At 40.3% G+C, this 57,671-nt stretch carries 51 protein-coding genes and 1 CRISPR repeat array (2 of these 52 cut by a window edge); of the genes, 26 read left to right on the forward strand and 25 right to left on the reverse strand.

Going from position 1 to position 57,671, the window contains the following annotated elements; translation table 11 throughout:
• The 7 genes from cmr4 to cas2 all read left to right on the forward strand — a co-directional run.
• A protein-coding gene (cmr4, locus tag NMG88_RS18115; RefSeq protein WP_227350448.1) for a type III-B CRISPR module RAMP protein Cmr4 crosses the window boundary here: on the forward strand, positions 1 to 264 show its 3' portion. 567 nt of this gene lie to the left of the window's left edge; the window shows 264 of its 831 coding nt (coding positions 568-831); the start codon falls outside the window, past its left edge; it ends in the stop codon at positions 262 to 264.
• A gap of 20 nt (positions 265 to 284) precedes the next feature.
• Positions 285 to 674 (forward strand): hypothetical protein, encoded by a 390-nt coding sequence (locus NMG88_RS18120; RefSeq protein WP_042153622.1) that lies wholly within the window; start codon positions 285 to 287, stop codon positions 672 to 674.
• A gap of 5 nt (positions 675 to 679) precedes the next feature.
• Positions 680 to 2,629, forward strand: a complete 1,950-nt coding sequence (locus tag NMG88_RS18125) for an RAMP superfamily CRISPR-associated protein (RefSeq protein ID WP_254035678.1) — start codon at positions 680 to 682, stop codon at positions 2,627 to 2,629.
• 18 nt (positions 2,630 to 2,647) lie between these two features.
• A complete protein-coding gene (locus tag NMG88_RS18130; protein WP_235765685.1) occupies positions 2,648 to 4,120 on the forward strand; it encodes a hypothetical protein in 1,473 nt (490 codons plus the stop codon).
• A 146-nt stretch (positions 4,121 to 4,266) separates the two neighbouring features.
• Entirely contained in the window at positions 4,267 to 4,548 is a 282-nt protein-coding gene (gene csx18 / locus NMG88_RS18135) for a CRISPR-associated protein Csx18 (protein ID WP_254032020.1), read from the forward strand.
• A 3-nt stretch (positions 4,549 to 4,551) separates the two neighbouring features.
• Entirely contained in the window at positions 4,552 to 5,544 is a 993-nt protein-coding gene (cas1, locus tag NMG88_RS18140) for a CRISPR-associated endonuclease Cas1 (protein WP_254035679.1), read from the forward strand.
• A complete protein-coding gene (gene cas2 / locus NMG88_RS18145; RefSeq protein ID WP_235752656.1) occupies positions 5,544 to 5,825 on the forward strand; it encodes a CRISPR-associated endonuclease Cas2 in 282 nt (93 codons plus the stop codon). The genes cas1 and cas2 overlap by 1 nt, the downstream gene beginning before the upstream one ends.
• 188 nt (positions 5,826 to 6,013) lie before the next feature.
• A CRISPR array of direct repeats spans positions 6,014 to 12,366; the repeat unit is 36 nt; unit sequence CTCCCTACTCGCTAGGGAAATTAATTGATTGGAAAC.
• A gap of 972 nt (positions 12,367 to 13,338) precedes the next feature.
• On the opposite strand, the gene NMG88_RS18150 is transcribed toward cas2, so the two are convergent.
• From NMG88_RS18150 to NMG88_RS22535, 5 genes are all read right to left on the reverse strand, one after another.
• Positions 13,339 to 14,340 carry a zinc-dependent alcohol dehydrogenase family protein gene (locus tag NMG88_RS18150; protein ID WP_227350444.1) on the reverse strand — a complete coding sequence of 334 codons (1,002 nt, stop codon included), beginning with the start codon at positions 14,338 to 14,340 and terminating at the stop codon, positions 13,339 to 13,341.
• Between the two features lie 61 nt (positions 14,341 to 14,401).
• A complete protein-coding gene (locus NMG88_RS18155) occupies positions 14,402 to 15,661 on the reverse strand; it encodes a dihydrolipoamide acetyltransferase family protein (RefSeq protein ID WP_227350443.1) in 1,260 nt (419 codons plus the stop codon).
• 88 nt (positions 15,662 to 15,749) lie between these two features.
• Positions 15,750 to 16,196 carry a YlqD family protein gene (locus NMG88_RS18160; RefSeq protein WP_042153605.1) on the reverse strand — a complete coding sequence of 149 codons (447 nt, stop codon included), beginning with the start codon at positions 16,194 to 16,196 and terminating at the stop codon, positions 15,750 to 15,752.
• Positions 16,197 to 16,357: 161 nt separating this feature from the next.
• Complete coding sequence (locus NMG88_RS18165; protein WP_254035680.1) at positions 16,358 to 18,310, reverse strand: AMP-dependent synthetase/ligase; 1,953 nt, start codon at positions 18,308 to 18,310, stop codon at positions 16,358 to 16,360.
• 162 nt (positions 18,311 to 18,472) lie between these two features.
• Positions 18,473 to 18,598: a hypothetical protein gene (locus NMG88_RS22535; protein WP_264477046.1), complete on the reverse strand. Its 126-nt coding sequence runs from the start codon at positions 18,596 to 18,598 to the stop codon at positions 18,473 to 18,475.
• Positions 18,599 to 18,722: 124 nt separating this feature from the next.
• On the opposite strand from NMG88_RS22535, the gene NMG88_RS18170 reads away from it, so the two are divergent.
• From NMG88_RS18170 to NMG88_RS18185, 4 genes are all read left to right on the forward strand, one after another.
• On the forward strand, positions 18,723 to 19,484 hold the full coding sequence (locus NMG88_RS18170; RefSeq protein ID WP_027255647.1) for a PspA/IM30 family protein: 762 nt from the start codon (positions 18,723 to 18,725) through the stop codon (positions 19,482 to 19,484).
• A gap of 653 nt (positions 19,485 to 20,137) precedes the next feature.
• On the forward strand, positions 20,138 to 20,305 hold the full coding sequence (locus NMG88_RS18175; RefSeq protein WP_227350441.1) for a hypothetical protein: 168 nt from the start codon (positions 20,138 to 20,140) through the stop codon (positions 20,303 to 20,305).
• Positions 20,306 to 20,410: 105 nt separating this feature from the next.
• The gene (gene grxC / locus NMG88_RS18180) at positions 20,411 to 20,722 is read left to right on the forward strand and encodes a glutaredoxin 3 (protein WP_042153594.1); all 312 of its coding nucleotides are present in this window, start codon (positions 20,411 to 20,413) and stop codon (positions 20,720 to 20,722) included.
• A 248-nt stretch (positions 20,723 to 20,970) separates the two neighbouring features.
• Positions 20,971 to 23,028, forward strand: a complete 2,058-nt coding sequence (locus NMG88_RS18185; protein WP_235765681.1) for an elongation factor G — start codon at positions 20,971 to 20,973, stop codon at positions 23,026 to 23,028.
• 187 nt (positions 23,029 to 23,215) lie between these two features.
• On the opposite strand, the gene NMG88_RS18190 is transcribed toward NMG88_RS18185, so the two are convergent.
• Entirely contained in the window at positions 23,216 to 23,686 is a 471-nt protein-coding gene (locus tag NMG88_RS18190; RefSeq protein WP_026796243.1) for a DNA phosphorothioation-associated protein 4, read from the reverse strand.
• Between the two features lie 18 nt (positions 23,687 to 23,704).
• Positions 23,705 to 24,031 (reverse strand): nucleoside triphosphate pyrophosphohydrolase, encoded by a 327-nt coding sequence (locus tag NMG88_RS18195; protein ID WP_026796242.1) that lies wholly within the window; start codon positions 24,029 to 24,031, stop codon positions 23,705 to 23,707.
• 90 nt (positions 24,032 to 24,121) lie between these two features.
• On the opposite strand from NMG88_RS18195, the gene NMG88_RS18200 reads away from it, so the two are divergent.
• The 4 genes from NMG88_RS18200 (at position 24,122) to NMG88_RS18215 (ending at position 27,908) form a co-directional block, all read left to right on the forward strand.
• Complete coding sequence (locus tag NMG88_RS18200; RefSeq protein ID WP_026796241.1) at positions 24,122 to 24,874, forward strand: class I SAM-dependent methyltransferase; 753 nt, start codon at positions 24,122 to 24,124, stop codon at positions 24,872 to 24,874.
• A 112-nt stretch (positions 24,875 to 24,986) separates the two neighbouring features.
• On the forward strand, positions 24,987 to 26,435 hold the full coding sequence (gltX, locus tag NMG88_RS18205; protein WP_027248819.1) for a glutamate--tRNA ligase: 1,449 nt from the start codon (positions 24,987 to 24,989) through the stop codon (positions 26,433 to 26,435).
• Between the two features lie 20 nt (positions 26,436 to 26,455).
• Positions 26,456 to 27,394, forward strand: a complete 939-nt coding sequence (locus NMG88_RS18210; protein WP_254035681.1) for a CAAD domain-containing protein — start codon at positions 26,456 to 26,458, stop codon at positions 27,392 to 27,394.
• Positions 27,395 to 27,410: 16 nt separating this feature from the next.
• Positions 27,411 to 27,908 carry a hypothetical protein gene (locus NMG88_RS18215; RefSeq protein WP_227350439.1) on the forward strand — a complete coding sequence of 166 codons (498 nt, stop codon included), beginning with the start codon at positions 27,411 to 27,413 and terminating at the stop codon, positions 27,906 to 27,908.
• 170 nt (positions 27,909 to 28,078) lie between these two features.
• Here the strand turns inward: NMG88_RS18215 and NMG88_RS18220 are convergent, their stop codons facing one another.
• Genes NMG88_RS18220 through NMG88_RS18230 form a run of 3 tightly spaced genes read right to left on the reverse strand, consistent with a single transcriptional unit; the run spans position 28,079 to position 29,892 of the window.
• Positions 28,079 to 28,861, reverse strand: coding sequence for a hypothetical protein (locus tag NMG88_RS18220; protein WP_254035682.1), 783 nt, complete (start codon positions 28,859 to 28,861; stop codon positions 28,079 to 28,081).
• The gene (locus NMG88_RS18225) at positions 28,852 to 29,670 is read right to left on the reverse strand and encodes a GIY-YIG nuclease family protein (RefSeq protein WP_254035683.1); all 819 of its coding nucleotides are present in this window, start codon (positions 29,668 to 29,670) and stop codon (positions 28,852 to 28,854) included. Before NMG88_RS18225 ends, NMG88_RS18220 begins: the two co-directional genes overlap by 10 nt.
• A gap of 18 nt (positions 29,671 to 29,688) precedes the next feature.
• The gene (locus NMG88_RS18230; RefSeq protein WP_254035684.1) at positions 29,689 to 29,892 is read right to left on the reverse strand and encodes a hypothetical protein; all 204 of its coding nucleotides are present in this window, start codon (positions 29,890 to 29,892) and stop codon (positions 29,689 to 29,691) included.
• Between the two features lie 379 nt (positions 29,893 to 30,271).
• On the opposite strand from NMG88_RS18230, the gene NMG88_RS18235 reads away from it, so the two are divergent.
• Positions 30,272 to 30,535: a type II toxin-antitoxin system HigB family toxin gene (locus NMG88_RS18235; RefSeq protein WP_235751305.1), complete on the forward strand. Its 264-nt coding sequence runs from the start codon at positions 30,272 to 30,274 to the stop codon at positions 30,533 to 30,535.
• A 274-nt stretch (positions 30,536 to 30,809) separates the two neighbouring features.
• Positions 30,810 to 31,214 (forward strand): helix-turn-helix domain-containing protein, encoded by a 405-nt coding sequence (locus tag NMG88_RS18240; protein ID WP_254033222.1) that lies wholly within the window; start codon positions 30,810 to 30,812, stop codon positions 31,212 to 31,214.
• Positions 31,215 to 31,380: 166 nt separating this feature from the next.
• On the opposite strand, the gene NMG88_RS18245 is transcribed toward NMG88_RS18240, so the two are convergent.
• From NMG88_RS18245 to NMG88_RS18260, 4 genes are all read right to left on the reverse strand, one after another.
• The gene (locus NMG88_RS18245) at positions 31,381 to 31,779 is read right to left on the reverse strand and encodes a toxin-antitoxin system TumE family protein (RefSeq protein ID WP_227350433.1); all 399 of its coding nucleotides are present in this window, start codon (positions 31,777 to 31,779) and stop codon (positions 31,381 to 31,383) included.
• Positions 31,776 to 32,078 carry a hypothetical protein gene (locus tag NMG88_RS18250; RefSeq protein ID WP_227350432.1) on the reverse strand — a complete coding sequence of 101 codons (303 nt, stop codon included), beginning with the start codon at positions 32,076 to 32,078 and terminating at the stop codon, positions 31,776 to 31,778. Before NMG88_RS18250 ends, NMG88_RS18245 begins: the two co-directional genes overlap by 4 nt.
• A gap of 108 nt (positions 32,079 to 32,186) precedes the next feature.
• Positions 32,187 to 34,811, reverse strand: coding sequence for an ATP-dependent chaperone ClpB (gene clpB, locus NMG88_RS18255; RefSeq protein WP_042153569.1), 2,625 nt, complete (start codon positions 34,809 to 34,811; stop codon positions 32,187 to 32,189).
• Positions 34,812 to 35,168: 357 nt separating this feature from the next.
• Entirely contained in the window at positions 35,169 to 35,399 is a 231-nt protein-coding gene (locus NMG88_RS18260) for a hypothetical protein (protein ID WP_144390444.1), read from the reverse strand.
• 94 nt (positions 35,400 to 35,493) lie between these two features.
• Here NMG88_RS18260 and NMG88_RS18265 point away from each other — a divergent pair, with 94 nt between their 5' ends.
• A complete protein-coding gene (locus NMG88_RS18265; protein WP_042157315.1) occupies positions 35,494 to 36,303 on the forward strand; it encodes a sulfite exporter TauE/SafE family protein in 810 nt (269 codons plus the stop codon).
• A 197-nt stretch (positions 36,304 to 36,500) separates the two neighbouring features.
• Here the strand turns inward: NMG88_RS18265 and NMG88_RS18270 are convergent, their stop codons facing one another.
• On the reverse strand, positions 36,501 to 37,997 hold the full coding sequence (locus NMG88_RS18270) for a UDP-N-acetylmuramoyl-L-alanyl-D-glutamate--2,6-diaminopimelate ligase (RefSeq protein ID WP_254035685.1): 1,497 nt from the start codon (positions 37,995 to 37,997) through the stop codon (positions 36,501 to 36,503).
• A 174-nt stretch (positions 37,998 to 38,171) separates the two neighbouring features.
• On the opposite strand from NMG88_RS18270, the gene NMG88_RS18275 reads away from it, so the two are divergent.
• Positions 38,172 to 38,933, forward strand: coding sequence for a Uma2 family endonuclease (locus NMG88_RS18275; RefSeq protein ID WP_042153564.1), 762 nt, complete (start codon positions 38,172 to 38,174; stop codon positions 38,931 to 38,933).
• Here NMG88_RS18275 and NMG88_RS18280 read toward each other — a convergent pair.
• The 3 genes from NMG88_RS18280 to NMG88_RS18290 form a co-directional block, all read right to left on the reverse strand.
• Complete coding sequence (locus NMG88_RS18280) at positions 38,930 to 39,691, reverse strand: PP2C family serine/threonine-protein phosphatase (RefSeq protein WP_042153562.1); 762 nt, start codon at positions 39,689 to 39,691, stop codon at positions 38,930 to 38,932. The two genes, NMG88_RS18275 and NMG88_RS18280, sit on opposite strands and share 4 nt — an antisense overlap.
• A 58-nt stretch (positions 39,692 to 39,749) precedes the next feature.
• Positions 39,750 to 40,412 carry a vWA domain-containing protein gene (locus NMG88_RS18285; protein ID WP_042153560.1) on the reverse strand — a complete coding sequence of 221 codons (663 nt, stop codon included), beginning with the start codon at positions 40,410 to 40,412 and terminating at the stop codon, positions 39,750 to 39,752.
• 122 nt (positions 40,413 to 40,534) lie between these two features.
• Positions 40,535 to 42,568, reverse strand: a complete 2,034-nt coding sequence (locus tag NMG88_RS18290; protein ID WP_227365841.1) for an FAD-dependent oxidoreductase — start codon at positions 42,566 to 42,568, stop codon at positions 40,535 to 40,537.
• 335 nt (positions 42,569 to 42,903) lie between these two features.
• Here NMG88_RS18290 and NMG88_RS18295 point away from each other — a divergent pair, with 335 nt between their 5' ends.
• Entirely contained in the window at positions 42,904 to 43,494 is a 591-nt protein-coding gene (locus NMG88_RS18295) for a DUF4126 domain-containing protein (RefSeq protein WP_042153557.1), read from the forward strand.
• 24 nt (positions 43,495 to 43,518) lie between these two features.
• Here NMG88_RS18295 and NMG88_RS18300 read toward each other — a convergent pair whose 3' ends face one another.
• From NMG88_RS18300 to NMG88_RS18320, 5 genes are all read right to left on the reverse strand, one after another.
• A complete protein-coding gene (locus NMG88_RS18300) occupies positions 43,519 to 44,127 on the reverse strand; it encodes a hypothetical protein (protein ID WP_042153554.1) in 609 nt (202 codons plus the stop codon).
• A 159-nt stretch (positions 44,128 to 44,286) separates the two neighbouring features.
• Positions 44,287 to 45,420: a type II secretion system F family protein gene (locus NMG88_RS18305; RefSeq protein WP_227350428.1), complete on the reverse strand. Its 1,134-nt coding sequence runs from the start codon at positions 45,418 to 45,420 to the stop codon at positions 44,287 to 44,289.
• A 127-nt stretch (positions 45,421 to 45,547) separates the two neighbouring features.
• Positions 45,548 to 46,648 carry a type IV pilus twitching motility protein PilT gene (locus tag NMG88_RS18310; protein ID WP_042153550.1) on the reverse strand — a complete coding sequence of 367 codons (1,101 nt, stop codon included), beginning with the start codon at positions 46,646 to 46,648 and terminating at the stop codon, positions 45,548 to 45,550.
• Positions 46,649 to 46,832: 184 nt separating this feature from the next.
• Positions 46,833 to 48,836: a GspE/PulE family protein gene (locus NMG88_RS18315; RefSeq protein WP_042153548.1), complete on the reverse strand. Its 2,004-nt coding sequence runs from the start codon at positions 48,834 to 48,836 to the stop codon at positions 46,833 to 46,835.
• Between the two features lie 14 nt (positions 48,837 to 48,850).
• Positions 48,851 to 49,243, reverse strand: a complete 393-nt coding sequence (locus NMG88_RS18320; RefSeq protein ID WP_193372725.1) for a hypothetical protein — start codon at positions 49,241 to 49,243, stop codon at positions 48,851 to 48,853.
• 353 nt (positions 49,244 to 49,596) lie between these two features.
• On the opposite strand from NMG88_RS18320, the gene grpE reads away from it, so the two are divergent.
• The 5 genes from grpE to rsgA all read left to right on the forward strand — a co-directional run bounded on the left by grpE (position 49,597) and on the right by rsgA (position 55,307).
• Positions 49,597 to 50,331, forward strand: coding sequence for a nucleotide exchange factor GrpE (gene grpE, locus NMG88_RS18325; protein WP_042153542.1), 735 nt, complete (start codon positions 49,597 to 49,599; stop codon positions 50,329 to 50,331).
• A 211-nt stretch (positions 50,332 to 50,542) separates the two neighbouring features.
• Positions 50,543 to 52,624, forward strand: coding sequence for a molecular chaperone DnaK (dnaK, locus tag NMG88_RS18330; RefSeq protein WP_227350427.1), 2,082 nt, complete (start codon positions 50,543 to 50,545; stop codon positions 52,622 to 52,624).
• Between the two features lie 18 nt (positions 52,625 to 52,642).
• Complete coding sequence (gene dnaJ / locus NMG88_RS18335) at positions 52,643 to 53,773, forward strand: molecular chaperone DnaJ (RefSeq protein ID WP_026796142.1); 1,131 nt, start codon at positions 52,643 to 52,645, stop codon at positions 53,771 to 53,773.
• Between the two features lie 128 nt (positions 53,774 to 53,901).
• Complete coding sequence (locus NMG88_RS18340) at positions 53,902 to 54,171, forward strand: sulfurtransferase TusA family protein (RefSeq protein WP_042153536.1); 270 nt, start codon at positions 53,902 to 53,904, stop codon at positions 54,169 to 54,171.
• The gene (gene rsgA, locus NMG88_RS18345; RefSeq protein ID WP_254035686.1) at positions 54,168 to 55,307 is read left to right on the forward strand and encodes a small ribosomal subunit biogenesis GTPase RsgA; all 1,140 of its coding nucleotides are present in this window, start codon (positions 54,168 to 54,170) and stop codon (positions 55,305 to 55,307) included. The genes NMG88_RS18340 and rsgA overlap by 4 nt, the downstream gene beginning before the upstream one ends.
• A 211-nt stretch (positions 55,308 to 55,518) precedes the next feature.
• On the opposite strand, the gene NMG88_RS18350 is transcribed toward rsgA, so the two are convergent.
• Positions 55,519 to 56,502, reverse strand: a complete 984-nt coding sequence (locus NMG88_RS18350) for a cysteine synthase A (RefSeq protein ID WP_026785700.1) — start codon at positions 56,500 to 56,502, stop codon at positions 55,519 to 55,521.
• Between the two features lie 111 nt (positions 56,503 to 56,613).
• Positions 56,614 to 57,252, reverse strand: coding sequence for a peroxiredoxin (locus NMG88_RS18355; RefSeq protein WP_042153532.1), 639 nt, complete (start codon positions 57,250 to 57,252; stop codon positions 56,614 to 56,616).
• 266 nt (positions 57,253 to 57,518) lie between these two features.
• On the opposite strand from NMG88_RS18355, the gene NMG88_RS18360 reads away from it, so the two are divergent.
• Positions 57,519 to 57,671, forward strand: partial view of a GuaB3 family IMP dehydrogenase-related protein gene (locus tag NMG88_RS18360; protein ID WP_026785702.1) — the beginning only. 1,011 nt of this gene lie beyond the right edge of the window; the window shows 153 of its 1,164 coding nt (coding positions 1-153); it begins with the start codon at positions 57,519 to 57,521; its stop codon lies off the right edge, out of view.

The following is a 57,671-nucleotide window of genomic DNA, read 5'->3' on the forward strand; positions in this document are numbered from 1 at the left end:
GCCACATTAGTTCAAATGAGTTTGTGGCGACAAGTCAAAGTAAAACTTGATCAGCATAAATCCGTTGATGGTGGTTTTCGTTATGAAGAAGCGATTCCCCCTGATACTTTAATGTATTTTCCTTGGGGAATTACATCACAAGCTAATGGCACAGCAGAACAATCAAAAACAGATTTTCAAGACTTGCTTTCAGGTAATGAGGTTTTGCAAATTGGAGGTCAAGAAAGTTTGGGACGGGGTTTTGTTCAATCTTGGTTAAATTGATTATTTAAGGAGTTAAAACTATGACCTTTGATCCGCGTACTATTGCTACTCCTGTTTATGAGGCATTATCAGGACTGCGAACTCAATATAACAATCAAGATGCTCGTCTTAAAGAACAAAAAAGCCAAGCTGTTGAACTTTATACCTATCTTTCTACTTGGGGAATAATGCGGCTTAAAGCAGAAGAAACGGCGTTAAGTCAAGACGGTAAAAAAGATGTGGTTAAAAAATATTTTGCCTGTTTAGAACAACTGTCAGAAATCAAAAACCTAGCAAATTCTGATGGACTCAAGACTCTTAAAACATTAGGAACCGATGAATATTTGGGGTTAACAGGTTTGGGTCTAACTGTAGCTCAAGAATTTAGCTTTTGGGCAAATGCTATTTATCACGATATCAAAGGAGAATAAATATTATGGCTTTTGATCGACCGACAAGACCTACAAGACCAGGAGAACAGCCACCAGCGACCTCTCGCCCTAATCAAGCGGTTCAACGTAATACGTCTCGATCAACTTCTCTAAACCCTAACCGTTCATCAGGTGGTGATGGTGGTCGCAGAGATGGTGGTGGCGGGGGCTCCAACAGACCTAATCAACCGTCACCTTGGCTTGACAATGAAAATGAACCTTTACCCGATAAAACGGCGAGTTTTGTAGAATATTTGCGGTGGATGCGATCGCCCGATACTGAACACAAGGATGCTACAAAAGTTCAAATTCTGCAAATGGCGGAGGAAAATGCTAACTATCAACAACGCCTTCAACAATTAACAGACCGGACAAAATTAATTGCGGGTGAAGGAAACAGTTTTCAAGTCAAATGTCCTTGGCGAATTCGTGTAGGTGGGCATCGGGGGCCAGAAAGTATTTTACTCCCGGCTTTTGATGCTTTGGGAATGCCTTATATCCCATCTTCTAGTTTGCGAGGTGTGGCTAGAAACCAAGCTATTCGGGAAATCATGTCTAAGGAAAAAGTAGACTGGAAAGAAGCTGAGAAACGGGTAGCACCTTGGTTTGGTTCTCTTGAAGAAAAAGGGGAAAACCGCTCTGGAAAAGTTGTATTTTTAGACGCTTATCCCCTACCAAATCAAGATGGATTAATGGTAGATATGGCAAATAATATTTGGAAATGGGAGGGAAATGATTGCAAGTATAATCCTAATCCTAATCCATTTTTATCTTTAAAAGAACCAATGTTTTTAATTGGTTTACGTTTAGCCAGTGGATGTACTGATATTGAAGTCTTAAACCAAGTTAAGAAATGGTTAGTTAAAGGACTACAAGCGGGAATTGGTTCTCAAGTAAATACGGGTTATGGAGAACTAATGAAAGCAGGAGAAGCACGACCGAAAGAGGAGTTTTTTAGCTTAGAATTTACCTTGCAAGGTCAACTGATTCATGGGCGACAAAAGTTCACCCAATGGAACTGGAATGATCGAAACCAAAATTGGCAACATCGAGGTCAAGCAGAAGCAGAAGTGCGCCCTGTGGCGTTTAAATCAATGCTGAGATATTGGTTTAGAAGTTTAGCCCTGGGAGTTTTACCTTTAGGAGAAGTTTCGGCTTGGGAAAATAAACTATTTGGAGGGATTAATCCTGACCGGGAATGGGGTTGGATTAGAGTTGAAATTTTAGAAGGCAAAGTTACTCAAAAAGAACCAAAAAAGAATGATGGTGATTGTGGAGAACAGGAAGGAATTTTAAATTTTTCTTATTCTTTAGGAAGTCCAACAGAAACAAAAACCAAACAAGCGATCGCAACTTTAATGAAGAATTTAACTTGGTTAATGTTTCATTTAGGAGGTATTGGACAGGGTGCTAGACGACCTTGTTATTCTCGTCAAAACCGTCAATATGCTCCTTGGTGGCGCGGCTCCACTTTAATTCCTAATGATGATAATTCGTTCTGGAATCTACCAAATAATGTTAAGGAATTTCAACAAAAATTTCAGATTCATTTGCGACATTTTTATCAAGCTCTTTCTCAATTACCCAATATTCCTAATATTCGTGCAGTAAATAATCCGATTAATCTAGGACAAGTGCATCAAGATAACTGGAAAGAAGCAATTGATAGTAATTGTCAAATTGTTGTTTGTTCAGGAGAAGAAGACTTTGGTAAACCTTATGCTTTGGCTGTTCTTCATGGTTCTCAATTAAAGATTAATAATAATTATGACGGCAATTTATGTGGTCGAGTCAGTCGAGGGGTTAAACCTTCTCCGGTTTGGATTGCAGATTTAGAAGATTATCAAGTTGTCACGATATTTGGAGCAACAGAAAACCCTCGAAAATCTTATCTTGAGAAGTTAAAACAGAATACTCTCAAAGATAACTTTGCTCAAATTTGGCCACTAAATTAAGATGAGGATTTAATTTTTATGTCTCAACAATCAATTTTAGTCGCAACCATTGGAACCCGTGATTTAAGTTTTCAAATTACTTCGGGAGAATGGTATAATGTGGGGGATGATCGTATTCAAAATGGCGCGATTATTGGAGAACAGGCAGAGGTTTTATCCGATTTAAGATTTGCTGAGAAAAGCTATCGAGATTTGACTCAGTATTTGTTAGAAAATATTGAACAATATCGAGAACGAGTTAAACCGATTATTTTTGGTAAAGTTTTTTTAGAACAAGGTCGAACAATCTCTCAAGTTTATTTAATTGCTACCAATCAACAGGAAGGAATTAGAGAAAGAGAGAAGGATACTATTTATTCGGCTGAAATTATTAAATCTTGGTTGATGGATAATTTTAAACATCTAACAAGTGAAAAAATAACAATTATTCCATTAGGAGAAGATGGAACTAACCCTTCTAATTTTGAAGAAATGTTTCGCTGGTGGTCACGGGTTTGGCGAAATCAAATCCGGGTGAAAAATCAGTTGGTTTGGGTGTGTTTAAAGGGCGGAGTGGGTCAAGCCTCGGAAGCGGCGAGGGTTTCTGGTCTGAGTTTATATGGCGATCGCATTCAATTTTATGAGTTTAAAGCCAATCCTGTCAAGAACTATCAAGGAGTTCCTTCTGATTATACTGGCCCGTTTTTAGGAACAAATTATCTTTGGGATAGAACTCAACAACAATGTTTAAAGTTATTGGAACGATTTGACTATGATGAAGTGTCTGATTTATTAGAGCCTTATTTTGAACAAGATCCTGAAAATTTTGGTTGTCTCCGCAATTTAGTTAAAGCGGGCATTCAATGGAATCAAGGTAATTTTAAAGATTTTTTCAGATGTTCTGAAAGTATTTTAAATCCTCCTCAACAAAATCAAGGAAACTACTGGTGGTGGATGGGATATGAACAAGCAATGTTAGGTGTGGTGAGATTTAAACAACAAAATACTGCTGAAGTAATGTTACATAGTTATCGAGCAATTGAAGGTACAATTTATTTATGGGCTATTCAGACTTTTCCAAATTTCGTTCAAAATCGAGGGGGTGAATATCTAACAATTTCCTCCTCAATCCTTGAACAATATCCTCAAATACGCCGACAGGGATATTTTCAATCTTCAAATTCAGAACAATTAAAGGGCAGGTTTTCAGAAGATCTTATCAAAGTTGCTATCCCAAGTACATCAAAGAGCCAAGATTTTATAGCTTTCTGGTCTTCAGCAAGAACAATGAGAAATCAGCTATCTCATCGCTTGGGTGGATTAACAGAATATGAACTTTTTCTAGCCTGGAAGGTTGACCGACAGCAGGATTGTGAAAGCAGTTGGAAAAAGCGGGTTTTAACTTGTTTAAATACTTTGACTAACCAATCTTTTACATCCTTAGAAGGAGCTACTCTATTTATGAGAGTTCATAATTATCTTATCAGCAAAATCAAACAATATGAACCCTAAAATGTAATTAATTCGTATTTTTGCTGATGTGATTTGGTTTAAATTATACATTTCCAGAATTTTAGATTTTAACAAATTTTTCCGTAATTCCTGCTTTGAAGTTTGTTGAATCTATTAGAACATTAAAAACCATTAAGGATTGTACCATGTATAGTTATACTCGTGCCATTGTGGTTCGGAATTTTGCTATTGCCATTGTGAACGGAGCGATCACCTTGATTATTTTATTAATTGCCCCTTTGGGATTAATGGCAGTAATCAGTAATACCTTTTTAGTCACCGTTGCTAGTTTCTTTACCGCTACTTTTGCCGACGGAGTAATTCGTTTTCTGCAACCTGCTCGTTCTATGGGGGAAATTCCTTTACATCAGAATACACCATATTCTTCTCAATTAGATTCTCGTTCATCTAATGAAATTGAACGCTAGGTTATGTTAACACTTTATGTTTCTCAACAGGGATGTTATCTAACTTTAGAAGCTGAAAGTTTGTTAATCAAAAAGGGAAAAGAAGTCTTAGCAGAAGCTCAAATTCCCCTACTTGAACAAGTGTTAATTTTTGGTAAATCTCAAGTCACTACCCAAGCAATTCGAGCCTGTTTAATTCGTAATGTTCCGATTGCTTATCTATCTCGTATGGGATATTGTTATGGTAGAGTTTTACCCGTTGAACGTGGCTACAGACACCTATCCCGTTATCAACAACAATTGACCAGAGTAGACCGTTTAATTATTGCTCGTCGCCTTGTTCAAGCTAAACTAAAAAATAGTCGAGTCATTCTCCAGCGCCAAGCCCGTCGTCAATCTTCTGATGTGATTACTTTTGCGATTCAAAGTTTAAATCATCTCATGGAAAAGGTGATACAAGCAGAAAGTTGGGAGCGATTAATGGGACTCGAAGGTGCAGCGGCGGCTCAATATTTTTCAGCTTTGGGAGAATGTTTAACTAATCCTAAGTTTGTCTTTACAGTGCGATCGCGTCGTCCCCCAGGAAATCCGGTGAATGCTTTATTGAGTTTTGGCTATCAAGTTCTCTGGAATCATCTTTTGAGTTTAATTGAACTTCAGGGACTTGACCCCTATTTTGGTTGTTTACACCAAGGAACAGAACGTCATGCTGCCTTAGCTTCTGATTTAATTGAGGAGTTTAGAGCGCCGATTGTAGATTCTTTGGTGATGTATTTAATTAATCGTAATATGATTGATGCAAATACAGATTTTACTTACCATGATGGAGGTTGTTTTCTGAATGATTCCGGTAGAATTAAATACTTGAAAGCGTTTCTACAAAGGATGGAAGAAAAGTTAACCACTGCCACCGGAGAAAATCAGCCCCGATGGGATACTCTGACTCAACAAGTCAAGGCTTTTAAGCAGTTTGTTTACAACCCAATTGAAGGATATAAACCTTATGAAATTCGCTGATGTTATTTTACATTGTCGCTTATGATATTCCCTGTGATAAACGTCGCCGTAAAGTGGCGAATTTATTGGAGGGATATGGGAAGCGGGTTCAATATTCGGTGTTTGAGTGTGTTTTGGCTCAATCGAAATACATTGAGTTACAGAAACGCTTAAAGAAACAAGTAAATTTGGCTGAGGATAACCTGAGATTTTATCCGCTTTCTCGCCATACTTGGGGAAGTGTAGAAATTTGGGGTCAGGGGCCAGAGATTACTGAGTATCCGAGTTCAATAATTATTTGATGTTTTTTGCGAAGCTGAAGCTTGAATGCCTATGATATCGATTCTGCTGTTTATAGCCTCGCCTACCCTTCCTGTAAGGGTTCTGAGATTTTGATTCAGGAGTAAAATGTTGTTTCAGCCAACTGTTTTTATCAGTCTCGCAAACCTTATCTGGACAACCGATGGCGTCTGGGTTTAAAATGGGAGGACTCCCTACTCGCTAGGGAAATTAATTGATTGGAAACCTAATTTAGTACCTCGATAAGCTTGGTGTGTCTTCTGAACCTTTACCTCTCCCTACTCGCTAGGGAAATTAATTGATTGGAAACGACGATGCCCCTGACGGAATGAATGTCATGGATATGTATGGCGACTCCCTACTCGCTAGGGAAATTAATTGATTGGAAACCCCTTTGTCATTTCTTTGAGGATGTATGCTATCATCCCAAACTCCCTACTCGCTAGGGAAATTAATTGATTGGAAACTTTTCAATTTCGAGCCCCAGTTTCGTTTTGTGTACTCCCTACTCGCTAGGGAAATTAATTGATTGGAAACTCAGGGAGGAGAGAGTACCATTCAAACCTTTAAACCCGCTCCCTACTCGCTAGGGAAATTAATTGATTGGAAACGCATTAAGGATGTATTTAAAACATCCCTTTACTCCCTAATCTCCCTACTCGCTAGGGAAATTAATTGATTGGAAACATGCTGGGTCAACCTGTCCATTAGGCAACTTGCCTCCCTACTCGCTAGGGAAATTAATTGATTGGAAACCAACATCAGACAAGATATCTGGGATATCTTTTACATCAGCCTCCCTACTCGCTAGGGAAATTAATTGATTGGAAACAATGTAGGCTAAAAGGCCTACTTAAAACAATGTTAGATAATCTCCCTACTCGCTAGGGAAATTAATTGATTGGAAACAAAAGTGTTGTCCCGACGACTAAAGCTCCGACCCATAAGGGTCTCCCTACTCGCTAGGGAAATTAATTGATTGGAAACAAGGAATGTGAGATTTGTTAACGAAAATTCCTTCACTCCCTACTCGCTAGGGAAATTAATTGATTGGAAACTGCTCTATCAAGGATATCAGTAGCAAGTGTTACATCTCCCTACTCGCTAGGGAAATTAATTGATTGGAAACTTCATAACCATCAATGTCTATTTCAGGGTTTGTGTACTCCCTACTCGCTAGGGAAATTAATTGATTGGAAACGTGGCTAGTTGCCACTTTGCTAGAGACTTTGGACTTAGGACTCCCTACTCGCTAGGGAAATTAATTGATTGGAAACAGGAAGACGACCCTCCAAATCTTCCTGAAGATACTGGAGGTCGGCTCCCTACTCGCTAGGGAAATTAATTGATTGGAAACCTCCTACATGTTTAGCTTTATTCAAGGCTTGGATGTAGTACCCACTCCCTACTCGCTAGGGAAATTAATTGATTGGAAACACTTTCAGAACCATGTAGAGTCACTGGGATACTATTTAACACTCCCTACTCGCTAGGGAAATTAATTGATTGGAAACCTGCTTGGTAATATTAGTTTCTAACTCACTCCGGTTTCTACCCTCCCTACTCGCTAGGGAAATTAATTGATTGGAAACTGTAGAGGTTCATAATCTTTCTCTCAATTTATTTACACTCCCTACTCGCTAGGGAAATTAATTGATTGGAAACAATCATAATCACAGTCGTAATCATAATATTCCTGTTCTCTCCCTACTCGCTAGGGAAATTAATTGATTGGAAACCTAAAAGAGGACTGAATAGTGTCAATCCTCTTTGCAATTAGAACTCCCTACTCGCTAGGGAAATTAATTGATTGGAAACACTCATTTTCTTCCTTCTTATTAACAATATTATCTATTAACTCCCTACTCGCTAGGGAAATTAATTGATTGGAAACAATACTAAAGGATTAAATGAACTTACTACAAAAGTTACATGTCCTCCCTACTCGCTAGGGAAATTAATTGATTGGAAACTTATTAACCCATGTCATATAAAGGAAATAACCCTTAATAAACTCCCTACTCGCTAGGGAAATTAATTGATTGGAAACTGGAAGTAGTTGTACAAATATTCATGAGTCTTTCTCCATTAACTCCCTACTCGCTAGGGAAATTAATTGATTGGAAACCAGGCATCTCCATGCAAATAGCTGTTTCTTTCTCCCTACTCGCTAGGGAAATTAATTGATTGGAAACCAATATTTTCCTTGATTCTAGGATCTTGAATTCTGATACTCCCTACTCGCTAGGGAAATTAATTGATTGGAAACTATAACTACCTTAATCCATTGAGATTAGGATAATTATATACTCCCTACTCGCTAGGGAAATTAATTGATTGGAAACAAAGACCTTAGCCACTGTGTCACTACTAAGTGCTGTTTCCACTCCCTACTCGCTAGGGAAATTAATTGATTGGAAACAGGATACTGCCATCTTCTTTTTCATCACATTTCATCTCCCTACTCGCTAGGGAAATTAATTGATTGGAAACCTCAGAGAGTTGGAGGACGCAAGGTTTTTGATAGACTCCCTACTCGCTAGGGAAATTAATTGATTGGAAACAATACTTGAACCCATGTAGATACCTTAGAGGAGTTACCTCCCTACTCGCTAGGGAAATTAATTGATTGGAAACTTACAGATATCCTGTGTAATAACAAAAGGTTTTTTTATAGGTACTCCCTACTCGCTAGGGAAATTAATTGATTGGAAACGTAATGAATAAGTTATCAGAAAGGATTTCTTTAATTAATCTCCCTACTCGCTAGGGAAATTAATTGATTGGAAACTACCCAAACCAACGATGAAGGACACATTCTGTTGTATGATACTCCCTACTCGCTAGGGAAATTAATTGATTGGAAACTAAGTATTACTGTCTTTATAGGCGTGATACTTAGTGATATCTTCTCCCTACTCGCTAGGGAAATTAATTGATTGGAAACCTTCATATTCAGCAAGTGTTAAATACATAAGTTTGTCTCCGTATACTCCCTACTCGCTAGGGAAATTAATTGATTGGAAACTTCAGGTATATGCTTAATTATATGTTTGAACCTGTGTGAAGGCTCCCTACTCGCTAGGGAAATTAATTGATTGGAAACTAGGTTTAGATGAAAAAGCAAATGAGGTTTTCTTCTCCCTACTCGCTAGGGAAATTAATTGATTGGAAACACAATGGTTTCTACTCTATGAGACCATAATAAAAATTTACTCCCTACTCGCTAGGGAAATTAATTGATTGGAAACTTAACACAATCATTAACATCTATCTTTAATCTTAATGTCCCTTCTCCCTACTCGCTAGGGAAATTAATTGATTGGAAACGAATCAGTAAGTGGTATTCAAGTGGAGGATGCTTCTACTCCCTACTCGCTAGGGAAATTAATTGATTGGAAACTTCAAGTTTAATGTAGATAAAGTAGGAGCCCCCTACTCTTCAACTCCCTACTCGCTAGGGAAATTAATTGATTGGAAACACTCAAGTTGGAACTAGAAACTAAAAATTTAGAAGTAGCCACTCCCTACTCGCTAGGGAAATTAATTGATTGGAAACTCTCTATATCTATATAATTAATTAATTAATACTTATATCCGCTCCCTACTCGCTAGGGAAATTAATTGATTGGAAACGATGTATAGGTAATGGTCTACCTTCAGAACTAATATAAGCGTACTCCCTACTCGCTAGGGAAATTAATTGATTGGAAACCACATCCCTCTTCCAGCTGGATGCTTCAGCTAAACCCTCTAAGAGCTCCCTACTCGCTAGGGAAATTAATTGATTGGAAACTCATAGGGTCAAATGATTTCATACCCTTCATCAACAACTTCTCCCTACTCGCTAGGGAAATTAATTGATTGGAAACCAGACTTAACTCTAAGTGTGTAAGGAAGTCATTCACACTCCCTACTCGCTAGGGAAATTAATTGATTGGAAACAAAGTAAATAATCCTATTTTATTTGGGTTAAGATTTAGGAACTCCCTACTCGCTAGGGAAATTAATTGATTGGAAACATTTCCATATGAAGAGAGCCACTAACATCGGAATTAAAATCCCGGTCTCCCTACTCGCTAGGGAAATTAATTGATTGGAAACCTCCCGCTTCTTCAGGAGTCATCCAATAAACTCCAGAACCTTCTAACTCCCTACTCGCTAGGGAAATTAATTGATTGGAAACTCAATGAGTCGAAGGATTTCAGAATCCTCAACGACTCCCTACTCGCTAGGGAAATTAATTGATTGGAAACAATATCTTCAATTGAAAACCAATTATCTTCTAAATCTCCCTACTCGCTAGGGAAATTAATTGATTGGAAACATTTCAGTAGACATAATAGGTTTCCCTTTCTCTTAATCTCCCTACTCGCTAGGGAAATTAATTGATTGGAAACTAAAAGATAAAGAGATATTAGAAAGAGAGTCTGAACTCCCTACTCGCTAGGGAAATTAATTGATTGGAAACCAATAGAGTATTTAAATCAGTCATTTTCTTCTTCATGTAATTTCATGGAGACTCCCTACTCGCTAGGGAAATTAATTGATTGGAAACTTTCAATTAATACATTAGCTAATTGTTGACCTTGTGCTCCCTACTCGCTAGGGAAATTAATTGATTGGAAACACATAGTATCTTCACATAGTTCCCAATTACGGGAAGGTGACTCCCTACTCGCTAGGGAAATTAATTGATTGGAAACTCTGGCGTAATTCTACCTTGGTTCTTCCCTCTTTCTCCTCCTTCTCCCTACTCGCTAGGGAAATTAATTGATTGGAAACAGTGTAGTTCTCCTTCAAATTCGGTAATTTCTTGGGTGGCTCCCTACTCGCTAGGGAAATTAATTGATTGGAAACTCAAAGTCAATCAAGTTTTCAACATCAATAGTTAATTCAGATCTCCCTACTCGCTAGGGAAATTAATTGATTGGAAACGATTTCGTAGCGAGTTAAGGTAATCATAATCTTTTTCTCCTCCCTACTCGCTAGGGAAATTAATTGATTGGAAACATGACTGTGCAGGTAGAGAAGAAACCTGAAGTGTTTATCTCCCTACTCGCTAGGGAAATTAATTGATTGGAAACTCCAAGAACCACCTTGCTGGGCACGGTTTAAGAACTTGGTCTCCCTACTCGCTAGGGAAATTAATTGATTGGAAACCCAGATGTAATTGTTCTACTTCAGAAAGAACAATTACATCCTCCCTACTCGCTAGGGAAATTAATTGATTGGAAACACAGTCACCACCACATTCAAGACACCGCAAATACATGTGGTTACTACTCCCTACTCGCTAGGGAAATTAATTGATTGGAAACCTGAAAAGACATTCAGACTTGATGAGAGCTGCATGTTAAACGTTCTCCCTACTCGCTAGGGAAATTAATTGATTGGAAACCATCTGAAGTGTAACCCCTTTCTTCCAATTCTTTACTCCAGCTCCCTACTCGCTAGGGAAATTAATTGATTGGAAACCAGAGAGTGAACTCTTCAATTTCTATTTTTAATTGTTCAACTCCCTACTCGCTAGGGAAATTAATTGATTGGAAACACATACTTCCTTTAGGAGAAGCACTCAAGTTTTCTTTCTCTCCCTACTCGCTAGGGAAATTAATTGATTGGAAACTTTAGAGAGAACATCAACAGCCGGATCGTGAGCTTCTCCCTACTCGCTAGGGAAATTAATTGATTGGAAACCTAAGGTCTTTGAGGGTGAGGATGAACACTACTGGGCACAGCTCCCTACTCGCTAGGGAAATTAATTGATTGGAAACTACATTTGTACTAAGAGGTATAAACCTTTCTAGTTTATTCTCCCTACTCGCTAGGGAAATTAATTGATTGGAAACTAAGAAAAGAGAGTTATCTCTCTAAGGAACAGATGTTTTCTCCCTACTCGCTAGGGAAATTAATTGATTGGAAACCTTACCAGTGAAACCCATTACTAAGAATGAGAATCCATCTCTCCCTACTCGCTAGGGAAATTAATTGATTGGAAACTTTAATGGCTTGAATCAAACTTTGACCATTCCATTTGCCATACCCTCCCTACTCGCTAGGGAAATTAATTGATTGGAAACGAACGTAACTCTTCTTTCTCCCGACGATTCCAACGTTCACTCCCTACTCGCTAGGGAAATTAATTGATTGGAAACCATCAGCGCAAACGCCAGCAATGCACTCTTAAATCTACCTCCCTACTCGCTAGGGAAATTAATTGATTGGAAACATAAATAAAAAGAGCGATCGCATTTTTAATTAAGTGCGATCTCCCTACTCGCTAGGGAAATTAATTGATTGGAAACTTCAACGGGATGTCTTTTACCCCATTGTTTTCGCTGTCCACCACTCCCTACTCGCTAGGGAAATTAATTGATTGGAAACTTAAAAGTAATGACCGCATAGGAGGTAAAAACATAGCAGTTCCCTCTCCCTACTCGCTAGGGAAATTAATTGATTGGAAACAGAAAATGTTTTTTTATCTATCGTAAATGTTTTGCAATACTCCCTACTCGCTACGGAAATTAATTGATTGGAAACGCTAAGACAAAATTAGTGGAAGTTTTCTATTAATATGAGAGGTAACTGTTGACAAAAAGAGTAGATTTCGAGTAATATAACTTTGGGAGGCCGCTCTACCGCATAGAAACAAGGTCTCCATAGCAGTAAAGGCAATTCCCCGGCCGAAGGGTTACGGCAAATTCCTTTGTCATTACCTAGAAATAGGTAGTTAAGACAAAATTGGTCGAAGTCTTTTATTAATGCGGAAATCGAAAAGGCTTCGACTCCACTCGACTCCGCAAATAGGAAAAAATTAGAGACTTCCGTAGCGACAAAATCTCTAACTTTTTAACTTTTGAAAAACTCTAAAGACCCTTTTAAAACTCAGATAAACTTAATTTCCCTACTCGCTAGGGAAATTAATTGATTCCGATCTCACTAAAAAAAAGCCCCAGTTTTTACTAGAGCTTTAGTGGTTAAATATGGTTAGGTGTAGAAATAGGGCTTGCTGAAAAAGTATAGCAGTCGCCACATCTATTAGGACATTCTTGAAAGCTAAAAGCTGCTTACAGTAAGTATTTACCTATAGCGAGATTGCCTATTCCCTATTGCCTCTTGCTATATACACTAATTCCTTGCACCATTATCCCTTTCTGCCCTCTCCTCCTCCCGACTCTCTCGGCTTTTCATCTTTTTTCAGCAAACTCTAAATAGGCGATCGCGCCTCTCCCATCCCCCAATTTCAAAGCGCGATCGCACTTTCGCATCCCTCTTGATATCGGACTCAACTATTTACTGCTACAACACTCAACTCCTCTGACATTTCGCCATGATTTGTTGCATCATCTTTTGGCAACTGTTCACTCTTCAAAAATTCCTCAAATAAATCAAAAAACCGCTTCAGGGCATCAGATTCATCCTCAGAATAAAAAAGAATAATCCGACTCCACGATTGAGTAGATGCTTGGTTAAATCGGGTTTCTATCCATTAGTCTCTACTGTTTATCTCAATTATTCTATTGTTAACACCAATTTACCTTTCATTCCGCCTGCTTCTAATACTTTGTGAGCTTCCGATGCTGATGCTAAGGGAAAAGTTTTATTGACTAATATTTTTAATTTCCCTTCATCAATTAACCGAGCGCATTGTTGCAGAATTTTAGTTTGATCCAATTGATCATGAACCCGATCTTGTAACATCGGCGTTAACATCAACTCCAAACTAATTCTTAAATTCCGTAACCGAGCTTCTTTCAAATTTCCTAATTTTAGATCGGGTTCTAAAATAGTTACCAAATCCCCATAATTTTTAACCGCAAAAACTGTTTGATAAAAAACCCCATCGCCAATAGTATCAAAAGCTAAATCAACTCCTTCTCCCCCCGTCCATTCTAATATTTGATCGACAAAATTAGTTTCTTTATAATTAATCACTAAATCTGCCCCCAACTCCTGCACCAAAGTCGCAGTATCGGCGGAACTAACGGTTGTGGCAACTTCTGCTCCTTGTAATAGGGCTAACTGAATCGCCATATAACCCACCCCACCCGCACCGCCATGAATTAACACCTTTTGTCCCGGTTGTAATCGTCCCCGATCATACAATGCTTCCCAAGCGGTAATTAAAACTAAAGGAGCCGCCGCCGCCTCCACAAAACTCAAACTTTGGGGTTTCAAGCTGGCAAATTTTTCATCAATAATAACTAATTCCGCATAATTGCCCGCTTCTGCACCCAAACCCCCATTGCAAAAATAAACCGCATCTCCGACTTGAAATTTTTTAACTTCTGAACCGATGGCTTCTACAATTCCCGCCCCATCACAACCCAAAATAGCGGGCATTTGATCGGGATAAAAAGTACCCCGACTGCGTAATTTGGTATCAACCGGATTAATTCCCGCCGCCTTTAAACGGACTAAAATCTCAGTATCAGATTTAATTTGAGGATCGGGTATTTCTTGAAGTTGTAAAACATTTGGTTCCCCAACTTCTGTCATGAGAACTGCTTTCATAATTTACCAATGATTAAGTTTTGTTGTTGGGCTGTTGTTGGGCTAAAGCCCAACAACGAATTTACATAGTCAACGACTGAACATTAGTTTCAATCAATTTAGCCAAACTTTGTAGGAATGTCGCCGCATCCGCCCCATAAATAATCCGGTGATCACAAGTAATATTCACTTGCATTTGGCGTTTAACCGCCATAGAACCATCGGCAGAAACCACTAATTGGGGACGGGACGCACCGATGGCTAAAATTGAACCTTGACCCGGAGGTAAAATCGCATCAAACTTATCGACTCCAAACATTCCTAAATTGGAGAGAGTAAAGGTTCCACTGCTATATTCATCGGGTTGTAACTGTTTCGCCCTAGACCTTTCAACTAAATCTTTCCAAGTCCGAGACAGGGAATAAAGATCAATTTGATCGGCATTTTTTAATACCGGAGTAATTAAACCACCATCGGGCATAGCCACGGCGATCGCAATATTAATTCCCGCCCGATATTGAATCCCATTTTCTACATAACTGGCATTCAAAATCGGATGTTTTTGTAACGTCATCGCCACCGCTTTTGCTAAGAGTGCCGTCATGGTGACACCCTTAGATTTCAGTTGTTTATAAAGCTGATCCAACCCATCCGTTGTAATCGTATATCCCACCCGGAATACCGGCACCGATAAACTCGCGGTCATATTTCTGACCACGGCGTTTTGGAGGGTATTCATCGGGGCAACTTGACCCAGGGGAACAGTTGCTGGAGTTGGGGCTGTCATGGGCTTACTAACAGCCGGAGCCGGGATTTGGGAGGGAGTCTGAACCGCAGCCGGACGTCCCGATGCTGTTTCCACGTCTTCCGCAATGATCCGACCATTTGGCCCACTTCCGGTTAAGGTTGCTAAATCTAAATTGAGTTCCTTGGCCAATTTGCGGGCGCGAGGAGAAGCAATAATTCGGCGATTTTTAGGGGGGGTCGGGGTTGCGACAACGGCCGTCGCCACCGGACTAGCTGCAACGGGTTGGGCTACGGCGGCGGGGGTAGCCGGGGTAGCAGAGGCGGCTTTTTGTTTCGCCTGTTCAATTTCCCCTTGAGTTTCCGCGATTAAGGCAATGGTATTACCCACGGGGGCAGCTTCTCCGGCCGGAGTAATAATCGTGGCCAGATACCCTTCATAGAAGGATTCCACATCCATATCCGCCTTATCCGACTCAACGATCAAGACCGTTTCGCCCTTTTCAATTTTATCACCGGGGGATTTTTGCCAAGAAACGATTTTACCCTCGGTCATGGTGGAACTCAGGGCGGGCATAAAAACTTCATGAATGGCCATAAGCGTTAAAAGAAATAGAGTTCAAATGTTATCAATAGGGGTTGACTGTTAACGGTTAACGCCAAACAAGACCGTTAACCGAAACCCTTTAAATATCGCCGCGAATTTCTTCGATTAAACCATCTCGTAGAAGAATTTCTACTTGCATTTTGGTAACCAAATTGTCGCCTTCTACCACAGTAAAAATACTTTCAATTTGTCCTTGAACAACTTCCTGTTCTAGTTCTAGGGTTTGCACCTGTTGGAGTTGTTGCAAGTTTTGATTTTTCTGCTCTAAGAGTTGACTTTTCCGTTCATTCACCTCAACTTGGATACTGTCTATTTTTTGCATCGCATCCGGGCCAAGAGGTTGCAGGCTTTGGCGTTTAATTTCCGCCACCATGCGTTGTCCTTGGATTTCTAACTGTTGCAACTGACTATCAATTTGATTGATTTGGACTTGAAGTTGCTGTTGGGCTTCGTCTTTCCAACGGTTTGTAACCACCGCTTTCACATTAATCGGTCGTTTCAACAGTAATTGTTTGAGATTATCCATAAGTGGTTATGCTGTGTCCGTTATTCGTCCGCCGTCACCCGCGCGACGTAGGGGTAACACAAACGTCACCCTTACACAATCACAAAGAGGTTTAGGAAGGTAATCACCGTGAGTTACCTATTTCGATTCAACTTGGCATAGGAGGCAGAGACACTCAATCCTTAGCGGGTGACGGTTTCATACATTTTGTTAATCATATCGCGGTAATGTTCCATTACAACGGGGCGTTTGACCTTCAATGTTTGGGTTAACATTCCGTTTTCTATGGAAAAGGGTTCTGCCAATAACTGAAATTGGCCAATTCGATCATCAATTCGATAACTCGGACGGTTTTTAACTTCTCGGTTGAGTTCTTCCCTGAATAGGTTTTGAATGATGGGACTCTCTAGGGTGATTTCCTGAGTTTGGGTGACGGTTTCTTCAGGTAGTTTCAGGGTCAGATTTTGTCGAATTGCCCACTGTTTTAAAGTATCTAAATTCGGAACAATTAATGCTCCTAAATTTTTTTGATCCTGACCGACTAACATGATTTGATCAATATAGGGACTGCGTAAACAGGCATCTTCTATGGCTTGGGGTTCGATATTTTCGCCATTGGTTAAAACAATAGTATCTTTAGCACGACCAGTTAATACCAAGTCATTTTGCGGGGATAACCAACCTAAATCTCCGGTATCAAACCAACCCTCTGGATCAATAGCTTTGGCCGTTGCTTGGGGATTTTCAAAATACCCGGTCATCACCTGGGGCCCCCTGGCTAAAATTAACCCGGTTTGACCAGAGGGCAGAATTTGGCGGGTTTCGGGGTCAACGATGCAGATTTCGGTTTCTGGGATGGGTTTTCCCGATGATCCGCGTAAATTATGCCATTCTCGACGGGCACTTAATACCGGGGCGGTTTCAGTTAAGCCATATCCGACTAATAAGTTAATTCCGACGATTTCATAGAAATTTTCCAGATACATAGCTAAGGAACCACCCCCACTAATGGCAAATTTGAGTTGTCCTCCGGTGGCTTCTCGCACTTTTTGATAGACTAAGCGATCGCCGATAATTTGAAAGGGAATGTATACCCAAGTTTTTAACTGAGCCAGAAGTTTTTCGGAACCAGAAGCGGGCTTTAAATCTAAAGTTAATCCCTGGGCAATGCGACGGGCAAAAATGTATTTTTCACTCAAGGAAAAGCAGAGATCAACAATTTTTTGTTTCTGTTCTGACTGTTCTCGAAATTGTTTTTGGGCGCTTTCATGAATAGCTTCCCAAATTCGAGGCACACTAATCATATAATGGGGTTTAAATTGCTTTAAATCCTGTTTAAAATAGCGAATATTGGTATAAACAACCGTACACCCTTGGGATAAACAAAAATATTGTCCGGTGCGTCCGAAGGTATGCCAAGTGGGAAGAATACTCAGAAATATTTCTCCGGGTTCGGGTTGAATCACATCGGGAATGGCATTAATTTGATGTAATAGGTTTTTATGGGTTAACATTACTCCTTTCGGTTGTCCGGTTGTTCCCGAAGTATAGAGCAGGGTAGCTAAGGTGTTTTGGTGAGATTTAGAAGGTTTGAGACTTGTTTTTTTTCCAGTTTCAATTAATTGATTAAAATTCAATACCGGAATAGTCGGTAAATCTCTGGAATTTGGTGTTTCATCCGATAATAAAATTACAAATTGAATCGGTAAATCTTCAATTTGCGATCGCAATTTTTTTAATAGGGAAAAGTTTTCGACAACTAGGGCGGTACTCCCACTATCTTTAAGAATATAAGCTAATTCTAAGGGGTCAGCCGTCGCCCCGCGTACCACATCGGCGGCTCCGGCGGTTAAGATCCCTTGATCCGCAATGATCCAACGGGGGCTATCATCGGAAAACAGAGCAATCCGTGGTGGTAGACTATTGGTGGTGGATTCTATGCCTAAGTTTTGTAACCCCGTGGCAAATTCTTGAATTTTTTCCCATAGTTGGGAATAGCTCAGACGGAATTCCGGTTTCCCGTGGGGGTCATCTAAAGCAATAATTTGACCAACATTTTGATCCAAAATTGGCCAGATTTCAGGAACAGATTGTACAGAAGAATAGAGGGAACGCCAGTGAGTTGAGTGGATCATAAAAACCTCGGGGGAAAAGGGGTTAACCAATCAATGCAAGTTGCTGATGTATTTAGTATGTTTATGTTCATACATCAGTTTATCAGCTTTGGCTATCCATTCTTCCAGAGAATAATTAGTATTGATATCGCAGGGTTGTCATGGGTTGAATGGGCATCAATCTCAAGGATGAGGAATCGCTAAGTCAATGGAGGCTTCAACATTTGAACTCCGAATTAAATTAATTTTCTGAGTAATATTTTTAATCGCCTCGATCATCTGTTGAATTGCTTTTGACTGTTCCCTCATGGCTATATATCTGAATTATAATCAACTCCCTATCGAGTAGGAGGTGGGACTTCTTGCTCCGATTTGGTTAAACTGTAGATAGAGGTAATCAAAAACCGTACACCGTCAAAGGAAGAACAGCGTCATGGGATTATTTGATCGCATTAGCCGTCTTGTCAGAGCCAATTTGAATGATCTGGTTAACAAAGCCGAAGATCCAGAGAAGATTCTGGAACAGGCGATCATTGATATGCAGGAGGATCTGGTGCAGTTGCGTCAGGCCGTTGCTCAAGCGATCGCCAATCAAAAACGCAGTGAACAACAGTATAATCGAGCTCAGTCCGAAGCCAACCAATGGGAGTCTCGCGCTAAGTTAGCCCTGCACAAAGGGGAAGAAGGGTTAGCCAGAGAAGCCTTACAGCGCAAAAAAGGCTACACGGAAACGGCTAATACAATGAAATTGACTTTGGATCAAACCTTGGGTCAGGTGGATGCTCTCAAACGCAATTTAATTCAGTTGGAGAGCAAAATCTCCGAAGCTAAAACCAAGAAGAATATGCTCAAAGCCCGGGCGCAAGCAGCTAAAGCCAACGAACAGTTACAAGGTTTATTGGGGGGTATTAATCCCAGTGGAGCGACCGCAGCTTTTGAACGCATGGAGGAAAAAGTGTTGCAGTTAGAATCACGTTCCGAAGCGGCTGGACAACTGGCGGGTTCAGATTTTGAAAGCAAATTTGCAGTTTTGGAAGCCGGAAGTGATGTGGATGACGAATTAGCCGCCCTGAAAGCTGAGATTTCCGGTAGCCCCGCTCCCCAGTCCCTACCCCCCGGGCAAACAACGGCAGCCAGTAATGCTCCCGTGGATGATGAGTTAGACAAGCTGAAAAAGGAGTTGGAGAAAATATAAGCTGGAATTGCCAGATATTATAGGGTTTGGGCTTTTTGTCAGGGGTCAAAGGTAACGGAGTGTTACAGTCACCATTGACTCCCAGAGGTTGATGGAAAGCCCTTGTCTGGAAATAGGGGAATGGGTAATAGGTAATGGGTAATAGGGAATGGGTAATAGGTAATGGGGAATGGGTAATGGGGAATGGGGAATGGGTAATAGGTAATAGGTAATAGGTAATAGGGAATGGGGAATGGGAAATACTGCTATTTTGAAAAAACTCCGATTCCTTCAGTCATCCTTTGAAATTTAGTTGTATAGTGATAATCAGTTTTATCTGGTACTTATACTTAGTGACGGATCAACTATAGTAATCCTAAATAGGTTGTAACATTTTAATACTGACATGAAACAGCCAGAAGTATTATCCCAGATCCGGCGTTCCCTCCCTCCCTAGCCCCCCGTGCACGGGGGGTTTGGGGGGGCTGTTCCCAGATCCAGGGTTCCCTTTTGCCCAGGACTTTTGAACACAACTCAAATAGGATTGCTATATATGACTGGATTTTATTCTTATTAATAAAGTTTCACTTATGATGGCTAAGGTACGTTTACTGATTCTTAGTTCTTTTGCGGCGGGTTTTGGGCTTTGCTCAATTATCTTTTCCGTTTTTACAATGACTTCTGAATTCAATTTTTCTACGGTATTTAGATTTATTTTAACCCTGGGTTTCTTTGTAATTAATATTTTATTTTCTTTGCATTACTATGGATTAATTTTCAAAGAATTTAAGCTCATTAATAAAATTAAAGCTCAATTGAAACGGTTTAATTATAATTTTTAATTAGGGTAATTATAATTTTTAATTAGGGTTTAAGCGATCGCTACCCGAAAAATAGAAATAGGTTTAAGTTAAAATAAACTATTGTTGATCTCTAGGAATTTTATCATGTTAGATGCTCTTAATAATTTGTTAGGTCGCCATCCTGAACGAAATCAAGCTAACGTAGAAATTTATACTTGGCAAACCTGCCCCTTTTGTATTCGAGCTAAACTGTTATTGTGGTGGAAAGGGGTTGATTTTACAGAATATAAAATAGATGGGGATGATGTCGCCCGAAATCAAATGGCAGAAAGGGCAAATGGACGACGCACAGTTCCCCAAATTTTTATTAATAATCAACATATTGGGGGTTGTGATGATCTCTATCAATTAGATGGAGAAGGAAAACTAGAACCCCGATTAGCTGAACCTGCTTAATAGTTTGTTTGGCCGTTGTTTGGCCGTTGTTGGGCTAAAGCCCAATCTTTATTAGGGCTAAAGCCCAACAACGGGCTTCTTTAAATCCTTACCCCAATTAACTTAATATTTATTTACAAAAGTTGTAATAAATTCATAATGTTTTTTTTGATTAACCAGATGTTAAATTGTGGTAAAAACTCTTTAAATTATTAGAGTAGGCGAATTGAGAAACCAGAATTTATAATTTATATTCGTGGAGAAAAAATATGTCAGAAACTGTCACAAACTTCCGTAATGTTGCCATTGTCGGCCCCTATTTAAGCGGAAAAACCACACTTTTAGAGAGTATTTTATCCGTCACGGCCGCCACATCTCGCAAGGGAACGGCAAAAGATACTAACCGGGTTGGAGATAGTTCTCCAGAAGCGAAAGAACGAAATATGAGTGTAGAAGTTAATGCCGCTAGTACCGAATATGGTGGCATTCGTTTTACCTTTTTAGACTGTCCGGGTTCTGTAGAATTTGCCCAAGAAACCTATAATGGTTTAATCGGTACTGGATTAGCTATTGTGGTTTGTGAAGCTGATCCCGGCCGGATTTTAACCCTATCTCCTCTGTTCAAATTCTTAGATGATTGGGAAATTCCCCATCTGGTTTTTATTAATAAAATGGATCGGGTTTGTACCGATGAAGAACGTTGCGTTAACAGTTTTACTGAAATCTTAAATGCCTTAAAATCAGTTTCCACCCGTCCAGTAATTCCCCAACAATATCCCATTGGTAACGGGGAACAATTGGTCGGCTTTATTGATTTAATTACCGAACAAGCCTATCATTATCATTCCGGTGCTCCGTCTGATCCAGTCCCCTTTCCAGAATCCTTAAAAGAGGCTGAACACATCGCCCGTCAAGCAATGTTAGAGGAGTTAGCTAATTTTGACGATCATTTATTAGAAGAACTATTAGAAGAAATTGAACCGCCTCAAGATGAAATTGTTAAGGATTTAAAAATGGAATTGGGGGCGGATTTAATTGTCCCGGTATTAATAGGAGTTGCTGAACAAGATCACGGGGTGCGGGTGCTGTTGGATGCCTTAGTTCGGGAAGCTCCAGAACCGAATATTACCGCAGAACGTCGGAGGCTAAAATCCTCGGAAGGGTTGCCCATTGCCCAGGTGTTGAAAACCTATTATAGCCCCCAAGGCGGTAAGCTCTCCCTGGTGCGGGTTTGGCAGGGGGAACTGACCGAAGGTATGACATTAAATGGGGTACGACCTGGGGGAATGTATCGGATGACCGGACAACAAACCCAAAACGTACAAACAGCAAAAACTGGGGAAATTGTGGCTTTGGGACGGATGGAAGGAATTCAAACTGGAGATACTTTAACCACTCAAGGAAATCAATTAAAAAATCCCTTACCAAAAGCGGCTTTACTTCCTGCGGTTTATGGCTGGGCTATTACTCCAGAAAACCGTAAAGATGAGGTTAAAATTAGTACGGCTTTATCTAAAATGTTAGATGAAGATCCGGCGTTAAATTGGGAACAAAATAGTGATACCCACGAGATTATTTTATGGGGTCAAGGTCAAATTCATTTGCAAGTAAGTTTAGATCGGTTACGGCGTAAATATAATTTACCGATGGTAACTAATTTACCGAGTATTCCCTATAAAGAAACGATTCGCAAAACTACTAATTCCCACGGCCGTTATAAACATCAAAGTGGTGGTCATGGACAGTTTGGGGATGTGTATTTAGATATTAAACCTCAGCCTCGCGGGGAAGGGTTTAATTTTGGGGAAACTATTGTTGGGGGTTCGGTTCCCCGTCAATATATTCCGGGGGTGGAAACGGGAGTTCGAGACTATTTAAACCAGGGGCCATTAGGGTTTCCAGTAGTAGATATAGCGGTGACATTAACTAATGGTTCCTATCATGCAGTTGATAGTTCGGAACAGGCTTTTAAACAGGCTGCCCGGTTAGCAATGCAGTCGGGAATGGAGAAATGTGAGCCAATTTTATTGGAACCTATTACTTCGGTTGAAATTTGTGCACCGAGTGATTTTACTTCCCAAATGTTTCAGTTAATTACTGGACGACGGGGGCAAATTTTAGGCTTTGAACCGATGTCGGACTGGAAGGGATGGGATAAGATTTCTGCCTATATTCCCCAGGCGGAAATGCAGGATTTAATTGTAGAATTGCGTTCATTAACTTTAGGAGTAGGTTATTTTAATTGGCAATTTGATCGTTTACAGGAAGTTCCTGAAAAGTTAACGGAACGGATTTTGGCGGCGGCTAATGGCAATGGGAAATCGTAGGTTGTAATAGTCAACGGGGGAATTACAAGAAATTGGTATTTTCCCCTGAATTAATATTTTTAGACTTTCCCAATACCGCTAGATTTCTATTTCTTCTCTTTCACTGGTATTTGATATTATGGGAATGTTGTACCCCAAAAGCAACTCTGGTTATTTTGGGATACAATATTAGGATTCCCAGGAAAATTTAACCCAGAAAACGACTTAAATCAAATTCGCCTTCTATTTGGGATGGGCGATCGTGTTCGGCCATTAAGATCAATAGTAATTGATCTGAATAATCAACCGTCCCGCGACATTCATCTCGTAATATTTCTAAGCCCCCATTGGCATATTCTTCAAAAATTAAGGCTCTTTCTTCTTCCGCTTCTAGTTGAAACGGAGATAGAAGTTTGATATTTTGGGTTTCAGCAATCGCTACTAATTTAATAATTGCATCATATCCCCGAGAAATAAAAACTTCCATAGAAATCGGCCCAGGATCACGTTTAGAAAGCCCATCAATCGGAATCCGTTTTTTGCGCCGTTTTCCTAATAATGCCGCAAAAGCAATGACATCAGCATAGGTTTGAAATGGCCCGGTTTTACTTTCTATTTCTGTGAGCGATCGCACCAATTCTGCTTTATCTTTAGCAATCTTAATTCTTGTAATAGCCATAATTAATCTGCGTAAAAATTAAGTAGATTCAGTCCAGAGTAATTTAATTTTATGTTCAAATCCTCCCTTTTCGGCTCGTTTATGATCCCGTTCTAACAAAATATGTTCATCTTCAATTCCATGGGCTTCCATTAATGCTGCTATCACTTCCAATAAATCCGCTAATTCTTGTACTAATTCATTAGGTGAAGATTGAGCTACTTCTTGGGCTTCTTCTAGCAGTTTATCCTTTAAGGCTTGACGATATTCGATTTCTGATAACGTTGTAATATCATACTGAGATCCTGATTTTTGAATCAGTTCTGGGATGCGATCGCGCACTAATTTGTTATATTCTTGATGCAAGGTCTAGTTCTCCTATGAAATAATTGCACCCGATTTTTATTTTGTACTGTTTTTTCCAGTTTAACAAGAGTTGTAATTTTTCGGTAAACAATGATCAAATCTTTATGTCGGTATTTATTCCCCATTTTTTATAGTATTGCCGTGATTCTGCTCGGATGTATCAACCCCGACCCCAGTATCGCCTTAACTCCACCTAGGGTTGATTCTGTCTATGAATACCGCACCCTTCACAGTCCCGACGGCATAGGAAAATTTTATCTTGGGAGAGAAATTGCTCAGGTGATGGGTCATGAGGGAGCCGGATGGTTGGAACGTCCCCGTCGAGAAACCTCCGAACAACCCCAACAAGCGATCGCAGCCTTAAATTTAAAACCCAGCGATATTGTCGCTGATATTGGGGCGGGAACGGGATATTTTACCTTTAGAATTAGTCCTTTAGTTCCCCAGGGAAAAGTCTTAGCCGTGGATGTACAACCGGAAATGTTGGCACTAATAAATTTTGTTAAAACCCAAGAAAATATTGAAAATATTGAACCAATTTTGGGAACCGTAGATCACCCGAATTTACCCGAATCAATCCTTGATTTAGCCCTAATGGTTGATGCTTATCATGAATTTCAATATCCTCAAGAAATGATGCAAGGAATTGTCAAAGCCTTAAAACCAGGGGGACGGGTGGTATTATTAGAATATCGTCAAGAAAATCCTTTAATCTTAATTAAAGGACTGCATAAAATGTCAGAAAAACAAGTCAAAAAAGAAATGGCTGCCGTGGGTTTAAACTGGAAAGAAACTCAAGATTTTTTACCCCAACAACATTTTTTAGTCTTTGAAAAACCTTGACTATTAACCTGCTTTAGAGAAAAATTCCTGCCGAGAGGGAACTTAATAATGGTAAGATGACGATATCTGTGCGTTTTCACGATCTATGTTAAATTAAAAATTGATATAAGTTATGACTGTTAGAGTTCGTCTTGCCCCAAGTCCTACCGGAAGTTTACATATAGGAACTGCCAGAACTGCTGTATTTAACTGGTTATTTGCCCGCAATCAAGGGGGGACTTTTCTCCTGCGGGTTGAAGATACCGACTTAGAACGCTCTCGCCCTGAATATACGGAAAATATCCTCACGGGGTTAACTTGGTTAGGTCTAACCTGGGATGAAGGGCCATTTTATCAATCTGAGCGTTTAGACCTGTATCGTCAAGCCATTCAAACGCTGATGGAGAAGGGTTTAGTCTATCGTTGCTATTGTACCCCAGAAGAACTAGATGCCATGCGAGAAGGGCAGAAGGCTAGAAATGAAGCCCCTCGCTATGATAACCGCCATCGTCACCTTACCCCCGAACAGCAAGCCGCCTTTGAAGCCGAAGGTCGTCAAGCGGTGATTCGCTTCAGAATAGACGATAATCGAGAAATTAGTTGGACTGATTTAGTCCGGGGAAAAGTCACTTGGAAGGGCGGTGATTTGGGCGGCGATATGGTGATTGCGCGGGCTTCTAGTGGGGGTGAAATTGGGCAACCTCTGTATAATTTTGTGGTGGTTGTTGATGATATTGATATGAAAATTACCCAGGTGATTCGAGGGGAAGATCATATTTCTAATACGCCTAAACAAATTCTTTTATATGAAGCATTAAATGCCAATATTCCCCAATTCGGTCATACTCCTTTAATTCTGAATGCTGAGGGTCGTAAATTATCCAAACGGGATGGTGTGACCTCGATTTCTGATTTTAGAAATATGGGATATATTCCAGAAGCCTTAACCAATTATATGACGTTATTGGGTTGGACTCCTCCCGATGCTACTGAAGAATTATTTACCTTAGAAACCGCAGCCAAACACTTTAGTTTTGACCGGGTTAATAAAGCCGGGGCAAAATTTGACTGGGATAAATTAAATTGGATTAATAGCCAATATCTTCATAAAATGCCGATACCGGAATTAACTCAGTTATTAATTCCCTATTGGCAAGAAGCTGGTTATCAATTTGATACAAATACGGATCGAGCTTGGTTAGAACAGCTTACGGCTTTAATTGGCCCTAGTTTAACAACTCTTAAAGATGCGGTGGAAATGAGCCGATTATTTTTCACCGAAAGCGTTGAGTTAGACGAAGAAGCAACCACTCAATTGCAACAGGAAAATGCGGTCGCAATTGTGCAGGCAATTCAGGATAAAATAACCCAACAACGAGATCAACCCTTAACATCGGATGCTGCTAAAGCAATAATTAATAGTGCGATGAAAGAAACCAACGTCAAAAAAGGGTTAGTAATGCGATCGCTCAGAGCAGCTTTGATGGGAACCATGCACGGCCCTGATTTAATTGAATCTTGGTTATTGTTCCATCAAAAAGGGATTGATTTAATTCGTTTTCAAACTGTTTTACCGGATTAATATTTAACGAGGCAGATATTATGTCAAATTCTCCCAGATCTCGCAAATCATCCGATGCAAAAGGCAATTCTTCCCAATCTAAAAAACCTAAGTCTACAGTTGATCCAATTCCTACATCAGAATCTGAGGAAAAAACGGGAGTTGATACTTCCCCATCCCTATCTTCAGAACCGCCTTTGGTTGTAGAAGAACCAGTAGCTGAGAAATTGCCCATAGAAGAACCTATTATCCTGGAAGAACCTGTTGTGAAAACGCCGGAACCCGAACCTGTGGCAATTGTGGAAACTCCCGTAGTTGAGGAAACGCCCGAACCCGAACCTGTGGCAATTGTGGAAACTCCCGTAGTTGAGGAAACGCCCGAACCCGAACCTGTGGCAATTGTGGAAACTCCCGTAGTTGAGGAAGAACCCACGCCGGAACCGATTGTGGAACAAACTATAGCAGAAGAACCTCCTCTTGTAGAGGAAAAACCTGCCGTTGTCGTCGAAGAACCCACACCGGAACCTTTAGTTGAAGATCAACCGAAATGGGTTAATACTTTAGCAACGGAAATTTTATTCAATGCTGAACCGACCAGTGCTAGTAAAGTTGAAGTGGTGATTGATTCTCCCACAACTTTCTCCTATGATTCTGTTAACCAATCTGTACAACCTATGAAAGAAGAAATTATCGCATTTTTATCCGAACTTCCCGAAAATTTAGGAAGTTTCTTTAAAGATTACAAACGTCCTTTAACCACGGTCGGTTTAATTGTTGCCTTCTTGATCACCTTCAAGATTTTAGTGGGATTAGTAGAAATTATTAATGAAATTCCTCTAATTAAACCCACTTTTGAAACCGTTGGTTTAGGATATTCAGCTTGGTTTATTTATCGTTATCTCCTCAAAGCAGATAATCGTAAAGAAATCAGTGCAGATTTTAATACCCTCAAAGAAGAAATCCTGGGTAAAAAATCATAATAAAATAGTTCTAACAATGACTAATGCCACTCTCAAAAACTTAGCATTGGGCGTTGTGATGGTGACGGTTGGGTTATTACTGTCTCGTTCAGTTGAAGCTCAACCGTTTAACGGCGCATCGACCCCCATGTTTGAAAATATTACCCTCAGTCCTCAATTCAGCCCTAACCCCCTGCTGATTCGCGGATTAAGTGGAGGGCTAACTTTAGCCAAGGATATCACCGGACGAGAACAAACCGAAACCGGAACTTGTCAAGGTTATGTGGATCAAAAACCCGATCATACGGTAATTTTAACCACTTTTTTTGATTATTTACAACTTCAAGTCCAAAGTAGCGAAGATACAGTTTTAGTGATTCGAGGGCCGGGGGGAAGTTGGTGTAATGATGATGGTAAGGACATGAATCCTAATATTGAGGGTCAATGGTTATCGGGAAAATATGAAATTTGGGTGGGGTCTTATAAAACTAATGCTTATCACCCCTATGTGATTTCAATTACGGATAAAAAATAGTTAGAAAAGGAAAGGGGTTAAATGCCAGTTCTTTAGAAGGAGTTCGAGCAATATTAGAAGCAACCCAAACCCTCGGAAAATCAGACGACAATTATTTCTTGAATTCATGAGAATCAATTGATCAATAGGAAAGGGCGCCTGGGCGTTGATGTCCGCAGCCTACAAATAGGCTAAAATTTTAATACCAGATCAGATACTAGATCAGACCTATCTGAAATTGAAGGTCGTGAGGAAATATTATTATTTAATGGACATTGACTGACCGACTCTAAGGTAAACGAAATTTTTAGATCGGGTAGCCCACTGTTTTTTAGAGATTCAATTATAGTCTTTCTAACTTGATCGTATTTTACAATAGTTTCCGACGGCCCGAATGGAATTGTAAAAGTACGTTGATTACCCAATGATATTTTGACTTGGGCAGGTTTGATACACTTTTTTGCTGAAACATATACTCTTGAGATATAGCCATCATCTTCTGATAGAGTAACTTTAGCAAAGTCAGATAAATATGGTTCAAATAGTAACCACGCTTCTCGCTCTACTGATGTCAGCATATATACATTTTGATAAGGGAATAAATTAAGATCAGATCCCTGACGAAATGAACCTTTCGAGCCTTGTATAGAGTGGACAATTGATGTTGTGACTTTTTCTCCATTTTCAGAAATATAATTTTTTTGTCCTGTTGGTTCGTAAAGATTAATTGAAAAAGATTTAATATAGAGATAAATTCTTTTGTCAGAATAATCTTTAATATAGGGATGGGTACTATAACACTTTAAATCAATTCCTCTTTTGATCAAAATATCAGAAATATCATATTTAGTTTGATTAGAACGGCTATCAAATCCTCGCTTTTTTGATTTATATTCTTCTTCAAATTGTTTTATATTGTCGTCAATACTTCGAGAATTAATTGATTCATTTGGAAAAAGCCTTTTTAATAGCAAGTTCGATTGAAAATACTATAGGTAGATTGACCACAATATTTTTTAATGGCTTGTAAAGACTCCGAATTGATAACTCTGACAGGAACTCCAGCTAATGTAGTAAATTCGTAGCCTGTAATTAATGTAATAGCTTCTTTGCTAATATCATAAACTTCAACAGCATAGCCATTTACAAGAAGTCTTATTGATGTAGACTCAGTTTTTCTAGATTCCCATTGATGAGAATATGCCTTTCGACTTGAAAAAGCTTTGTCAATAGCAAGATTTACTGCTCGGTAATTTTCTGAATTTTGATAAATATTAGTTAAATCAATACACAAATGTATAATTGGTAAAGGCAAGACTTTTTTTAGTATTTGCCAATTGTTTCCGAATTTATTACACTTTTCGATATAAACCGGATCGTCTTTTCGTGGAGGTTCAATTCCGATTATGATAATATATTCTGAAAGGGCATTGAGTGTTTCACGCAGTAATGTTTCAGCAGGACGAATTGTTTTAGTTTGAACCTTACTCCCGTTAAGCTGAGGTTTATATTCCTCAATTCTGGCTTTTTCAACTTTGGTTAGCTGGTCAGGGGATATGATTTCAAAATAAATATGAAATACTTTTCTTTTTTGTGATCCTAACTGTAGGTTTCTGTGATGGGTTTTTCCAGACCATCTTGTCTTAATATTTGTAGCTTTTCCTATGTACCAAATTAGTTCATTTTCATCAATAACATAATAAATTCCTGAATCTTCTGGCAAAAGTTCTTTAGACTTTAACAATACATGAGGCAACTGTAGTATGTAGGTATCTGCATTCATTTTTTTTGTCCTAATTTTCTAATTATAGTTATGCGATCGCCCTTCCCGTAGATATTGAAGTGCTTGTTTAGCCAGCCCATCGAGCCGACCTGCTGCAACATCTTCTTCAAATTGCCGATCCCAGATTTCTGCATCGAACTTTGCAAACCAAACACGGAAAGCGGCTAGTTCCTCTTTCGTTAATTGACTGACAGCACTTTCAATCTCCTGCAAATTACTCATACACTTACAGTAAATTCAGCAATTAGGAATATAGCTAATTATACCCCTATTTATTTAATTTAATCTTCTGTATTTAAAATAGCAATTTGGAATAGGCTCAGAAACCGGGTTTCTCATGTTATCTATCGGCGACAATCGAAAGTTTTGTTAAGAAACCCCGTTTCTATTTCCCAAGTTAATTACTGTGATGATCCAAGTATTCCAATTAATGATCTCTGCTGTTTTTCTACTATATTAGAAAATTGTCTCCTGATAATTTGATTGGGAGGATTGACTAAAAACTTCGCAATATGCTAATATTAACAAAGTGGGTAAAACCACACTTAAACAAAGGAAAACAGATGATGGCTGTAAACCTAATCTGTGAACCAAGTTGCCTATGCACGTTATCAGCAAAACTCTGTTGAAACAATTCTGGGAGAAGCATCTGAATGCAGAAAGCGGATTAAAAAGTTGGTATAAAATTGCCAGTCAAAGCCAATGGAAGCACTTAGAGGATGTCCGTCAAACCTTTCCCCATGCTGACGCTGTTGGACAACTAACGGTTTTCAATATTTGTGGGAACAATTATAGACTGATTGTAAAAATCGTATTTCCGAAAGGAAAAGTCTATATCAGAGCCATGCTAACACACGCAGAATAAGCTGTTCAGCATCTAAATTGGTCATGCAGAAATCTTGAATCTTATGCAGTGCGAGCGTCCTCGCTCGCTGGAATATACAGTTTAAATGCACAACAGCTTATAGCAAAGGCAACTGGAAAAAAGACACTTGGTTTTAAAAACAGGAGTCTAATCTGTAAAGGTTAAAATATAGCTCGTTAAAGTTATTAAAATCATTTAGCTTTCCTTTTTTCTGAAGAATTTATCATCAATTGAGTTGATCATTTTTGCTTAAAATTTTATAGAGATTAAACCTATGGTTACAGCAGAAAAGTATATGCAACTCCTCCAAGATTTTCCGCCTCGTCCCATTACCTCTGAAGAAGATTTTGAAGCGACTCAAGCTGTGATCAATAAATTACTAGATAAACCTGAACTCACCCCAGAAGAAGAAGACTATTTAGATGTTTTGGGTGCATTAGTTTCTGAGTATGAAAATCAACAAGAAGACCTAATTCCTGATATTTATGGTGTGGAGCTTTTAAAAGTTTTAATTGCGGAGCGAAACCTTAAACAAAAAGACCTTGTTTCTATCTTTAAGACAGAATCTATTGTCTCTGATATTCTCAATGAAAAACGTCAATTAACTACCCGTCATATTCAAGAATTATCAGAGTTTTTTCATTTTTCTCCGGCTGTATTTTTTCCAAATTTAAAATAGTAATTCGGAATAGGCTCAGAAACCGGGTTTCTCATGTTATCTATCAGCCACAACCAAAAGTTTTCCTTAGAAACCCGGTTTCTCTTTCCAAAGTTAATGGGTGTTATGATCCAAGTATTCTGAATTTAAAATATCAATTTCTAAGGTGCTAAACATCTAATATCTTTCAATCTTCTAAAGAAGAATTTACTTGCTCAGAAACTATTTTTAAAATCCCATAAAACCCCACTGGTTGATAGGGAAATACAGAGTCTTCCGCAGCATCATGTAGATGATCAGGATAAGTTTCTATCTCAGGATGATGAGCCGCATTATCCCAACGTTTAATCAATTGTCCATCATATTTTTGCCAATGGAAACTATACTTGATTATTTTTACTTGTCCAGATTGAATTTCAAAAAACTCAAACATTTCTAAAAAACTATGATCTTTTAAAGTTATTCGGTATCGCCATAGTCCTTTAGTAACTTGTGCCTCCTCTCTAAGAATACTAAAATCCATTACTTCTGGACAAAGAACAATTAAGGATTTTATCAAAGCCAAATAATCTTCAGCATTCATCATAATGCTTTTTCTAATTTACCAATTTTGACTAAAATATCTTGTCGCAATTTACATAAACTAAACCATTCAAAAAAATCCATCTCATCCCCTAATATTCCTGATTCAAATTGTTGTATAAACTGCTGAGAATCTAGCTTATAGGTTTGCTCAAACTTTTTAATATCCTGATCATAGATCGCTAACTTCTGATGATGACGAGTCAAAATAATGCTGAGAAGTTGCCCAATAATTCGATCTAATTCCGTGCGATCGCTACAGTTTTCACTCAGGAGTTCTAACTTTTCTAATGTATTCATCATTGCCTCTATTACAGACGATCTATTGTTAAGATCAGAAACAGGGTTTCTCATGTTATCTATCGGCGACAACCGAAAGTGTTGTTGAGAAACCCGGTTTCTATTTATTTATCACTCTTGAACAGTTAACAATTCCAGGGGTAAACGTTTAAAAACTAATCGTTCGTTTTCGATATCCACAAAAATTGTATCCCCATTCACAAATTCACTGCGAAGAATTGCCTTAGCAATAGGTGTTTCTAATTCCCGTTGAATTGCCCGTTTTAACGGCCGAGCGCCATAAACCGGATCATAACCGACTTCTGCTAAGAAATCTAAGGCAGAATCCGATAATTTTAACGTCATTTTCCGTTCGACTAAACGTTTCGATAAACGTTCAACTTGCAGACTTACAATTTGTCGCAATTCTGATTTTTGTAAGGCATGGAAAATGATCATTTCATCAATTCGGTTCAGAAATTCCGGTCGGAAACTTGCCCGCATTGCTTCTAATACCCGACTCCGCATTTCTTCATATTGAGAATCGGAACCCGATACATCTAAAATATACTGTGATCCCACATTACTGGTCATAATAATAATGCTATTTTTGAAATCAACAGTATGACCCTGTGCGTCCGTAACCCTGCCATCATCGAGGATTTGCAACATTATATTAAACACATCGGGATGGGCTTTTTCGATTTCATCAAACAGAATAACTGTGTAAGGACGGCGACGAATTGCTTCGGTTAATTGCCCCCCTTCGTCATAACCAACATACCCCGGAGGCGCCCCAATTAAACGGGAAACCGCGTGTTTTTCCATGTATTCCGACATATCAATTCGCACCATCGCTTCTTCGGTATCAAATAAATAGGAAGCTAAGGCTTTTGCTAACTCCGTTTTCCCGACTCCTGTGGGGCCTAGAAAGATAAAACTAGCGACGGGACGGTTAGGGTCAGATAACCCCGCTCTTGAGCGTTGAATGGCATCAGCAACGGCCGTTACCGCTTCATCTTGACCGATAACTCGGTGATGTAATTCATCCTCTAAAGTTAGAAGTTTTTGCATTTCCGATTCTACTAATTTACTAATCGGAATTCCTGTCCATTTCGAGATAATTTCTGCAATATCAGCTTCGGTGACTTCCTCCCGCAATAGGGTTTTGCCACTGATTTGAGTATTCTCTAATTGGGCTTCTATGGCTTTAAGTTTTTTCTTGAGTTCCTCCATTTTCCCATATTTTAATTCCGCCGCTCGGTTTAAATCATAGTTACGTTCAGCTTGCTGAATTTCAATATTAACCCGATCAATTTCTTCTTTGATCGATTGAATATCGGTAATTACATTTTTCTCCGATTGCCATTGGGAACTCAGGCTTTGTTGTTCTTGTTTTAAGGTTCCTAATTCCGTTTCTATTCGTTCTAAACGTTCTAAAGATGCAGCATCGCTTTCTTTTTTTAAAGATAAACGTTCCATTTCTAATTGCAAAATCCGCCGATCAATTTCATCTAATTGTTCTGGTTTAGATGTAATTTCCATCTTTAATTTAGCCGCAGATTCATCGACTAAATCAATAGCTTTATCGGGTAAAAAGCGATCGCTAATATATCGAGTTGATAAGACCGCCGCCGCGACTAAGGCACTATCGGAAATTTTCACCCCATGATGCACTTCATAACGTTCTTTTAATCCGCGTAAAATTGAGATAGTATCTTCAACGGTGGGTTGATCGACATAAACCTGCTGAAAACGCCGTTCTAAGGCGGGATCTTTTTCAAGATACTTGCGATATTCGTCTAGGGTTGTTGCCCCAATACAGCGCAATTCTCCCCGGGCTAACATAGGTTTTAAAAGGTTCCCGGCATCCATCGCTCCTTGGGTTGCACCCGCCCCCACAACGGTATGAATTTCATCAATAAATAGAATAATTGCTCCATTAGAATCGGTAACTTCTTTTAATACCGCTTTTAGGCGTTCTTCAAATTCCCCTCGGAATTTTGCCCCGGCAATTAACGCCCCCATATCTAAGGCAATTAACCGTCTTTCTTGCAAAGATTGAGGCACATCTCCAGCAATAATTCGTTGGGCGAGTCCTTCAGCGATCGCAGTTTTACCCACACCTGGCTCCCCAATTAATACCGGATTATTTTTAGTTCTGCGGCTTAAAATTTGTATAGTCCGACGAATTTCATCATCTCGTCCAATGACCGGATCGAGTTTTCCTTGGCGGGCGGCTTCGGTTAAATCTCGACCATATTTTTCTAGGGATTCATATTTGTTTTCGGGTGTTTGATCAGTCACTTTATTGTTTCCTCTGATTTGAGTAATAATTGATTTGAGTTTGGTTTCATCTAAGTGAAATTCTTGAAATAAAGCCTTGCCAAAGCGATCATCTTTAGGATAAGCTAAAAATAGATGTTCAACCGAAATAAACTCATCTTTGTATTCTTGACGATAGGCTTCGGCTTTATCCAGTAGAGTGTCTAAACTTCGACCTAAATAAACATTAGCAATTGTTCCAGTTATTTTAGGTTGACGATTAATAAAGCTATCAGTTTTCTCTCGAAACTGACCAACGGATATTCCCGCTTTACTCAGGATATTTTTAGTTAATCCTTCCTGTTCCAGCAACGCTTTCATCAAGTGTTCAGTTTCAATTTGTTGCTGTTGGGATTGTTTGACCAGATCGGGAGTCCGGGCTAGGGCTTCCCAGGTTTTTTCTGTAAACTTATTCGGATCGGTAGGTTGCATATTTATCCTCTACTTTAATGGTAATTAATTGATCGAAAATTAACAATATTAGGAAGGTTCTAAGTTAAAGATTTCCTATAACACTTTTTTATTATACCCAACTCTATTAAAGTAGTTTATCTTATTTTCACGACTTTTTTAGTACGGTTCACCGAAAATTAGGTGTTAGGTGTTCGGAAGTCTCACCGAGAGAAAAAAATATAACAGTTAATCTTAAAATCTGAAGGTTTAATGGAAATTAATATCGGGAAATTGGGACATATTCTCAGCTTATTAAGCTAATTTAGACTTTTTTGGGCTGAAAAGCTATTACAATCCCATTATTCCCGATTCTCGGCTATAGATTAAGAATAGTTCCTAATTTTTAATTATAGTAGAACGCTCGGTTCGACAGGCTAGAGAATATTCAACTTCGGCGATCGTTGTGACCCAGGTTTTTAAGTTCCGATTCCAGGTAAACTCAATACGATGTCTAAGTCTTAATTGAGAGACCCGTTGATGAGAAACTCCTAACATTCGAGCTACATCAGATTGTCTTAACATGGAAATTTTTAACCAAAAATGGGGATACCGAAATCGTGATTTCACCGACTCTAATGGGTTGGGTGAAAATTGTATATAGAAATTGTATAATTTTCTGAATAATTGTCATAATTATGGTTATCTATTACAAAAAAACAAAATGACTACATTTCAATTAATTATTTTAGCAGGTGGAGGATTAATTGCTGGAATTTTAGCAGGATTTTTAGGAATAGGGGGTGGGACGGTTTTAGTTCCATTATTATTAGCATTAGGATATACGCCTGTTCAAGCGGTGGCTACAAGTAGTTTATCTATTGTAATTACGGCTATTTCTGGAAGTTTTCAAAATTGGCGCATGGGATATCTGAGTTTAAATAAAGTCATTGGAATTGGATTTCCTTCGGTATTAACGGCACAAATAGGGGTGTTTTGGGCGGGAATATTTACCCCTAAATTATTATTATTTTTATTTGGCTGTTTATTATTATTAAATGTTTATTTAGTAGAAGTTCGTAAACAAATAACAGCAAATAAAAAACAACTAGAGGAACAACAAATCTCTGAATCTACCATTAATTCTGAGGATAATATTCCATTTAATCCCGTTTTTGCTCGGATTTTAACCGGAAGTTCCGCCGGAATTTTAGCCGGATTATTTGGAGTTGGTGGCGGAATTATTATGGTTCCTTTGCAAATATTACTATTAAAAGAAACCATTAAAGTTGCTATTCAAACCAGTTTAGGCGTGATTATGATTACCGCTATTTCTGCTTGTATTGGACACGCAACTCAAGGAAATGTATTATGGATTCCAGGAATTGTTTTAGGTTTAGGAGGATTATTGGGAGCGCAAATTAGCACTAGATTTTTACCAAAATTATCTGATCAAACCGTGACTTTAATGTTTAGAATATTTTTAATTATTATCTCAGTTTATATCTTTAAACAAGCCTGGTTATCTTCGTAGTTACCTCTTTAGGGGTGTTTCAGGACTCTCGAAAAATACCACAAAAACTCAGTTTTATAGAGAGTAGATGGTCATAATTATTTGCTAGATTAAAATTTAGTTTTCGCTGTTTTAGCCCTTGCTTAAGAGCGCCCAAGCGCAACAACGAGAAGAACAAATTTTATGACCATCTAGTGACTCGGTTGATTTTTATGGTGTTACTTGATCCGAATAGCTAAAGCATTCCGGGCTTGTTCTCGATCATCAAAATGGATTTTTTCAGTTCCCAAAATTTGATAATCTTCGTGACCTTTTCCCGCAATTAATACCCCATCTCCAGGTTTAGCCTCCAGAATAGCAGTATGAATTGCTTTAGCTCGATCTGTAATTACAATCGGTTTGATACTGTCAGGAATTCCAGCCAAAACATCTTTTAAAATCTGTTCCGGGTCTTCCGTCCGGGGATTATCTGAAGTCACAACCGCAATATCAGCTAATTCTGCCCCAATTTTCCCCATTTTCGGCCGTTTGGTGCGATCGCGATCGCCCCCACAACCAAATACACAAATCATCCGACCCGGAATAAATGGACGGGACGCCTTTAGTAAATTCTCCAAACTATCGGGGGTGTGAGCATAATCCACAATTACGCTAATATCCTGATCAGGGCTAATTTGTACCCGTTCCATCCGCCCCGGAACTCCCTCAAACTGAGCAGTTTTTTCGACAATGGTAGTTAAATCTAATCCTAAACTTAACCCCGCCCCGACAGCAGCTAACAGGTTAGATAAATTATATTGACCGACCAAAGGTAAATAAAATTCCGCCTCCCCTTGAGGAGTATGGAGAACACCCTTAACCCCCGTCGGTTGATAGGAAAGTTGATCGGCCCACAGGTCAGCCGTTGAGTCACTGGTGCTATAACTCCAAGCCCTATCCCCCAATTGGGCTATTAACCTTTGACCATAAGGGTCATCGGCGTTAATAATCGCTCGACCCTTGAGATATTCGGGACTGAATAATAGGGATTTCGCGGCAAAATAATCCTCCATTGTGGGGTGATAGTCCAAATGGTCTTGGGTTAAATTGGTGAACACGGCTACTTGAAACGGACAACCGAGAACCCGTCCCTGGTCTAACGCATGGGAACTTACCTCCATCGCCCCAAACTCACATCCGGCGGCTACCGCCTGGGCCAGTTGTCCCTGTAATTCTACGGAGAAGGGGGTGGTATGGGTGGCCGTTTCTTGGAATCCGGGCCAACGGGCGTACAGGGTTCCCAGTAAGGCTGTGGGATGGTTACTATTGCTGAGGATAAATTCAATCAAATGGGTGGTTGTGGTTTTCCCATTGGTTCCTGTCACCCCTACCAGGCGCAATTTTTCCGCCGGATGGTCATAAAAAGCCGTCGCAATTTGGGCGCAGACTTGGGTGAGATTATCGCTGGGAATAATACAGGGATGTTCGGCGGTAATGCGGTTTTGGGTTTTTTCGATGGCGGCTGGGGAAATAATCGCGGCTACCGCACCGGAGGCGATCGCACTGGGCCAAAATTCTCCGCCATCGACCCGAGTTCCGGGCATTCCTAAGAATAAATCCCCCGGTTGACAAGCGATGGAGTTCGTCGTTAACCCCTTAACTTCTTCTTCTAAAGCCGGGTGAGACTCGGAAGATATTGATATTCCAACTTTTGCTAGTAACTGTTTAAACTTCATACTGCATCATAGGTTATTTAGTAGATATTATGATAGATTAATGCAGATTAACACAGATTAAAATCCGTGAAATCCGCATCACGGATTAAACGGATTACGCAGATTAACACAGATTAAAATCTGTGAAATCCTCTTAAATCCGCGATCCCTATTTCCTTTATTTTAATTAAAGTTATGGTTTCTCAACCCGCAACTCTTAACCCAACGGAAATTATCTATCCCGAAACCGATGGAAAACCCATGGCAAATAATACAGAACAATTTAATTGGATTGTAGCAATTGAACAGAATTTAGAATGGTTATTTGCTAATGATCCTAATGTATTTGTAGCCGGGGATTTGTTCTGGTATCCGGTGGAGGGAAAACCCCATATTGTGAATGCACCGGATGTTTTAGTTGTATTAGGAAGACCGAAAGGAAAACGGGGTTCCTATATGCAATGGAAGGAAGAAGGAATTGCCCCGCAAGTAGTTTTTGAAATTCTTTCTCCGGGGAATACGAAGTCGGAAATGGAACGGAAATTAGTGTTTTATGAACGCTACGGAGTGGAGGAATATTATATTTATAATCCTGAAAATTATCAATTCCAAGGTTGGCAGCGTGGGGATGGGGGATTAGATGTAATTGAAACCTCTGAAAATTTCGTTAGTCCTCGGTTGGGGATTCGTTTTGAAGTTTCAGAAGCAGAACTACAAATCTATCGCCCTGATGGGGCAAAATTCTTGTCTTATGTGGAAATTAATCAACAGTTAGAACAGGAAATTAAACGGGCAGAAACTGAACGTCAACGGGCTGAAACCGAACGCCAACGGGCTGAAACTGAACATCAACGGGCTGAAGAAACGGAAGTATTATTAAGGCAAGAAACCGAACGTAGTCAACGTTTAGCAGAACGTTTGCGACAGATGGGAATTAACCCAGATGAATTAGATTAAGGGTTAAAACTGGCTAAGATTAATGTTAGATCATCATCGGTTCTTTGTGTTAACCGAGGAGAACGCAAAAACCCCATTAACTGTTCTTGAGCATCGGTTTCATCTGTGATAGTTTCTACAAATTTAAACAGAGGAGAAAAGAACGGGTGATGGGGTTTTCCTTCTGGCATTTTTAACGCCAACATTTGTAAACCATCGGAAAAAGCAGCTAAATATTTTGGTTGTCCTAACCAGAGGTTGATTTGTGCAGTTTCAATGGCATTAGAAGATACTAAAAATACCGTTTCATTTAGATATTCTCCACTTGCGGGTATGGTTAATTCCAGAATATTTCCGGTTTTATCTTCCACAACAATAGCTCCATCTCCTACTTGAGCAACGGCGACTAATTCCGGTGTAGCTATACCGATAATTAAAGTAGTTGCTAATTCCCTAACTTCTATTTCTTGGGTAACAGATTCGTTTTGAATAGCAGTTAAAGCTTCGTTTAAAGCCAATTTTAAATAATCTTCCCAAACGATATTAATATCAACAGAATTAATCTGTTTTTCCAGAGTCTCTAACGCTATTTTAACCGCAATATTCGCTCCCAAATCCGCTAATTTTGCCGAACCCGCCCCATCAGCTACGGCAAAAATTAATTGATTATTAGATAACCGTTTATAACCCTGGGCATCCTGACAGGGAATATTTTGTTTTTCGTGACTTTTTCCGGTAACAGATGCTGCAACAACTTGCCAATGACAAATTAAATTCATTGTAATTTTATATAATTTAACTACGGATAAAAAACTCCTATTTTTTATGAATAATTGCTTAAACACTTCCCCATCCTGGCGGGGGTAAAGCTACCTGTTCATCAACTTTAGAATGGGAAACGGTTTGCATACTTGTAGATAACCAAATAAACATTTCTCTAAAGTCTAAACCCCGCAATTTTAACGGAGTTCTCTGGACAATTTGAGCTAATTTATCCAGATTTGCCCCTTCAACTCCAACGGCAAAAAATGCTACCTGTTTTTTAAATTCTTCCTCTTGAATGCGTCGAGTTGCTTCTTCTGTAACGCGATCATTTTCTCCTTGAGGTTCACCATCGGTAATCATAAATACCCAAGGACGATAATAGGTAATACCATTATTACGATATTCTAACTTTCTCGCCGCTACTAAATCTAAAGATTGGTTAATAGCAGTTCCCATAAAAGTTTGACCTTGGGCGGTTAATAAAGGTGGTTCAAACTGATCAGCAGTAACGAAATCCTGTAAAATTTTAACTTGATTATCAAAGGAAATAATTGCCACTTCCACCCGTTTTTTAGCGAGTTCGTCCCGAATTAAATCGTTTCTAAACGCCATTAGTCCATCGTTTAAGGCGTCAATGGGAGCTCCTTGCATTGATGCGGAAGTATCCAATAACAACACGCAGGGACACCGAGGTTCAGGATTTTCTGCAAATTCAACCGCTTCGTCTAATCTCATAATTATGATCTGTTCTGCTTACAATCAATAGAATATGCACCATTATATCCTAATAATTGTCTCAAAAATTGATAAAATATAACTGTTCCTTGAGACTGAAGCCAAAATTAGAAGTAATTTGATTATTGCCAATCTTCCCAAGACTGATTAAAAATAGACATTCCTGGGAATAAAATTGGATTATTATTGCTTTCTAATAACCGTTGTAACTCCTCTAATATTGGTTCCCGATAGGGTAAATCATCGACTAATTGATAGGGAAAGATCTCGGTTTTTAAGCTAAATGCTGCGGTAGTTCCCGCCGCCGCCCCCACCGACCATTCAAAGGAATGAACCCGATAAGCCGCCGCCGCAATATGACTGGTGGCGATACTTTTTCCAGCTACTAATAGATTATCAATTTTTTGCGGAATCATCGCCCTTAAAGGAATTTGAAAGGGGTAAGCTTGTCCCTGTCCGCGACGTTCTCCTTCGCGTTCTGTATTCCCTGGAGTTTCCGGGGGACTTAGGGTTAAACAGGGGTGAAAATCAATCGCATAATGACCAATTCCTACGGTATCAGGATAAATTGTAGACCGAGAACGGGCTTTAATTTCTGCAATGGTTTTTTGTCCTGAAAAAGCGGGTAAACTGTTTAACCCTCCTAACTCTAACCATAGCAGTCTATAGGTTTCTGGAGTTAAATTTTCAGGATACCAATTTTGACGAAAGTTATTTCGAGAAATATCAATTTCTGATACCCTAAATCCGTCTTTTTGACCATAAGAAGGACGACCAATTATTCTTCTCCCTTCTCGGATATAGGGATATTTTGATAACCCATGAACGGTTCCCATCGGAGAATTTAAACCCGATAAATAGCGATAATTCGGATATTTTTGTTTAACCCCTTCACCTAGCTGGGAGTCTGTAGTTCCTGCTACTAACCAATAGAAAAAACCTTGAGCATTTTCTTCCCCTTTTCGCAAGGTTTCTGTCCTTAACCCGCCTTTCCAACCTCCAGGTTCTAGTTGACCTGTTTCGAATAATTGGGCGGGGCTTAAAATTAAATTATCCGCCGATGTTCCGGGTCGATAATCATTTCCCCATGTCCAATTTTGCATAGCAATATCCCCGGGATAAATCGGCCATTCCCTGGGATTTGCTGAACGTTTTTCTTTGGGATTCATACTATGAATTCGCCGATAGGTATAAACTAAATTAAAATTGGCTAATCGGGATAATTCATAACTATAATAGGGAGCATATTGTTCATAGAATGGGGGTTTTTCATGGATTTGGGGATTTTTAGTCGCCTCCATTGCAAAAGTATAGGTAAATCCTTGAGTACAATAGGGATCTTTTGTAATACTAGATGCGGTGGGTTCTTGAGGAGAACGAGAATCAATTCCTAGTTGATGGGGAATATTAGTTAAGCCAATAATTTCTCCGGTTTCTGTTGCTTCAATAATATACCAATCTGCTCCTTGATTAGCTTTTTGTCTAGGAATAAATCTAATAATTGTTTTATCCAATTGTGGTGAATTTTCATACTCATAAGCATCATCAATAATCGCAGATAAAGGTTTTGTATTTAAGGGCGGTTGTCCGGGGGCAGAAATATGTTGAATTGCGATCGCTTCGGTAATTTGATTATCAACAATTGTCATATCTTTAATCACAGTATTGGGAAACCACTGTAACTTTCCTTTACCTTTTTTTTCGGCTTTTTTAAACATTTTTAATAAAATTTCATGCCCAGCTTCTGGCATAAAACAGGCTTCACTAACCCAACAAGCTCCGGGGTTAAGCATCCCATATTTTTTTTCAATTTCTGCTCGTAATTCTAAATAACCTTTAGGATAAAATAAAAGGGATCTTTGTGTCGGTCTTTCATCTAATGCGGAGGTTCCCTGGGCAGAAATTTGTCCCCCAACCCAGTCGGTAATTTCGGTTAAACAAACGGTTTTTCCTGCTAGTAAACTTTCATAAGCAGCCGCACTTCCCGCAAGTCCGCCCCCAACCACTAATAGATCACATTCTACTTTTTGATCAATCCTAGGAGGTGTTGTTAGGGCTAGGGATAAACTGGGACTTAAAGAGATGATACTAACGATTAAACCCATCAGGAATTTGGACATCATTTTATTGCTATTTGCTCCGAATTTTATAGACATTTAATAACTTAAAAAGTTCCCAGTTATAATAGATATGTCATAATAGAATTAACCCGGGTTATAAACACATAAATTTTGATAGATATATCAGTTGCCGCATCTATTAGGACATTCTTGAAAGCTAAAAGCTGCTCACAGTAAGTATTTACAAGAGTGCCCATTGCCTATTCCCTATTGCCTTTTGCTATAAACTTCATTTATTGAATAGAGGGAATAAAATCCCCATTTTTAACCAAATTATAATTAGTATATAGAATATAAGATCACCCTTTAAACCAGGCTCAGACCCCCTATTTAATTTTCGGTATCAAATACTTTGTTCCTCACTTTGATTTATGATTGAACTTCTAGCGGTGCTATCGGCTTCGGCGGCGGCGGGATTAAGGATTGCTTTACCTTTACTGGTTATTGGTGTATTGCGAAATGATTTATGGTCGAGTGTACCTTTTCTGTCTCAATTTTCTCCACAGGTCGTTGTTGGGGTTCTCGTTAGTTGGTCATTATTTGAAATTTTTGCATCAAAAAAAATACTAGGACAACGGATTTTACAAATAATACAATTACTATTTAGCCCCTTTGTGGGTGCTATTTTGGGTTTAGCGATCGCAAAAGTAACTAACGTTCAACCGAGCTTATATTGGATTATTGCCATTGTTGCGGGTTTACTGGCTCTGGTTTTACAATTAGTACAAACAGGATTATTTTATCGTCTACGGGGTTTGCCCCTATGGGTGATTTTAGCACAGGATATTCTTTGTGTTTTCTTAGTAATTTTTGCCTTCGATGCCCCTAAACAGGGGGGATTAATTGCATTATTATTACTATGGCTTTCCATTCGGATTTCTGGGGAATGGTATCGCTGGTACAGGAAACAAAGTCACCCTGGAGAACGCAACCCCCGACGTTATAAACGGGAACCGGATTAATTAATGAAGTGTCAAAGTTGATCCTCATTCTCCACCAAATTCTTGATATTCTTCTAATGGGATTTTATCGAAATCTGGGTATTCATAATTGTCAATTATCTCCTCTAAGGAGTGGATCACAAACGGTAAATTAGCCCCAATTAATCCCCGTTTAATTGATTCGGATGTGTCGGGAAATAAAACAAATAAAGGATAAAGATCCTCTGCCTTTTGAGACTCAACGTATTTATAATGATGCGGCATAATCCATTCATAATCTTGATCTAATAAGACTTGAGTTAATCGCCAGCGCCTTAATAAATCCGATAATTCTTCTTGGGGACGATGAATAAAAATAAAAATTTCTGGCCCGATTTTGACTTTCCATTCTGGATCACACATTAGAATCACAATATCACAGGGTAAACCCACCGCATCGCCTGGTTTAATACTAATTCCCTGTTGTCCTGAATAGGAAACTCCCTGACGCAAACGCACAATGGGTAAGGGAATCGTAATCACACTATCATCAGAACGGCGAATACTCGGAACCATTTCAAAATAAGGACGATGTTGCTTGAGTAAAGTAATCGCGGATTCACAATTACTATATTCTGCCAGCAACGCTTCATAATGAGATTTTTGAATAGACATAACCTGAATAAAAAATTAATTTGAAATTACGAACACCGGAACAGCCCCCCCAAACCCCCCGTGCACGGGGGGCTAGGGGGGAGGGAACACCGGAACAGGGAATATTAAGGCTGTTGCCTGTTGCCTATTGCCTATTCCGGTGTTCCCTTCTTAATGTGTTTAACCCATTTTTTCAAAGACTGAAAACATGGGCAAATACATAGATAACAAAATTGAACCGACAATTCCAGCCACCATCACAATCATCAAAGGTTCTAACATACTGGTAAGTCCTTTTACTGCTTCTTCCACTTCCGTTTCATAGAACGCCCCGACTTTCATTAACATTTTATCAAGTTCCCCGGATTCTTCCCCAATGGCAATCATTTGAATTGCCAACCCGGGAAATACATTTCCTTCCTGTAAGGCTAAACTAATTAAACCTCCTTGTTGAATAGAATCTCTGGCATTGGCAATACATAAAGCGATCGCCGCATTTCCCGCCACTTCTTCCACAATTTGCAAAGAGTTCATAATTGGAACCCCAGATCGGGTTAAACTGCCAAAAATTGTACAAAACCGCGCCACAGCAGAAATTTGAATCAGGTTGCCAAAAATTGGTAACTTTAAAAATAGCTTATCAAAAAACATTCTGCCAGCAGGAGTTTTATAAACGGCTTTATAAATCATTAATAAACCCACCAAAGTCCCGATCACAATAGCTTGCGGAATCGGTGGCCAAGTTCGACAAAAGGAACTAATATTGAGCATAATCTGCGTAAATACTGGCAGTGTTGCCCCAATATCCTGAAACACTTTCGCAAAGGTGGGGAGTAAAAAAGTTGTCATCCCAAAAAAGATCGCAATGGCAATAAAGCCAACGGTTTTGGGATAGGACATAGCCGAAGCAATTTCGGCGTTAGTTTTGTGGTTTTTTTCCATCATTACTGCTAGTCTTTCTAAGACTTCATCTAACACCCCCCCAGTTTCTCCCGCCGAGACCATACTAATAAAAAGCTGATCAAAAATATCGGGGAATTTTCTCATGGCTAAGGAAAGTTCTACCCCTTCTTCCACATCAGCCCGAATAAAAGTTAAGGCATTTTTTAACTTCGCATTACTACATTGATCACATAATACACTTAAACATTTTGCCATCGAAATTCCGGCGTTAAACATTGAGGCAAACTGACGAGCAAAAATTGCCAAATCTTTAACGGTAATACTTGCGAGGGCAATACTAATACTTTCTTCGATTCGTTTAAAGTCGAAACCTCTGTTTCTGACTTGACTCCGAACTGCACTGCTTGACATATATTTTTACCTACTCAGTATTAATTTTTTACTGATGACTGGTACAGACGTGCCAATAGCCCACGGCATCACTGCGCTCACCGCACGTCTCTACACTGATAACTGATAACTGATGACCGATGACTGATTAAGCTCTGGCTTTTTGTCCCTTAGTCGCCGAGGGAGCCGGGCCAATTAAACGTTCCAACTCATCGGGTTTAGACGATTTACTCATCGCCGCTTCCCAAGTGACTTGACCCTCGGTATAGAGTCTCGCCAAAGCCATTTCCATCGTTTGCATTCCCAACTTTCCTCCCATTTGAATTTGGGAGTAAATTTGAGCGGTTTTTCCCTCCCGAATTAAGTTAGCCATAGCCGGAGTATTCATCATAATTTCGATGCAAGCCCGACGACCGCCCCCAATGGCGGGAACCAAGTTTTGACTACAAACCCCCACCAGTGAACCCGATAATTGAGATCGGACTTGAGGTTGTTGAATGGGTGGGAATACATCTAACATCCGGTCTACCGTCGCCGCGGCTGAGTTCGTGTGCAGAGTTCCAAAGACTAAGTGACCTGTTTCAGCGGCAGAAATCGCTAGACCAATAGTTTCTAAATCTCGCATTTCCCCAACCAGAATAATATCGGGGTCTTCCCGTAATGCCGCTTTTAGGGCATTCGCAAAACTCTTAGTGTCTTCTCCTTTTTGTCGTTGGTGGAATAAACTTTTAATGTTAGGAAACACATATTCAATTGGATCTTCCACCGTGAGGACGTGCTCCGAGCGAGTCCGATTAATTAAGTCTAACAAAGCCGCCATGGTTGTGGTTTTACCCGAACCCGTTTGACCAGTTACCAACACCATACCCCGAGGGCGTTCGGTCATATCCCGAATCACTTGGGGAACCCCTAATTTATCCGCATTGGGAATCTTAGAGGCTAAGGCCCGTAAACAAGCAGCCCAGCAACCCCGCTCCCGATAGACATTCACCCGGAATCGTGCTAGTCCCCGTACCCCATAAGCACAGTCTAATTCCCACTCCTGCTCTAACTGCTTACGCTGCATATTATTCAGCATTTGATAAATCAGAGCTTGCACTTCTTCGGGGGATAGAGTTTCCCCAAATTGAGGCTGAGGGGTCAGTTTTCCACTAATTCGGAAAAAGATAGGTGCGCCTGCTTGAATATGAATATCAGACCCCCCCTGCTCGACTAAAGACTCTAAAGCGTCTTCAATCATTAATCCCATTATTGTTCTCCTCTAAATTAAGTTGTAACGATTTGCTCGGTTCTGGTATTAACCTGCTGTTAACCCAAAACCTGTGAAAATTAAGAATTTCTCCTAGTATTCCCAATAGTTGTGTTTTACTAAGCACCGAAACCGTTCTAAACCCCACAGGAAACCTTTGGGAAATAGCAATTTTCCCCCATGTTTAGCTAGTAAAGCGTGGAGTCATGCAATAGGGACAATCTAACCATTCCGGTTTCAATTCCGCTTCACAACTCTTACAGGTTAAGCCCTGTTTTCGTTTGGCTTTGAGTTCCGCTTCTAAACCAGAATCGGTAAACGTCACCCGCTCCACTTCTTCAAAGGTGGTATAGCCTTCGCGGACTAGCTGCAAACTGTAGGCTAAGATGGTTTTCATCCCTTCTTCTACAGCAGCTTCTTTAATTTGTTCCGTGGGGGCACCTTTGGTAATTAGGGTTTGCAGTCTTTCAGTCACCTTCAAGAATTCGTACACCCCTACCCGACCTTTGTAACCCAGTCCATTACATTTTTTGCACAACTGACCCGAATCCGCCAGATGTTTCCGTTGTTCAATAGGAATGGTATTGGCTTTATAGAAGGTAATATCAACTTCTTGGGAAGCGGAAAGTCCATAACGACCGAGTTCTTCAACCGTGGGGGTATAGGGAATCCGACACTCGCCACAAACCCGACGCATCAGACGTTGGGCGAGAATCCCTAATAAGGCGGCTGACACCATGAAGGGTTCCACCCCCATTTCATCCAAACGGGCGATCGCCCCAGCCGCGTCGTTTGTGTGTAAAGTAGTTAATACTAAGTGTCCGGTTAAGGCGGCTTCAATAGAAGTCTTGGCCGTTTCTAAATCTCGCGTTTCCCCCACCAATAAAACATCGGGATCTTGTCGTAAAAACGCCCGTAAAATATTAGCAAAAGTTAAATTTTTCTCTCGAATTACCTGACACTGGGTAATTCCGGGTAAGGCATATTCAATCGGATCTTCGGCCGTACTAATATTAATCGCTGGATCGTTGCGTTCGGCTAAAACCGAATACAAGGAGGTGGATTTTCCTGAACCCGTTGGCCCGGTGACTAAAATCAACCCAAAGGGTCGAGAAGCGATTTCCCGAACTAAGGCTAAGGTTTCTTGATCAGTAATTAATTTATCTAACCCTAATTGAGTTGAGGAACTATCCAAAATCCGCAAAACAATTTTTTCCCCGTAGCGACTGGGGAGACTATTCACCCGAAAATCGATCGTCCGTCCTCGAAACTTCCGACGAATCCGACCATCCTGGGCTTGACGGCGTTCGGCGATATCCATTTCCGCTAGAATCTTAAACCGGGAGGTAATGGCGGGAATCACCTTTTTCGGAAACTTATAATATTCTTCTAAAACCCCATCTCGACGCATCCGAATCCGCATCTCATGTTCTTGGGGTTCGACGTGAATATCAGACACCCCTTCCGAGAGAGCTTTGGCTAAAATCACGTTCACCGCTTTGATCACCGGGGCGGTTTCCGATTGTTCGATTTCATCGGCCAAATCCATGCCACCGCCTTCATCCCCCATATCTTCGAGGTCTGTGGTGTCAAAATCCCCGGCGGTAAAATCTAATTTTTCTTTGTCACGAATGGCAGCTTCGACGGCTTTGCGTTTAACATCTTCATCACTGTAGGCGGAAATGATTTGATCGTAATCTTCATGGGTAATTACCCGCCGTTGTAACTTCAGGGCTTGGGGTCGTAGAATTTGGTTTCTTAACTCCTCCAACGCCGTCAGGTTATCGGGGTCAACCATCGCAATTAAGACCGAAGATGGATCACTTTCGACCTTGCGTAGGGGAATAAAGCGATGGCGTTTACAGGTTTCTAAACTTGTCTCCAGAAATTTCAGCATGGCTTCGAGTTCTTCCGTCGTCATCGGTTCAATTTCAGGATCATAGGCTTCGACCCCATGAATAATTCTCAGTTCAAATAACTGTTGTTTTTTGTACTGACGGGCTAACTCCGGGGGCAGGGGCTGACCCGTGATCGATTCTAAAATTTCCGTTAGGGGCTGACCGGGGCGGGCTGTTTTTATAGCCTGCTGCAACTGCTCAGGATTAATATAACCAGATTGAATTAATTTGTTGCCAAAGGGAGTATTACTTTGAACAACCAAGGCGCGTCTTTGGGATGTATTAGTCATAGCCTAGACTTAAGTTATATATCTGTGAACGAACCTGACAGCCAAGGTCGTACAGTTAGACCGCAGGCTTCTTTTTCCCTTTTTGCAAGGGCTTTTTTGAGTGACGGAGTTCCCCCGCCACTTTTATAATTCAGACCAATCTTTTTGATAAGATTGGCTGAGTTATAGTCTCGATCTAAAGACTCACCACACTCACAAGAATGCCACCGCGGCGTTGTGAAATTTGAAAAGGAAGTTTCCACCCGATTCACTACATCCTGCAAAACTTGGGAATCCAAGTTCTTGTATTCAGGAAATAGCTTTTTAGTGTTTTTTAGATCAGCTAACTGTAGGGTTTGCCACTGCACATAACCGCCTTCAATGTTTGAGAAAACATTTCCTTCTTTTTGTAGTATAGACTGTTTCAACACTTAGAAAATACATTGCCCTAAGTATAATTGACGGATTCTATCTCCTGACGTTGATTAATTTATCGATGATCTGTGTTGATGATAGCTTTTCCCCAGCTACGAGGTTGTATTTTTTAGAGAAAGTCAATGGAAGCACTTCTGATTCAAGGCAAATTCCCACAAAATCCTACTGTTGCGGTGTTGCGGTGTTGTGGTGTTCCCTCAGAGATGGAATGAATGGCTCCAATTCAGTTAAAATTTTTGAAGTAACGTTTACGCCATGATGATCAAGAGTGAGGTTGCTCCTAATATCTTGAAGGTTTAGGAAATCTCGCGCTTATTTTTGTGATTAATAAGGACAAATTACGATTATGGTATCTAATTCAACCGCGAATAATCCTGATGAACTAACGGGTCAATCCTATTCAACCTCTGAATCGGAAGCGAAAAGTTTTGGTGATCTCGAACATGATGCCACAACCGCGACAGAATCAAGCTCCGAAACTTCTGTGGCAACGGACACAACTGCTACCCCCGAAACCACCTTTGGTCAGGAAATAGAATCAAGCGGGGAGGGCTTTCCTGCTGAAGTTATGGCCTTAGTAGAAGTTAATGCTTCCTTGAAAGCTCAACTAGAAGATATCACGGGGCAATATCGCCGTCTAGCTGCGGATTTTGAGAACTTCCGCAAACGGACTCAAAAGGAAAAAGAGGATTTAGAAATTTCCATTAAAGGGTCAACCCTGAAGCCGTTACTTCAGGTGGTGGATAACTTTGATCGGGCTAGATCTCAAATTAAACCCCAAACCGATGCGGAAATGAATATCCACAAAAGTTACCAGGGGGTTTATAAATTAATGGTAGATTCCCTCAAACAACTTGGGGTAGCGGTAATGCGTCCAGAGGGAGAGCCTTTTGACCCGAATTTACATGAAGCGGTGATGCGAGAACCTACGGATGCCTACCCAGAAGGAACGGTAATTGAGGATTTAATGCACGGTTATCAATTGGGAGAAAAGGTATTACGTCATGCCATGGTGAAGGTTGCAACCGCTCCTGAAACCGATTCTACAGCAGAATCAACGGCCGACGCAGAAAACCCTTAATCAGTTATCAGTAATCAGTTATCAGTTAATAGTTAACAGTTAATACCTAGTTATTGATCGACAATAGTTGTTAACTGATCACTGTTTACCGATAATAACTGATAACTGGTTACTGAACATAATTGTTGACTGATCATAACTGATGACTGACAACTATTAACTGATAACTGATAACTGATCACTGATCACTGATAACTGAATAAGAGGAGTTATGGGAAAAGTCATTGGCATAGACTTAGGGACAACAAATAGTTGTGTGGCGGTCTTAGAAGGGGGTCAACCCATTGTAATTTCCAACTCTGAGGGAGGACGAACGACTCCTAGTATTGTGGGATTTGGGAAGTATGGCGATCGCATCATCGGTCAATTAGGCAAGCGACAAGTCGTTACCAATGCGGAAAATACTGTTTACAGCATTAAGCGGTTTATTGGGCGTCGCTGGGAAGATACCGAAGAAGAGCGTTCCCGGGTTCCCTATAACTGTGTTAAGGGCAAGGATGATACCGTGAATGTGAAAATTCGCGACCAAATTTATACCCCGCAAGAAATCTCGGCGATGGTCTTACAAAAGCTCAAGGAAGATGCTGAAGCCTATTTAGGGGAACCCGTCACCCAAGCAGTAATTACGGTTCCCGCCTATTTTACCGATGCTCAAAGACAGGCTACCAAAGACGGCGGAACCATTGCCGGGTTAGACGTGCTGCGGATTATTAATGAACCCACGGCCGCCGCCCTCTCCTATGGGTTAGATAAACAAGACCAAGAGCAGAAAATTTTGGTTTTTGACCTCGGAGGTGGTACTTTTGATGTCTCCATTTTGCAACTCGGAGACGGGATTTTTGAAGTCAAATCAACGGCCGGAAATAATCACTTGGGTGGGGATGATTTTGATAACCGTCTTGTGCAATGGATGATCCAAAAATTCAAAACCCAGGAAGGAATTAGCCTATCATCGGAAAAAATGGCGGTGCAACGGTTACGGGAAGCCGCTGAAAAAGCCAAAATTGAGTTATCAAATAGGAACACCACTTCAATTAATTTACCGTTTATTGTCTCCGATGATTCTGGGCCCAAACATTTGGAACTAGAACTCGGTCGAGGTGAATTTGAAGGGTTAGTGAAACATCTCGTAGACAGCACCATCGAACCCGTTGCCCAAGCCCTCAAAGATGCCAGTTTACAACCAGATCAAATTAATCGGATTATTTTAGTCGGGGGGTCTACCCGAATTCCGGCGGTGCAACAAGCCATTAGTGATTATTTTGGCGGTCGCACCCCAGATCGTTCAGTCAACCCCGATGAAGCCGTTGCCTTAGGTGCCGCCATCCAAGCCGGGGTCTTAGCCGGGGAAGTGAAAGATTTATTGTTATTAGATATTACTCCCTTATCTTTAGGTTTAGAAACCCTAGGGGGAGTCTCAACTAAAATTATTGAACGCAATACTACTATTCCGACCAGCCGTTCTCAAATGTTTTCTACGGCCGTTGATGGTCAGTCCTCCGTAGAAATTCATGTTCTTCAAGGAGAACGGGCCATGGCAAAGGATAATAAAAGTTTAGGCAAGTTCCTCCTCAGTGGTATTCCGGCTGCTAAACGGGGTATTCCTCAAATTGAAGTAGCCTTTGATCTCGATGCCAATGGTATTCTCAAAGTTTCGGCTCAGGATAAAGGAACCGGACAGGAACAAAGTATTGAAATTAGTAATACCGGAGGACTAACTGAAGCAGAAATTGAACGGATGCGTCAAGAAGCAGAAGTTTATGCCGATGAAGATGAAAAACGGCGTTTAGTTGCCGATCTGAAAAATCAATCCGAAACCCTATTCTATAATTGTAAAGAAACCTTGAAAGGAAATGCTAACCAGATTAGCGATGAACTCAAAGAACGAGTCCGTCAAGAAGCTGCGGCCTTAAAAAAAGCGGTGGCAAATGCCGAGATCTCCTACGAGGAGATGAAACAACAGGTGGAATCGTTCCAAGAAATGTTGTATGCTTTGGGTTCGGCCATTTATGAACAAGCTGGCCAGAATTCTTCCCCGTCCCCGTCCCCGTCCCCGTCCCCGTCTTCGTCTTTCGCTTCTGAGGATTCAAAATTGGATGCCACTCAAGAAGATGCAGAAGAAACTGAAAATGCAGAAGATATAGAAGGCATGGAAGATACAGATGATACCAGTAGCGGGTTATCCCTCGTGAACAACAGTATCATCGACACCCCGTTTGGAATAGATCCTGTTTCTGTTCCAGAGCCAACAACCGATCCGGGCAATCCTTTTACGTCTCAATTCACTGAATAATTTTAGGCAAAATACTCTATGGCAGGCGATTATTATGAAATATTGGGTGTCTCCCGTGAGGCAGATACAGAAGAACTTAAGCGTGCCTATCGTCGCCTAGCTCGCAAGTATCACCCCGATGTGAATAAAGAAGCAGGCAGCGAAGAACGGTTTAAAGAAATTAGTCGTGCCTACGAAGTGCTAAAAGAACCGGAGTTACGGGCACGATATGACCGCTTTGGAGAAGCAGGGGTATCTAGTGGTGCGGCTGGCTTTGACCCCAACTTTACCGATCCGTTTACTGATATTTTTGAGAGCTTCTTCAGTGGGTTCGGCGGCGGGGTAGGCGGTAATACCCAAGCGCGTAAACGTACTGGCCCTGCGCGGGGGGATGATCTACGCTTAGACCTGCGTTTAGAGTTCAAAGAAGCGATTTTTGGCGGAGAAAAGGAAATCCGAATTAAGCATTTAGAAACCTGTGAAACCTGCACCGGAACCGGGGCAAAACCGGGGACTCGCCCCCAAACCTGTTCCACCTGTGGCGGAAGTGGTCAAGTCCGTCGGGCGACTCGGACTCCCTTTGGCAGTTTTACTCAGGTTTCCGTTTGTCCGAACTGTAATGGCACAGGACAGATGATTGAGGATAAATGTTCCACCTGTGGCGGTCGGGGTTTAAATGAAGTCACGAAGAAACTAAAAATTAATGTTCCGGCCGGGGTGGATAATGGTACTCGTCTACGGGTCGCGAACGAGGGGGATGCGGGAAAACGCAGTGGGCCTCCGGGGGATTTATATGTGTTCCTGTCAGTTGCACCTGATGCGAAATTTAAACGGGATGGGATTAATATTCTATCGGAAGTCAAAATTAGCTATCTTCAGGCAATCCTTGGGTTTGATTTTGAGGTGGAAACCGTTGATGGCCCTACTAAGTTAACGATTCCGGCGGGAACTCAACCAGGAACGGTATTAACCCTGGAAAATAAGGGGGTTCCCCGTCTGGGAAATCCCGTGAGTCGGGGGGATCACTTAATCACGATTCTGGTGGAAATTCCTACTAAGGTGGCACAGGAAGAACGGGAACTGCTGGAACAATTGGTCAAAATTCGAGGCGATCGGACGGGAAAGGGCGGAATTGAGGGGTTTCTGGGTAACTTATTCCACCAAAAGTAGGGGAGTAGGGGTGGGGAGAGCAGGAGAGGTAATTGATACTCTATGCGCCAACTTTTGGCCTAAATTTTATCCCCTGCTCTCGGATTGTTTTGAAATTTCTCATTTTATCGTTTTGAGATATTATTTTTATGGTAAAAATTGATACTTTAACTCCGGATAATGCTCAATTGGATTTGCGGGGAACGCCTTGTCCTTTGAATTTTGTTCGGACGAAACTCCGCTTAGAACAGATGACACCAGGTTCGCTCTTGGAAGTTTGGTTGGACGGGGGAGAACCCATTGAACAGGTTCCTGATAGTTTAAGGATGGCAGGATATGATATTGAACAAATCAAAGATTGTGGGGAGTTTTTTGAGGTTCAGGTTCGTTGTCCACTCACTCCTAAATCTGTTCAATGACAACCGATGACCCCTTGATAAAGGAACTGGTGGGAACTGTTGTCGCGGTTCAAGCGAATTTCTATCAGGTTCAACTCGAATCCGACGGGGTTTTAGACCCGCAACGACTGTTATTATGTACCCGTCGTTCTCTTTTAAAAAAGATGGGTCAGCAGGTGATGGTGGGGGATCGGGTGGTCGTGGAGGAACCGGACTGGTCGGGAAAACGAGGGGCGATTGCTCGGGTGTTTCCCCGAATTACGGAACTGAGTCGTCCTCCGATTGCCAATGCGAATCAAATTCTATTGGTTTTTGCGATCGCAGAACCGGAGTTAGAAATCACGGCTTTAAGTCGGTTTTTAGTCAAGGCGGAATCAACGAGTTTAGAGGTCTGTTTATGTTTGAATAAGTGCGATTTAGTTTCGACCGATGCGTTATTATTTTGGCGCGATCGCTTGTTAAACTGTGGATATTATCCTTTATTTATTAGTGTTAATAATGGTTTGGAATATACGGTTAATTCTGAGCATAGAGTGATTCAAAAATCTCTTTTTCAAGCTGAAAATACCTTTAACGAGAATACTTTACTTCATCAACTTAAACATAAAACTACAGTAATTTCTGGCCCCTCTGGGGTGGGAAAATCCAGTTTAATTAATCAATTAATTCCGAGTCTTAATATTAGAGTTGCTACGGTTTCAGGAAAGTTAGGACGGGGAAGACATACCACTCGCCATGTTGAATTATTTCAATTACCAACTGGGGGATTATTAGCCGATACACCGGGATTTAATCAACCCGAATTAGAATGTCATCCAGAAGAATTAGTTGATTATTTCCCGGAAGCAAAACACCGTTTTAGTGCTGGAAAATGTCAATTTAGTGATTGTTCCCATCGAGATGAACCGAATTGTATTGTCCGGGGCGACTGGGAACGTTATCCGATTTATTTGGAGTTTTTAGAAGCTGCGATCGCCTATCAAGAAGCTATTAAACAACAACCGGATATAGAAACCAATACGAAATCTAAAACAAAATTAGGAGGTAAACAACAATTAGAACCTAAGTTAGCAAGTAAGAAATATCGTCGTTCTTCCCGTCGTTTTCAACATCAAACCTTACAGGATTTATGTGAAGAATTCAAGGATGATGAATAACACTATAGCAATCCTATTTGAGTTGTGTTTAAAAGTCCTATTATAGCAACCGCCAAGGCAGTTAAGACACCAGACGGATATTGGAACCCAGACGGTAAAGTGTTTCCCCCGGTGTTCCCTCCCCCCCGTGCACGGGGGGTTTGGGGGGGCTGTTCCCTGCTATAAGTGAAGATTGTTCCAGAAACCCGATTTCTAGGAGTCTGGTGGTTTTCTAATCTAAATTATTCGGCCAGAGATTCCGTTCCTGTAACCATTCTTTATTAAACAATTTAGATTGATAGCGAGCACCTCCATCACATAAAACCGTTACAATGGTATGACCTGGGCCCATTTCTTTCGCTAAAGCTACGGCCGCCGCCACATTAATGCCAACGGAACCCCCCATAAATAATCCGTCTTTTCTTAATAGTTGATAAACCACCCGTACAGCTTCTTGATCATCGACTAAAATCGCATCATCAATTAGAACATCCTGCATATTTGCCGTGATTCGACTATTCCCAATACCTTCTGTGATCGAATTACCTTGAGGGGTAATTTCTCCGGTTTTCACATAACTATATAAACCACTTCCCATCGGGTCAGCAACAACGGTTTTAATCCGATTATTCTTCTCTTTTAAAAACAGCGAAACCCCCGCAAAAGTTCCTCCGGTTCCGGTAGCAGCCACCCAAGCATCTACTTTGCCATCGGTTTGTTGCCAAATTTCTGGCCCGGTGGTTTCATAATGGGCAATCCGATTAGCTAAATTATCAAATTGATTCGCCCAAACTGCATTTTCCATTTCTGAAGCCAAACGTCCCGATAATTTTACATAATTATTGGGGTCTTTATAAGGAACAGCAGGAACCGGACGAACTTCTGCCCCTAAAGTTCTTAATGCTTCCATTTTCTCCGAGGATTGAGTATCGGGAATAATAATTAAACATTTGTAGCCTTTCGCATTACAAATATGAGCTAATCCAATCCCAGTATTACCTGCGGTTCCTTCTACAACGGTTCCACCGGGTTTAAGTAATCCTTTTTCTTCTGCATCTTTAATAATATATAAAGCCGCCCGATCTTTCACAGACCCCCCCGGATTTAAAAATTCTGCTTTCCCTAAAATTTCACAGCCAGTTTCATCACTAAAACTATTTAATCGAATTAAAGGTGTATTCCCAATTGTGCCGATAAAACCGTTTTTGATGTCCATGAGCAACGTCCTAGTTAAAATTTAGTAGTGGGTTTCTTTTATTTTAGGGATTAACAGGACTAATGCAAAAAACCCGGCTTGGTGAAACCGAGTTTTTTGTTCAAGATGGGTTTATTTATTGGGTTGAGGAGTCAGACGTAAATAGGGTTTAACTTCTTGATAACCTTTGGGGAACTTCTCTTTTAAGACTTGAGGGTCTTTTAGGGAGGGCACAATTACACAATCTTCCCCATCTTTCCAGTCGGCGGGAGTAGCAACGCTATAGTGGTCAGTCAGTTGCAGAGAATCAATTACCCGCAGAATTTCATCAAAGTTGCGTCCGGTGCTCGGGGGATAGGTGAAGCTCAAACGCAGTTTTTTGTTAGGGTCAATGATGAAGACACTACGCACGGTCAGGGTCGCATTAGCATTGGGATGAATCATATCGTACAATTCGGATACTTTGCGATCGCCATCCGCTAAAATGGGGTAATTAACCACAGTATTTTGGGTTTCATTAATATCTTGAATCCAACCTTTATGGGATGCGGTATCATCCACACTCAGAGCAATAACTTTAACATTGCGTTTGTCGAATTCGGGTTTTAACTTAGCAACAGTGCCCAATTCTGTTGTACAAACGGGTGTATAGTCGGCCGGGTGAGAAAATAATACCACCCAGCTATCTCCAGCCCAATCATAAAAACTGATGTCCCCTTCAGAGGAGGCTTGAGTAAAGTTAGGGACAGTATCCCCAAGTCGAAGTGTCATAGTTAATATCCTCTAAGTTCAATGAAAATCTGTGTTCTTATTATACCCCAGTTTCCCCATCGGATTTAAGGAGTAATCAGAAAAATTCAAGAAATATCAGATAGAATCCATCCAGTCAGATCAAAAATATAATCAATTATTAGTAGAATGTAATCAATCCACTACCCACTACCCACTACCCACTAACCATTCCATGCTTAGGGACAGTCCTTTGGCTCCATTATGATAGTCTAATTAAAAATAGAGTCTTGGGAACACATACAAGAGTGGATATTGTAATTGGTCGGGGCAAGGTTGCCCGCAGAGCTTATGGCATTGATGAAATTGCGTTAGTCCCTGGACAACGTACCCTTGACCCGGGTTTAGCAGATACAACATGGACAATTGGTGGCATTCAACGAGAAATTCCGATTATTGCC

Source organism: Planktothrix agardhii, assembly GCF_904830935.1.
Classification (GTDB): Bacteria; Cyanobacteriota; Cyanobacteriia; order Cyanobacteriales; family Microcoleaceae; genus Planktothrix; species Planktothrix agardhii.

Excerpts from the sequence above, each read along its gene's own strand:
- NMG88_RS18235 (WP_235751305.1), top strand. The coding sequence starts at position 30,272 with ATGCACGTTATCAGCAAAACTCTGTTGAAACAATTCTGGGAGAAGCAT.
- cas1 (WP_254035679.1), top strand. The coding sequence starts at position 4,552 with ATGTTAACACTTTATGTTTCTCAACAGGGATGTTATCTAACTTTAGAA.
- NMG88_RS18210 (WP_254035681.1), top strand. The coding sequence starts at position 26,456 with ATGTCAAATTCTCCCAGATCTCGCAAATCATCCGATGCAAAAGGCAAT.
- NMG88_RS18285 (WP_042153560.1), bottom strand. The coding sequence starts at position 40,412 with ATGAGATTAGACGAAGCGGTTGAATTTGCAGAAAATCCTGAACCTCGG.
- NMG88_RS18160 (WP_042153605.1), bottom strand. The coding sequence starts at position 16,196 with ATGGATAATCTCAAACAATTACTGTTGAAACGACCGATTAATGTGAAA.
- NMG88_RS18295 (WP_042153557.1), top strand. The coding sequence starts at position 42,904 with ATGATTGAACTTCTAGCGGTGCTATCGGCTTCGGCGGCGGCGGGATTA.
- NMG88_RS18350 (WP_026785700.1), bottom strand. The coding sequence starts at position 56,502 with ATGGACATCAAAAACGGTTTTATCGGCACAATTGGGAATACACCTTTA.
- NMG88_RS18230 (WP_254035684.1), bottom strand. The coding sequence starts at position 29,892 with ATGAGTAATTTGCAGGAGATTGAAAGTGCTGTCAGTCAATTAACGAAA.
- NMG88_RS18225 (WP_254035683.1), bottom strand. The coding sequence starts at position 29,670 with ATGAATGCAGATACCTACATACTACAGTTGCCTCATGTATTGTTAAAG.
- NMG88_RS22535 (WP_264477046.1), bottom strand. The coding sequence starts at position 18,598 with ATGAGGGAACAGTCAAAAGCAATTCAACAGATGATCGAGGCGATTAAA.
- clpB (WP_042153569.1), bottom strand. The coding sequence starts at position 34,811 with ATGCAACCTACCGATCCGAATAAGTTTACAGAAAAAACCTGGGAAGCC.
- NMG88_RS18165 (WP_254035680.1), bottom strand. The coding sequence starts at position 18,310 with ATGATCCACTCAACTCACTGGCGTTCCCTCTATTCTTCTGTACAATCT.
- NMG88_RS18290 (WP_227365841.1), bottom strand. The coding sequence starts at position 42,568 with ATGTCTATAAAATTCGGAGCAAATAGCAATAAAATGATGTCCAAATTC.
- dnaK (WP_227350427.1), top strand. The coding sequence starts at position 50,543 with ATGGGAAAAGTCATTGGCATAGACTTAGGGACAACAAATAGTTGTGTG.
- NMG88_RS18155 (WP_227350443.1), bottom strand. The coding sequence starts at position 15,661 with ATGGCCATTCATGAAGTTTTTATGCCCGCCCTGAGTTCCACCATGACC.
- NMG88_RS18240 (WP_254033222.1), top strand. The coding sequence starts at position 30,810 with ATGGTTACAGCAGAAAAGTATATGCAACTCCTCCAAGATTTTCCGCCT.
- grpE (WP_042153542.1), top strand. The coding sequence starts at position 49,597 with ATGGTATCTAATTCAACCGCGAATAATCCTGATGAACTAACGGGTCAA.
- NMG88_RS18185 (WP_235765681.1), top strand. The coding sequence starts at position 20,971 with ATGTCAGAAACTGTCACAAACTTCCGTAATGTTGCCATTGTCGGCCCC.
- NMG88_RS18175 (WP_227350441.1), top strand. The coding sequence starts at position 20,138 with ATGACTTCTGAATTCAATTTTTCTACGGTATTTAGATTTATTTTAACC.
- grxC (WP_042153594.1), top strand. The coding sequence starts at position 20,411 with ATGTTAGATGCTCTTAATAATTTGTTAGGTCGCCATCCTGAACGAAAT.
- NMG88_RS18310 (WP_042153550.1), bottom strand. The coding sequence starts at position 46,648 with ATGGGATTAATGATTGAAGACGCTTTAGAGTCTTTAGTCGAGCAGGGG.
- dnaJ (WP_026796142.1), top strand. The coding sequence starts at position 52,643 with ATGGCAGGCGATTATTATGAAATATTGGGTGTCTCCCGTGAGGCAGAT.
- NMG88_RS18120 (WP_042153622.1), top strand. The coding sequence starts at position 285 with ATGACCTTTGATCCGCGTACTATTGCTACTCCTGTTTATGAGGCATTA.
- NMG88_RS18300 (WP_042153554.1), bottom strand. The coding sequence starts at position 44,127 with ATGTCTATTCAAAAATCTCATTATGAAGCGTTGCTGGCAGAATATAGT.
- NMG88_RS18125 (WP_254035678.1), top strand. The coding sequence starts at position 680 with ATGGCTTTTGATCGACCGACAAGACCTACAAGACCAGGAGAACAGCCA.
- NMG88_RS18190 (WP_026796243.1), bottom strand. The coding sequence starts at position 23,686 with ATGGCTATTACAAGAATTAAGATTGCTAAAGATAAAGCAGAATTGGTG.
- csx18 (WP_254032020.1), top strand. The coding sequence starts at position 4,267 with ATGTATAGTTATACTCGTGCCATTGTGGTTCGGAATTTTGCTATTGCC.
- NMG88_RS18275 (WP_042153564.1), top strand. The coding sequence starts at position 38,172 with ATGGTTTCTCAACCCGCAACTCTTAACCCAACGGAAATTATCTATCCC.
- NMG88_RS18150 (WP_227350444.1), bottom strand. The coding sequence starts at position 14,340 with ATGAAAGCAGTTCTCATGACAGAAGTTGGGGAACCAAATGTTTTACAA.
- NMG88_RS18245 (WP_227350433.1), bottom strand. The coding sequence starts at position 31,779 with ATGATGAATGCTGAAGATTATTTGGCTTTGATAAAATCCTTAATTGTT.
- NMG88_RS18250 (WP_227350432.1), bottom strand. The coding sequence starts at position 32,078 with ATGATGAATACATTAGAAAAGTTAGAACTCCTGAGTGAAAACTGTAGC.
- NMG88_RS18215 (WP_227350439.1), top strand. The coding sequence starts at position 27,411 with ATGACTAATGCCACTCTCAAAAACTTAGCATTGGGCGTTGTGATGGTG.
- NMG88_RS18270 (WP_254035685.1), bottom strand. The coding sequence starts at position 37,997 with ATGAAGTTTAAACAGTTACTAGCAAAAGTTGGAATATCAATATCTTCC.
- NMG88_RS18130 (WP_235765685.1), top strand. The coding sequence starts at position 2,648 with ATGTCTCAACAATCAATTTTAGTCGCAACCATTGGAACCCGTGATTTA.
- rsgA (WP_254035686.1), top strand. The coding sequence starts at position 54,168 with ATGACAACCGATGACCCCTTGATAAAGGAACTGGTGGGAACTGTTGTC.
- NMG88_RS18340 (WP_042153536.1), top strand. The coding sequence starts at position 53,902 with ATGGTAAAAATTGATACTTTAACTCCGGATAATGCTCAATTGGATTTG.
- NMG88_RS18355 (WP_042153532.1), bottom strand. The coding sequence starts at position 57,252 with ATGACACTTCGACTTGGGGATACTGTCCCTAACTTTACTCAAGCCTCC.
- gltX (WP_027248819.1), top strand. The coding sequence starts at position 24,987 with ATGACTGTTAGAGTTCGTCTTGCCCCAAGTCCTACCGGAAGTTTACAT.
- NMG88_RS18265 (WP_042157315.1), top strand. The coding sequence starts at position 35,494 with ATGACTACATTTCAATTAATTATTTTAGCAGGTGGAGGATTAATTGCT.
- cas2 (WP_235752656.1), top strand. The coding sequence starts at position 5,544 with ATGTTATTTTACATTGTCGCTTATGATATTCCCTGTGATAAACGTCGC.
- NMG88_RS18315 (WP_042153548.1), bottom strand. The coding sequence starts at position 48,836 with ATGACTAATACATCCCAAAGACGCGCCTTGGTTGTTCAAAGTAATACT.
- NMG88_RS18305 (WP_227350428.1), bottom strand. The coding sequence starts at position 45,420 with ATGTCAAGCAGTGCAGTTCGGAGTCAAGTCAGAAACAGAGGTTTCGAC.
- NMG88_RS18200 (WP_026796241.1), top strand. The coding sequence starts at position 24,122 with ATGATCAAATCTTTATGTCGGTATTTATTCCCCATTTTTTATAGTATT.
- NMG88_RS18170 (WP_027255647.1), top strand. The coding sequence starts at position 18,723 with ATGGGATTATTTGATCGCATTAGCCGTCTTGTCAGAGCCAATTTGAAT.
- NMG88_RS18280 (WP_042153562.1), bottom strand. The coding sequence starts at position 39,691 with ATGAATTTAATTTGTCATTGGCAAGTTGTTGCAGCATCTGTTACCGGA.